The 55645-nt window shown below is 62.3% G+C and carries 54 protein-coding genes and 1 pseudogene; 35 read left to right on the forward strand and 20 right to left on the reverse strand.

The features are described from left to right. The 10 genes and pseudogenes from PMI34_RS28740 to PMI34_RS18245 form a co-directional block, all read left to right on the forward strand. Nucleotides 1-110 (forward strand): annotated as a pseudogene (locus tag PMI34_RS28740) (dolichol-phosphate mannosyltransferase); the annotation flags it as partial. After that, on the forward strand, nt 107-385 hold the full coding sequence (locus tag PMI34_RS18285; RefSeq protein ID WP_008048759.1) for a lipid-A-disaccharide synthase N-terminal domain-containing protein: 279 nt from the start codon (nt 107-109) through the stop codon (nt 383-385). The pseudogene PMI34_RS28740 and the gene PMI34_RS18285, both read left to right, overlap by 4 nt. Nucleotides 386-388: 3 nt before the next feature. After that, nucleotides 389-1798, forward strand: a complete 1410-nt coding sequence (locus PMI34_RS18280; protein ID WP_008048760.1) for an ArnT family glycosyltransferase — start codon at nt 389-391, stop codon at nt 1796-1798. 150 nt (nt 1799-1948) lie between these two features. Further along, nucleotides 1949-3121, forward strand: a complete 1173-nt coding sequence (locus PMI34_RS18275; RefSeq protein ID WP_008048762.1) for an acyl-CoA dehydrogenase family protein — start codon at nt 1949-1951, stop codon at nt 3119-3121. Next, the gene (locus PMI34_RS18270; RefSeq protein ID WP_008048764.1) at nt 3118-4311 is read left to right on the forward strand and encodes an acyl-CoA dehydrogenase family protein; all 1194 of its coding nucleotides are present in this window, start codon (nt 3118-3120) and stop codon (nt 4309-4311) included. Before PMI34_RS18275 ends, PMI34_RS18270 begins: the two co-directional genes overlap by 4 nt. 13 nt (nt 4312-4324) lie before the next feature. Then, on the forward strand, nt 4325-5107 hold the full coding sequence (locus PMI34_RS18265; protein ID WP_008048766.1) for an SDR family oxidoreductase: 783 nt from the start codon (nt 4325-4327) through the stop codon (nt 5105-5107). Nucleotides 5108-5109: 2 nt separating this feature from the next. Next, complete coding sequence (locus PMI34_RS18260) at nt 5110-5568, forward strand: MaoC family dehydratase (RefSeq protein WP_008048767.1); 459 nt, start codon at nt 5110-5112, stop codon at nt 5566-5568. A 29-nt stretch (nt 5569-5597) separates the two neighbouring features. Continuing rightward, nucleotides 5598-6800 (forward strand): acetyl-CoA C-acyltransferase, encoded by a 1203-nt coding sequence (locus PMI34_RS18255; protein ID WP_008048768.1) that lies wholly within the window; start codon nt 5598-5600, stop codon nt 6798-6800. Continuing rightward, nucleotides 6801-7190: a steroid Delta-isomerase gene (locus PMI34_RS18250; protein ID WP_008048769.1), complete on the forward strand. Its 390-nt coding sequence runs from the start codon at nt 6801-6803 to the stop codon at nt 7188-7190. Then, nucleotides 7187-7621: a nuclear transport factor 2 family protein gene (locus tag PMI34_RS18245; RefSeq protein ID WP_008048770.1), complete on the forward strand. Its 435-nt coding sequence runs from the start codon at nt 7187-7189 to the stop codon at nt 7619-7621. Before PMI34_RS18250 ends, PMI34_RS18245 begins: the two co-directional genes overlap by 4 nt. Before the next feature lie 180 nt (nt 7622-7801). Here PMI34_RS18245 and PMI34_RS18240 read toward each other — a convergent pair whose 3' ends face one another. Together PMI34_RS18240 and PMI34_RS18235 are read right to left on the reverse strand one after the other, a co-directional pair. After that, the gene (locus tag PMI34_RS18240) at nt 7802-8296 is read right to left on the reverse strand and encodes an SRPBCC family protein (RefSeq protein ID WP_008048772.1); all 495 of its coding nucleotides are present in this window, start codon (nt 8294-8296) and stop codon (nt 7802-7804) included. Nucleotides 8297-8309: 13 nt separating this feature from the next. Further along, complete coding sequence (locus tag PMI34_RS18235; protein WP_008048779.1) at nt 8310-9086, reverse strand: SDR family oxidoreductase; 777 nt, start codon at nt 9084-9086, stop codon at nt 8310-8312. A 158-nt stretch (nt 9087-9244) separates the two neighbouring features. Here PMI34_RS18235 and PMI34_RS18230 point away from each other — a divergent pair, with 158 nt between their 5' ends. Genes PMI34_RS18230 through dmpG form a run of 4 tightly spaced genes read left to right on the forward strand, consistent with a single transcriptional unit; the run spans nt 9245 to nt 12851 of the window. Continuing rightward, the gene (locus PMI34_RS18230) at nt 9245-10087 is read left to right on the forward strand and encodes an alpha/beta fold hydrolase (protein WP_008048780.1); all 843 of its coding nucleotides are present in this window, start codon (nt 9245-9247) and stop codon (nt 10085-10087) included. Beyond that, nucleotides 10084-10875: a fumarylacetoacetate hydrolase family protein gene (locus PMI34_RS18225; RefSeq protein WP_008048781.1), complete on the forward strand. Its 792-nt coding sequence runs from the start codon at nt 10084-10086 to the stop codon at nt 10873-10875. The genes PMI34_RS18230 and PMI34_RS18225 overlap by 4 nt, the downstream gene beginning before the upstream one ends. Nucleotides 10876-10894: 19 nt before the next feature. Beyond that, nucleotides 10895-11803: an acetaldehyde dehydrogenase (acetylating) gene (locus PMI34_RS18220; protein WP_008048782.1), complete on the forward strand. Its 909-nt coding sequence runs from the start codon at nt 10895-10897 to the stop codon at nt 11801-11803. Nucleotides 11804-11816: 13 nt separating this feature from the next. After that, entirely contained in the window at nt 11817-12851 is a 1035-nt protein-coding gene (gene dmpG, locus PMI34_RS18215) for a 4-hydroxy-2-oxovalerate aldolase (RefSeq protein ID WP_008048783.1), read from the forward strand. A gap of 65 nt (nt 12852-12916) precedes the next feature. On the opposite strand, the gene PMI34_RS28960 is transcribed toward dmpG, so the two are convergent. From PMI34_RS28960 to PMI34_RS18200, 4 genes are all read right to left on the reverse strand, one after another. Continuing rightward, the gene (locus PMI34_RS28960; RefSeq protein ID WP_008048784.1) at nt 12917-13084 is read right to left on the reverse strand and encodes a hypothetical protein; all 168 of its coding nucleotides are present in this window, start codon (nt 13082-13084) and stop codon (nt 12917-12919) included. A 385-nt stretch (nt 13085-13469) separates the two neighbouring features. After that, nucleotides 13470-14018 carry an ADP compounds hydrolase NudE gene (gene nudE / locus PMI34_RS18210; RefSeq protein ID WP_008048785.1) on the reverse strand — a complete coding sequence of 183 codons (549 nt, stop codon included), beginning with the start codon at nt 14016-14018 and terminating at the stop codon, nt 13470-13472. Nucleotides 14019-14105: 87 nt separating this feature from the next. After that, nucleotides 14106-15236: a helix-turn-helix transcriptional regulator gene (locus tag PMI34_RS18205; RefSeq protein ID WP_008048786.1), complete on the reverse strand. Its 1131-nt coding sequence runs from the start codon at nt 15234-15236 to the stop codon at nt 14106-14108. 135 nt (nt 15237-15371) lie between these two features. After that, nucleotides 15372-16415, reverse strand: a complete 1044-nt coding sequence (locus tag PMI34_RS18200) for a Rieske 2Fe-2S domain-containing protein (RefSeq protein WP_008048787.1) — start codon at nt 16413-16415, stop codon at nt 15372-15374. Between the two features lie 146 nt (nt 16416-16561). On the opposite strand from PMI34_RS18200, the gene PMI34_RS18195 reads away from it, so the two are divergent. From PMI34_RS18195 to PMI34_RS18185, 3 genes are read left to right on the forward strand one after another with little or no spacing between them, the layout of a single operon-like run. Further along, nucleotides 16562-17401 (forward strand): SDR family NAD(P)-dependent oxidoreductase, encoded by an 840-nt coding sequence (locus PMI34_RS18195; RefSeq protein WP_008048788.1) that lies wholly within the window; start codon nt 16562-16564, stop codon nt 17399-17401. Further along, nucleotides 17388-18314: an alpha/beta hydrolase gene (locus PMI34_RS18190; RefSeq protein ID WP_008048789.1), complete on the forward strand. Its 927-nt coding sequence runs from the start codon at nt 17388-17390 to the stop codon at nt 18312-18314. The genes PMI34_RS18195 and PMI34_RS18190 overlap by 14 nt, the downstream gene beginning before the upstream one ends. After that, the gene (locus PMI34_RS18185) at nt 18311-19426 is read left to right on the forward strand and encodes a 3,4-dihydroxy-2-butanone-4-phosphate synthase (protein WP_008048790.1); all 1116 of its coding nucleotides are present in this window, start codon (nt 18311-18313) and stop codon (nt 19424-19426) included. Before PMI34_RS18190 ends, PMI34_RS18185 begins: the two co-directional genes overlap by 4 nt. Before the next feature lie 132 nt (nt 19427-19558). Here PMI34_RS18185 and PMI34_RS18180 read toward each other — a convergent pair whose 3' ends face one another. From PMI34_RS18180 to PMI34_RS18165, 5 genes are all read right to left on the reverse strand, one after another. After that, a complete protein-coding gene (locus tag PMI34_RS18180; RefSeq protein ID WP_008048791.1) occupies nt 19559-20200 on the reverse strand; it encodes a DUF2931 family protein in 642 nt (213 codons plus the stop codon). A gap of 11 nt (nt 20201-20211) precedes the next feature. Further along, nucleotides 20212-22017, reverse strand: a complete 1806-nt coding sequence (locus PMI34_RS0127195) for a phospholipase effector Tle1 domain-containing protein (protein WP_008048792.1) — start codon at nt 22015-22017, stop codon at nt 20212-20214. Between the two features lie 205 nt (nt 22018-22222). Further along, nucleotides 22223-23200: a 5'/3'-nucleotidase SurE gene (gene surE / locus PMI34_RS18175; protein WP_008048793.1), complete on the reverse strand. Its 978-nt coding sequence runs from the start codon at nt 23198-23200 to the stop codon at nt 22223-22225. 79 nt (nt 23201-23279) lie between these two features. Then, nucleotides 23280-24659, reverse strand: coding sequence for a DUF1329 domain-containing protein (locus PMI34_RS18170; protein ID WP_008048795.1), 1380 nt, complete (start codon nt 24657-24659; stop codon nt 23280-23282). A gap of 23 nt (nt 24660-24682) precedes the next feature. Further along, nucleotides 24683-26260, reverse strand: a complete 1578-nt coding sequence (locus PMI34_RS18165; protein WP_008048796.1) for a DUF1302 domain-containing protein — start codon at nt 26258-26260, stop codon at nt 24683-24685. Between the two features lie 266 nt (nt 26261-26526). On the opposite strand from PMI34_RS18165, the gene PMI34_RS18160 reads away from it, so the two are divergent. Continuing rightward, nucleotides 26527-28269 carry an FAD-binding protein gene (locus PMI34_RS18160; RefSeq protein ID WP_008048798.1) on the forward strand — a complete coding sequence of 581 codons (1743 nt, stop codon included), beginning with the start codon at nt 26527-26529 and terminating at the stop codon, nt 28267-28269. Then, entirely contained in the window at nt 28266-29144 is an 879-nt protein-coding gene (locus tag PMI34_RS18155) for an SDR family NAD(P)-dependent oxidoreductase (protein ID WP_008048800.1), read from the forward strand. Before PMI34_RS18160 ends, PMI34_RS18155 begins: the two co-directional genes overlap by 4 nt. 172 nt (nt 29145-29316) lie before the next feature. On the opposite strand, the gene PMI34_RS18150 is transcribed toward PMI34_RS18155, so the two are convergent. From PMI34_RS18150 to PMI34_RS18125, 6 genes are all read right to left on the reverse strand, one after another. After that, nucleotides 29317-30897: a FadD3 family acyl-CoA ligase gene (locus tag PMI34_RS18150; protein ID WP_008048802.1), complete on the reverse strand. Its 1581-nt coding sequence runs from the start codon at nt 30895-30897 to the stop codon at nt 29317-29319. Nucleotides 30898-30969: 72 nt separating this feature from the next. Beyond that, complete coding sequence (locus PMI34_RS18145) at nt 30970-31716, reverse strand: SDR family NAD(P)-dependent oxidoreductase (protein WP_008048803.1); 747 nt, start codon at nt 31714-31716, stop codon at nt 30970-30972. A 243-nt stretch (nt 31717-31959) separates the two neighbouring features. After that, complete coding sequence (locus PMI34_RS18140) at nt 31960-33042, reverse strand: ferredoxin--NADP reductase (RefSeq protein ID WP_008048804.1); 1083 nt, start codon at nt 33040-33042, stop codon at nt 31960-31962. A gap of 13 nt (nt 33043-33055) precedes the next feature. Further along, nucleotides 33056-33811 (reverse strand): glucose 1-dehydrogenase, encoded by a 756-nt coding sequence (locus tag PMI34_RS18135; RefSeq protein WP_008048805.1) that lies wholly within the window; start codon nt 33809-33811, stop codon nt 33056-33058. Further along, a complete protein-coding gene (locus tag PMI34_RS18130; RefSeq protein WP_008048806.1) occupies nt 33799-35478 on the reverse strand; it encodes an FAD-binding protein in 1680 nt (559 codons plus the stop codon). The genes PMI34_RS18135 and PMI34_RS18130 overlap by 13 nt, the downstream gene beginning before the upstream one ends. Before the next feature lie 9 nt (nt 35479-35487). Beyond that, nucleotides 35488-36003: a flavin reductase family protein gene (locus tag PMI34_RS18125; protein ID WP_008048810.1), complete on the reverse strand. Its 516-nt coding sequence runs from the start codon at nt 36001-36003 to the stop codon at nt 35488-35490. 741 nt (nt 36004-36744) lie between these two features. Here PMI34_RS18125 and PMI34_RS18120 point away from each other — a divergent pair. From PMI34_RS18120 to PMI34_RS18060, 13 genes are all read left to right on the forward strand, one after another. After that, complete coding sequence (locus tag PMI34_RS18120) at nt 36745-37929, forward strand: acyl-CoA dehydrogenase (protein ID WP_008048811.1); 1185 nt, start codon at nt 36745-36747, stop codon at nt 37927-37929. A gap of 138 nt (nt 37930-38067) precedes the next feature. Beyond that, nucleotides 38068-39189, forward strand: coding sequence for an LLM class flavin-dependent oxidoreductase (locus PMI34_RS18115; protein ID WP_008048813.1), 1122 nt, complete (start codon nt 38068-38070; stop codon nt 39187-39189). Nucleotides 39190-39593: 404 nt separating this feature from the next. Continuing rightward, on the forward strand, nt 39594-40484 hold the full coding sequence (locus PMI34_RS18110) for a VOC family protein (RefSeq protein ID WP_008048814.1): 891 nt from the start codon (nt 39594-39596) through the stop codon (nt 40482-40484). 11 nt (nt 40485-40495) lie between these two features. Beyond that, complete coding sequence (locus PMI34_RS18105; protein WP_008048816.1) at nt 40496-41377, forward strand: CoA transferase subunit A; 882 nt, start codon at nt 40496-40498, stop codon at nt 41375-41377. An 11-nt stretch (nt 41378-41388) separates the two neighbouring features. Continuing rightward, entirely contained in the window at nt 41389-42177 is a 789-nt protein-coding gene (locus tag PMI34_RS18100) for an acyl CoA--acetate/3-ketoacid CoA transferase subunit beta (protein ID WP_008048817.1), read from the forward strand. 25 nt (nt 42178-42202) lie between these two features. Beyond that, nucleotides 42203-43075 carry an enoyl-CoA hydratase gene (locus tag PMI34_RS18095; RefSeq protein WP_008048818.1) on the forward strand — a complete coding sequence of 291 codons (873 nt, stop codon included), beginning with the start codon at nt 42203-42205 and terminating at the stop codon, nt 43073-43075. Between the two features lie 2 nt (nt 43076-43077). Then, nucleotides 43078-44145, forward strand: coding sequence for an NAD(P)H-dependent flavin oxidoreductase (locus PMI34_RS18090; RefSeq protein WP_008048819.1), 1068 nt, complete (start codon nt 43078-43080; stop codon nt 44143-44145). Between the two features lie 29 nt (nt 44146-44174). Then, nucleotides 44175-44930, forward strand: a complete 756-nt coding sequence (locus PMI34_RS18085) for an enoyl-CoA hydratase family protein (RefSeq protein ID WP_008048820.1) — start codon at nt 44175-44177, stop codon at nt 44928-44930. A gap of 10 nt (nt 44931-44940) precedes the next feature. Beyond that, the gene (locus tag PMI34_RS18080; protein ID WP_008048821.1) at nt 44941-46107 is read left to right on the forward strand and encodes an acyl-CoA dehydrogenase family protein; all 1167 of its coding nucleotides are present in this window, start codon (nt 44941-44943) and stop codon (nt 46105-46107) included. A 10-nt stretch (nt 46108-46117) separates the two neighbouring features. Further along, complete coding sequence (locus PMI34_RS18075) at nt 46118-47173, forward strand: acyl-CoA dehydrogenase family protein (protein ID WP_008048823.1); 1056 nt, start codon at nt 46118-46120, stop codon at nt 47171-47173. Nucleotides 47174-47446: 273 nt separating this feature from the next. Then, a complete protein-coding gene (locus PMI34_RS18070; protein WP_008048825.1) occupies nt 47447-48595 on the forward strand; it encodes an acetyl-CoA C-acetyltransferase in 1149 nt (382 codons plus the stop codon). Nucleotides 48596-48754: 159 nt separating this feature from the next. Beyond that, nucleotides 48755-49630 (forward strand): SDR family oxidoreductase, encoded by an 876-nt coding sequence (locus PMI34_RS18065; protein ID WP_008048826.1) that lies wholly within the window; start codon nt 48755-48757, stop codon nt 49628-49630. Nucleotides 49631-49827: 197 nt separating this feature from the next. After that, the gene (locus PMI34_RS18060) at nt 49828-50337 is read left to right on the forward strand and encodes a DUF1993 domain-containing protein (RefSeq protein ID WP_008048828.1); all 510 of its coding nucleotides are present in this window, start codon (nt 49828-49830) and stop codon (nt 50335-50337) included. A gap of 202 nt (nt 50338-50539) precedes the next feature. On the opposite strand, the gene sstT is transcribed toward PMI34_RS18060, so the two are convergent. Further along, nucleotides 50540-51772, reverse strand: a complete 1233-nt coding sequence (sstT, locus tag PMI34_RS18055; protein ID WP_008048829.1) for a serine/threonine transporter SstT — start codon at nt 51770-51772, stop codon at nt 50540-50542. Nucleotides 51773-52163: 391 nt separating this feature from the next. On the opposite strand from sstT, the gene PMI34_RS18050 reads away from it, so the two are divergent. Continuing rightward, a complete protein-coding gene (locus PMI34_RS18050; protein ID WP_008048831.1) occupies nt 52164-53324 on the forward strand; it encodes an MFS transporter in 1161 nt (386 codons plus the stop codon). Here the strand turns inward: PMI34_RS18050 and nhaR are convergent. Next, a complete protein-coding gene (nhaR, locus tag PMI34_RS18045) occupies nt 53311-54210 on the reverse strand; it encodes a transcriptional activator NhaR (protein WP_008048836.1) in 900 nt (299 codons plus the stop codon). The genes PMI34_RS18050 and nhaR overlap by 14 nt on opposite strands. Nucleotides 54211-54345: 135 nt before the next feature. Between nhaR and PMI34_RS18040 the strand changes: the two genes are divergently transcribed. Continuing rightward, nucleotides 54346-54588 carry a hypothetical protein gene (locus PMI34_RS18040; RefSeq protein WP_008048837.1) on the forward strand — a complete coding sequence of 81 codons (243 nt, stop codon included), beginning with the start codon at nt 54346-54348 and terminating at the stop codon, nt 54586-54588. Nucleotides 54589-54617: 29 nt separating this feature from the next. After that, on the forward strand, nt 54618-55367 hold the full coding sequence (locus tag PMI34_RS18035; RefSeq protein ID WP_008048838.1) for a TerC family protein: 750 nt from the start codon (nt 54618-54620) through the stop codon (nt 55365-55367). A gap of 78 nt (nt 55368-55445) precedes the next feature. Here the strand turns inward: PMI34_RS18035 and PMI34_RS28965 are convergent, their stop codons facing one another. After that, nucleotides 55446-55613: a hypothetical protein gene (locus PMI34_RS28965; RefSeq protein ID WP_008048839.1), complete on the reverse strand. Its 168-nt coding sequence runs from the start codon at nt 55611-55613 to the stop codon at nt 55446-55448. Nucleotides 55614-55645 lie beyond the last annotated feature (32 nt).

Here is a 55645-nt window from a genome sequence, read left to right on the forward strand (position 1 = left end):
AATACGGCAACCTCGACCGCGCGCTGGTCGGCATTTTCGATTTGTTCGGTGTCTGGTGGCTGATCAAGCGCACGCGCCTGAGCACCATCCCCCAGGAGATCAAAGGATGAATCTCTCCCGCGAAGCCCTTTGGCTGATCGTCGGTTTTGTTGGTCAGATCGCCTTTACCGGGCGGTTTGTCCTGCAGTGGTTGTACAGCGAGTACAAGAAACGCAGCGTGATCCCGGTGAGTTTCTGGTACCTGAGCATCGTCGGCAGCACCTTGTTGCTCGCCTATGCCATTTACCGTGAAGACCCGGTGTTTATTGCCGGGCAGGCCTTTGGCTCCCTCGTCTATTTTCGCAACCTGCAATTGATCTCAAAAAGCAAACACCTGAAGGAGTAGGGAATGCGCGGATCGTTATCGACCCGGAATATTACGTTGCTCGTGGCCGTCGCGTTGGCGTTGCTGTTTTTCTGGGGGCTGGGCAGCGTGCCGTTCCTCAGTGTCAACGAGGCCCGCCGTGCGGTAACCGTGCGCGAAATGCGTGAAGCGGGAAGTTGGCTGCTGCCTTATATGAACGGCGACTTGTACCTCTCCAAGCCGCCGTTTTTCTATTGGGCCGGTCTGGTTTCGACGGCGGTGCTGGGCAGTTTGTCCGAGTGGAGCGTGCGCCTGCCTTCGGCCCTGGCCGCCGCCTTGTGCTGTTTTGGCACCTATCTGTACGGCGTTCGGCAGGCGGGGCGGCAGGTTGGTCTGTTCGCCGTGGTGTTCCTGGCCGCGAACGGTGCCTTCAGCCTGTTCGCACGACGCTCGGAAATCGAGATGCTGCTGACCCTGCTGTGCTTCGGCGCACTGCTGGCGGCCTGGCAGTTCATCTTCCTGCAGGGGCGGGCCATGTGGAGTCGACTCAGCTACGTGCTGCTGGGTTGCGCACTGCTGACCAAGGGGCCGGTTTGCCTGTTGTGGGTGACGGCGCCGATCCTGGCCTATGCCTTGATCTACCGCGATGCCCGGGCCAAGGCTTATCTGTGCGACGGTTGGGGCTGGCTGATTGCCCTGGGGCTGGGCAGTTCCTGGTACGTGGCGGTGTCTGTGAGTCAGGGCTGGGGGATCTGGGCCTCGATCATCAGCGAAGACATCGTGAAGAAGATCGACGGGCAGGGCGCCGAGGCCTGGTATGCGTACCCGTTGTACCTGGCCGGTGATTTCTTCCCGTTCTGGCTGATCGCATTCGTGCAGCCGCGCAAGTTCTGGGCAATGATCCGCTCGCGCCGCGAGGCGGGCATGTTGCTGATTTGCAGCCTGTTGCCGCTGCTGGTGTTTTCCCTGTTCACCGAAAAGCATGGCAAGTACCTGTTGCCGGTCTATCCGTCCATGGCGTTGCTGCTGGCGATGCACTGGTCGGCACTGCTCGATGACCTGAAAGGTCGCTGGCGCACCGTCCTGGCCGTTGTGCCCTACGTGATGCTGACCGGGTTCGTGGTGTTCTACATGTTCGTCGAAGCGCGGGTGCTGTCGCACCGGGTCGGTGGCCTTGAGCAAGTTGCCACGCTGGCCAATGGGCAGCCGGGTCAGAAGGCCTACACCCTCGGCGAGCCGGATATCCGTCTGGTCTATTACATGGGCCGGCCGGTGGCGCCGCTGACAGTGGCGCAGTTGCAGTCCGAGTCGCGTCCGGCGGGGCTGTTGTTTGTGCAAGAGCCCCTTACACCGGAACTGCAGAACCTGGCGTCGTGCCAGGTCGGTGAAGTCAACCCGTACCTCAAACCGCACCGTGCGGCGCTGCTGGTACGCATGGGCGGAGATTGCCGCTGATCGGCTTCCCGGCCGAACGGTGACCACAGCACATCACCCGTTCGGACTAGGCAAGGCTAACGATTCTGCCGCGTCCGGGCGGCGCCAAACTTCATGCTCAAAGGGGTGTTGCGCCACGCGCGCCCCGCCAAACGAGCAGAAGGCGCCGCGATGGAGTTTGCATTCAGCGACGAACAGGAAATGATCCGCGCATCGGCCGAGGGTTTCCTCGCCGATGTCTCGGATTCTGCCGCCGTGCGCGCGGCAATGGTCAGCGAACGGGGTTTCGACGAAGTCCTCTGGCAGCGTCTGTGCCAGGAAATGTACTGGCCGGCGATTCACATCCCCGAAACCTATGGCGGCCTGGGCCTCGGCTTTGTCGAGCTGACGATCCTGCTGGAACAGATGGGCCGGCGCTTGCTGTGCTCGCCGTTTTTCGCCACCGCTTGCATGGCCACGCCTGCGCTGTTGCTGGCGGCCAATGATGAACAGAAGCAGCGTTGGTTGCCGTCGATTGCCGACGGCAGCATGACCGCGACCCTGGCGTTCAGTAGTGCCAACGGCTGGTCTGCCGATGATGTCCAGGCAACGGTGGTGGCCGAAGGTGACGGGTTTGTCCTCGACGGCACCCTCAAGCATGTACTCGACGGCCATGGCGCCGACCTGTTGATCACTGCCGCCCGTCAACCCGGAACCACCGGTGAAACGGGCATCAGCCTGTTTGCCGTGAGCGCCGTACGCGCAGGCATCGAACGACAGATGCTGCCGACCATGGACCAGACCCGGCGCCAGGCGCGGATCCAGCTCAAGGGCCTGTACCTTGAAGCCGACTGCCTGCTGGGTGAGTTCGGCAATGGCTGGTCGCACCTTGAGCGAGTCCTGCAACTGGCCTGCATCGGCCTGGCCGCCGAGCAGACCGGCGGCGCGCAGCAGGTGCTCGACCTCAGCGTGGCCTACATGCAGGAGCGCCAACAGTTCGGTCGCCCCATCGCCAGTTTCCAGGCCCTCAAACACCGCGCCGCCGACATGATGCTGCAAGTCGAATGCGCGCGTTCGGCCAGTTACTACGCCGCGTGCGTGGCCCAGGAAGTCCTTGACCCGCAGGGTGATTCGCAGGTCGCGGCCGAACTGCCGCTGGCGGCGGCGCTGGCCAAGGCGCAGTGCTCGGAAACCTACTTCCATTGCGCGTCCGAATCGATCCAGTTGCACGGTGGCGTCGGTTTCACCTGGGAATACGACCCGCACCTCTACTTCAAGCGCGCCCGTGCCAGCGAGAGTTTCCTCGGGTTACCGGCCTGGCATCGCGAGCGCATTGCTTCGGTGATTCTGGGAGAGCAGCCATGAAAATCAGTTTCAGCGAACAGGACGAACGCTTCCGTCGGGAAGTCGCCGACTGGATGAGCGCCAACCTCTGCGGTGAATTTGAAGTCCTGCGTTTTCGCGGCGGCCCGGGCGACGAGCACATGTTTCCCGAAGAGCGCAAAGCCTGGGAGCGCAAGCTTGCCGAGGGCGGCTGGACCTGCGTCGGCTGGGCGCCGGAGCATGGCGGGCGCGGCCTGTCGATCACCCGGCAAGTGATTTTCCACGAAGAATACGCCCGCGCCGGTGGCCCCGGCCGCATGGGGCATATTGGTGAAGGCCTGGCCGGGCCGACCATCGCCGCATTCGGCACTGTCGAACAGCAACAGCGGTTTTTGCCGGGGATTGTCAGCGGTACGTCGTTCTGGTGCCAGGGCTATTCAGAGCCGGGCGCAGGTTCCGACCTGGCCAACGTCAAGACCCGTGCAATGCTGGATGAAGCGACCGGCCAATGGCTGATCAACGGGCAAAAAGTCTGGACGTCCCTGGCCCATGAGTCGGACTGGTGTTTCGTGATTGCCCGCACCGAACCGGGCAGCGTCGGCCATCGCGGACTGTCGTTCCTGCTGGTGCCCATGGCCCAGGCAGAAATCACCGTACGGCCTATCGAGCAACTGACCGGCACCTCGGAATTCAACGAAGTGTTCTTCGACGATGCCCGCACCGACGCCACCAACATCATCGGTGAGCCGGGCGAAGGCTGGAAGATCGCCATGGCGCTGCTCGGCTTTGAGCGGGGTGTGTCGACCCTCGGCCAGCAAATGCAGTTCCAGAACGAACTCAACGAAATCATCGCCATCGCCAAGTCCAACGGTGCCGACCGCGACCCGATCCTGCGTCAGCGCCTGGCCGAGGCCTGGAGCGGGTTGCGGATCATGCGCTACAACTCGCTGCGCATGCTCTCGGGTAGCCAGGACGGTTCGCTGCGCAAAGAAGCGACCATCTACAAGCTGTTCTGGTCGACCTGGCACGCCAGCCTCGGCAAGTTGGCGATGGACGTTCTCGGCGCCGAGGCGGAATTGCTCGAAGCCGCACCCTACCAGTTGACCCGTTTGCAGTCGCTGTACCTGTTCAGCCGCGCCGACACCCTGTACGGCGGCAGCAACGAGATCCAGCGCAACATCATCGCCGAGCGTGCCTTGGGCATGCCCAAAGAGCCGCGTCCGCGCGCCTGAAAGGAGAGAGTTCATGTCTGTACCTCAATATGTTGAAGGTCGCGGCCTGCTGCGCGGCAAGTCGGTACTGATCACCGCCGCCGCCGGTGCCGGTATCGGTTTTTCCGCCGCCGTGCGCGCTGCCGAAGAAGGCTGTCGCGCGCTGATGATCAGCGATATCCATGAAGGCCGGTTGGCCGAAGCGGTGCTGAAGATTCGCGAAACCACCGGGCTGCAGCAGGTCTTCGGCCAGGTCTGCAACGTCGCCGACGAAGCCCAGGTGCAGCAGCTGATCGCCTGCGCCGAGCGTGACCTGCAGGGCGTCGATGTGCTGATCAACAACGCCGGGCTTGGCGGCTCGCGCTTGCTGGTGAACATGGCCGATGAAGAATGGAATCGGGTCATCGACGTGACGCTCACCGGCACCATGCGCATGACCCGCGCCATGCTGCCGAAAATGATGGAGCGACGTGCCGGGGTGATCGTCAACAACGCCTCGGTGCTGGGCTGGCGCGCGCAGAAAGAACAGGCGCACTACGCCGCCGCCAAGGCTGGCGTGATGGCGCTGACCCGCTGTGCAGCGGTCGAGGCCGCCGACTACGGCATCCGCATCAACGCGGTCAGCCCGAGCATTGCCCTGCACGATTTCCTGCGCAAATCCGCACCCCAGGCGGTGCTCGATCAACTGGCCGCCAACGAAGCCTTCGGCCGTGCCGCCGAAGTCTGGGAAGTGGCCAACGTGATGATGTTCCTGGCCAGCGACTACAGCTCCTACATGACCGGCGAAGTGTTGTCGGTGTCCAGCCAGAGGGCGTGACCATGCCACGTATTTTCGACACGCCGATGGCCTTGTTCGACGCCGTGGGCGAATCACTCGGCGCCAGCGACTGGCTATTGCTGGAACAGGGCCGCATCGACCGCTTCGCCGACGCCACCGGCGATCACCAGTGGATTCACGTCGATCCGCTCAAGGCCGCCAGCGGCCCGTTTGGTGCCTGCATTGCCCATGGCTACCTGAGCCTGTCGCTGGTCAACCTGTTCCTGCCGCAGATCGTCGAAGTCCGTGGCCTGGCCATGGGCGTCAACTACGGTTGCGAGCGGGTGCGCTTCCCCTCGGTGGTGCGTGTGGGTTCGCGGGTGCGCGGCAGTGCGCAATTGATCGCGGTCGAGGAAGTGAAGGGCGGCGTACAGGCGACCATCCGCGTCAGCGTCGACATCGACGGCGAGGAACGCCCCGGCTGCGTGGTCGACACCATCAGTCGCTACTACCCGGCCTGACCATCAACAGCATTTTCGAGGAATCCAGCATGAAAGAAGCCGTCATCGTTTCCACCGCCCGTACTCCGATCGGCAAAGCCTTTCGCGGTGCGTTCAATGACACCGAGGCGCCGCAACTGGGCGGCCACGTGGTGCGCGAAGCCGTGCGCCGGGCCGGCATCGAGCCGGGCGAAGTGGACGACGTGATCATCGGCGCCGCGGCGCAGCAGGGCACCCAGTCCTACAACCTGGGACGCCTGTGCGCGATTGCCGGCGGCTTGCCGGTATCAGTTGCCGGGATGGCCGTCGAGCGCCAGTGCTCGTCGGGCCTGATGAGTATCGCCATGGCCGCCAAAGGCATCATGTGCGACGAAATCGACATCGCCGTGGCCGGTGGCCTGGAGTCGATTTCCCTGGTGCAGAACAAGCACAAGAACCTGTATCGCAATCAGTCGGGTTCGGTGATTGAGCTGGACCCGCACGCCTATATCCCGATGATCGAAACCGCCGAGATCGTCTCCGCGCGCTACGGCATCTCCCGCGACGAGCAGGACGAATACAGCTACCAGAGCCAGCTGCGTACCGCACAGGCCCAGAGCGCCGGGCGATTCGACCGGGAACTGGCGCCGCTGACCAGCCGCAAGGCACTGTTCGACAAGGCCACCGGCGAAACCAGCTATGAAACCGTCACCTTGCTGCGTGACGAATGCAACCGCATCGACACCTCTCGCGAAAGCCTGAGCGCCCTGGAACCGGTATGGCCCGGCGGTCAGTGGAGCGACAAAGGTAGATTCATCACCGCCGGCAACGCCTCGCAGCTGTCCGACGGCGCATCGGCTTCGGTGCTGATGAGCGCAAAAATGGCCGAGAAACGTGGCCTGGAACCCCTGGGGATCTATCGCGGCATGGCGGTCGCCGGCTGCAATTCCGACGAGATGGGCATCGGCCCGGTGTACGCCATCCCCAAGCTGCTCAAACGCCACGGCCTGACCATGGACCACATCGGCCTCTGGGAGTTGAACGAAGCGTTTGCCTGCCAGGTCCTGTACTGCCGCGACACCCTGGGCATTGCGGCCGAGCGTCTGAACGTCAATGGTGGGGCGATCTCCATCGGCCATCCGTTCGGCATGTCCGGGGCGCGGATGGTCGGCCATGCGTTGATCGAAGGTCAGCGCCGCGGTTTGCGTTACGTGGTTGTGAGCATGTGCATCGGTGGCGGCATGGGCGCTGCAGCTCTGTTCGAGGTGGTCTGAATGATCAGCGCTCAACAGATTCAGGCGACCATGGCCCGCTACGTGGAACTGGTGGATGCCGGCGACATCGACGGCATTCTTGCGCTCTACGCCAATAACGCCACCGTTGAAGACCCGGTCGGCCACGCGCCGTTGCAGGGCATCGACGCCATCTCGCGCTTTTACCGTGAGGGATTGGGAGCGATGAAGGTCTGCGCAACCCGGACCGGCCCGGTGCGCGCGACGCTCAACGGTTGCGGCGCGATGCCGTTCCGGGTCGACATGGAGTGGGGCGGGCAACCGTGCTCGCTGCATGTGATCGACGTGATGGAGTTCGACGCCGACGGCAAGATCCGTTCGATGAAAGCCTTCTGGAGTGAGGTCAACGTGACAGCGCGAGGTGCAGCATGAATCTGGAGCAGCGGATCGCCCGCCTGGAGGCGCTGGAGGACATCCGCCAGCTCAAGCATCGCTACCTCAACGCCTGCGATCTCAAGCAGGTGGAGGTGATTGCCGATTGCTTCGCCGAAGGTGAAGTGCTGATTGATTACGGTCCGTTGGGGATCTTTCGCGAGCGTGACACTTTTGTCGCGCTGTACCGCGAACTGGCCTGCCATGAGCGGGTGATCGACCTGCATCACGGCGCCAACCCGGAAATCGAGGTGCTGAATGAGGATCAGGCCCAGGGCCGTTGGGCCCTGTGGTACTTCAACCTGGATGGCGAGAGCGGGGCGACGCGGCAGTTGGGTGGGTTCTATCAGGACCGTTACCAGCGTATCGCCGGGCAATGGAAGATTGTCGCCACCCGTTTTACCGCTCACTCGGAAGTGGTGCGCCCTTGAACACTGGCGACAATTGTGGCGAGGGCGCTTGCTCCCGCTGGCGGTGTGTCAGGCAATACTGATGTTGGATGTTCCGGCCCCTTCGCGGGCAAGCCCGCTCCCACAGGTTTTAGGGTGGCCCCGGCATTTGCAAACACCTCATTTCCCTGTGGGAGCGGGCTTGCCCGCGAAGGCGGCGTGTCAGGCAACATCAATGTTGGATGTGCTGACAGCCATTTCTGGATTCTGAGTCCGGCCGGTTTCGTAGTACGCCTTGAGGTTTTCGGCAATCTGCTGCACGACCTTGTTGAAGGCCTTGGCCAGCAACCACTCTGCCAACCTGCCACCGCGCAGGCTGTAACGCATTTGCAGGGTGATGCGGGTCACATCCCCCTCCGCTTGCAAGGCATAACTGAAACTCGCCTGGCGAAACGGAAAGGGCGAGTCATTGCCGCCCTTGTGCAGCCGCAGCACGAACCCCGTGCCTTCCTGCCACTGCGCCACGGTTTCATCCAGATATTGACCGCCCTTGCGCAACACCCGGCGACTGGCACCCAAGCCTTCGATTGCGCCAGGATGAAACTGGCTGCCAGTGAGGCCCGGCACATAGTGCGGGGCCAGGCTCAGGTCGCGCAGTTTGGCCCAGGCGGCTTGTGGCGTGAGGTTCAGCACAACGCTGTGGCTGGCTACGGGCATGTCGAAAGTCCTCTTATGAACGGGATTGGGCCGCGTCGAGAAACGCCGGGCGTTCGCCCGCGCCATGCACCGCGATGTCCGCGCCGCTGACGTAACGGGCCAGCTTCGAGGCCAGGTAAAGGCAGGTGTCGCCAATGTCCTCCGGGGTCGCCAGACGTTGTAGCGGAATGGTCGCCGCCACCCGGGCAATGCCCGCGTCGTCACCATAATGCATGGCCGCCTGTTCGGTGAGAATCAGCCCGGCGGTGACGGCGTTGACCCGCACCTTCGGCGCCCATTCCACCGCCAGCGAAGTAGTCAGGTTCAGCAGACCGGCCTTTGCCGCGCCATAAGCGGCGGTGCCGGGGGAAGGGCGGGTGGCGCTGACGCTGCAGATGTTGATGATCGTGCCGCCGTCGGCCTGGGCCTGCATCACCTGGTTGGCCTGCTGGCACAGGTTCAGTGGTGCGATCAGGTTCAAACGAATGATTGCCTCGCTGAAACGCGGCGAGGCGGTGGCTGCGTCGGCATTCGGTGAGCCACCGGCGTTGTTGACCAGCACATCGAGGCGGCCGAAGCGCTCGACGATTTGCGCGATCAAGTGCCCGGATTGCTCGACATCCCGCAGGTCGCAGGGCATGAACAGCGCCTTGCGCCCGGCGCTGGCGGGCACGGATTGCGGGGCTTCGCGACCGCAAATCACCACCTCGGCGCCGCAGTCGAGAAAGCGCTGGCTGATGCCGCGCCCCACACCTTTGCCACCGCCGGTGACCAGTACCACTTTGCCGCGAAAGTCCATCGGATCAAGCATGGGAATTCTCTTTTGGTCGCTCGGGAATGCTGTCGATGCTAGGTCCGCAGCCTTGCGCAGGCCAACGTCCAAAGGGACTAGGTAGTCTTGTCGGACGATGTTGCGCACCCGGCCCCTCGGAATAATCCGACTACAACAACAGGCCGGGAGGACACCTTATGGGCGCTTCAGCGCAAGGGCACTTCGTTACGCTGCCGGATGGTTTGCAGCTGCGCTATGTGGATATAAGCGGGAAGGATGGCGGCAGCGGCGAGCCGGTGATTTTCATTCATGGCAGCGGGCCGGGTGCCAGCGGTCACAGCAATTTCAAGCAGAACTACCCGGTGTTCGCCGAGGCCGGTTACCGGGTGATTGTCCCGGATTTGCCGGGCTACGGCGCTTCGGACAAACCCGACACCCTCTACACCCTGGACTTCTTTGTCGCAGCGCTAAGCAGTTTGCTCAATGCCCTCGACATCCAGCGCTGCGTGCTGGTCGGTAACTCCCTGGGCGGCGCGATCGCGATCAAACTGGCCCTCGACCAACCGCAGCGTGTCAGCCGTCTGGTGCTGATGGCCCCCGGTGGCCTGATGGAAAAGGAACAGTATTACCTGCAAATGGAAGGCATCCAGAAAATGGGTGCGGCCTTCGCCAAGGGTGAGCTGAACGATGCGGCGGGCATGCGTCGCCTGCTGGCCCTGCAACTGTTCGACGAAAGCCTGATCAGCGACGAAACGGTCAACGAGCGCGTGGCCGTGGTGCAACAGCAACCGGTGTGTGTGCTGTCGACCATGCAGGTGCCGAACATGACGTCGCGCCTGGGCGAGTTGCAGTGCCCGATCCTCGGTTTCTGGGGCATGAACGACAAGTTCTGCCCGTTCTCCGGTGCCCAGACCATGCTTGAAAACTGCACCGGCATCCGTTTCGTGATGCTCAGCGAGTGCGGGCATTGGGTCCAGGTCGAGCACCGTGACTTTTTCAACCGCCAGTGCCTGGCGTTTCTTCAGGAGGCCCGCGGATGAGCGTGCAATTGCGCCGTGAGTTCGGCGAAGAGCTTTATCAGGCGCTACTCAGCGGCTCCACCCTGGCGCCGCTGACCGAGCGTTGGCCGTCGATCAGCATCGAAGACGCCTATCACATTTCCCTGTACGCCATTGAGCGTCGGGTGGCGGCCGGTGACCAGATCGTCGGCAAGAAAATCGGCGTGACCTCGGCGGCGGTGCAGCAGATGCTCAACGTGCATCAGCCGGATTTCGGCTTCATCACGCGGCAGATGTCGTTCGATGACGATGCCCGGATTTCCCTTTCCACCAACAAACTGATCCAGCCCCGTGCCGAGGGCGAGATCGCCTTCAAGCTCAAGCATGATCTGGTCGGCCCCGGCATCACCGAAGCCGACGTGCTGGCCGCCACCGACTACGTGATGCCGTGCTTCGAGATCGTCGACTCGCGGATTCACGACTGGCGCATTCGCATCCAGGACACCGTCGCAGACAACGCCTCTTGCGGCGTGTTCGTGCTGGGCGACAGCAAGGTCGACCCCCGTGAGCTGGACTTGCCGAACTTGCGCATGCGTGTGTTCAAGAATGGTTTACCCCTGAGTGAAGGGCTGGGCTCGGCGGTGCAGGGCAATCCGCTGACCGCCGTGGCCTGGCTGGCCAACACCCTGGGCGCCTTCGGCATTCCGTTCAAGGCCGGGGAAATCATCCTGTCCGGCTCCCTGGTACCGCTGGAACCGGCCCGTGCCGGCGACCGATTTGAATTGACCATTGATGGCCTGGGCAGTGCCCGGGTGTCTTTCTGCGCCTGACTTTTGGAGTTTTAAACCAATGAGCAAAAAACTCAGAGCGGCCATTATCGGCCCGGGCAACATCGGCACCGATCTGCTGATGAAAATGTGCCGATCGCAATGGATCGAACCGGTGTGGATGGTCGGCGTCGATCCTGAATCCGAAGGCCTGAAGCGTGCCCGGGAAATGGGCATCAAAACCACCGCCGGCGGCGTCGACGGTTTGCTGCCCCACGTGCTCGACGATGACATTCGTATTGCCTTCGATGCCACCTCGGCCTACGTGCATGCGCAAAACAGCCGCAAGCTCAACGAGCTGGGGGTGATCATGATCGACCTCACACCAGCGGCTATCGGCCCGTTCTGCGTGCCACCGGTCAACCTCAAGGAGCACGCGTCGAGCCTGGCGATGAACGTCAACATGGTCACCTGCGGTGGCCAGGCGACCATCCCGATGGTGGCGGCGGTGTCGCGGGTGCAGCCGGTGAGCTACGGCGAAATCGTCGCGACGGTCTCTTCCGGTTCGGTTGGCCCGGGCACCCGGCAGAACATCGATGAATTCACTCGCACCACGGCCGGTGCGGTGGAGAAGATCGGCGGTGCCCGACGCGGCAAGGCGATCATCGTGATCAACCCGGCCGAGCCGCCGTTGATGATGCGCGACACCATCCACTGCCTGACCGATGACGAGCCGAACCAGGATGCGATCCGTACCTCGGTGCTGGAGATGGTCCGCGAGGTGCAGCGCTATGTGCCCGGCTACAAGCTGATCAACGGGCCGGTGTTCGATGGGCGCAAAGTGTCGATTTTCATCGAGGTCGAAGGCCTCGGCGATTTCCTGCCAAAGTCCGCCGGCAACCTCGACATCATGACCGCCGCAGGTTTGCGTACCGCCGAGATGTTCGCCGAAGAAGCCCACAAGGGCACCCTGCATTTGCCTGCCCGTTGAGTGGAGAATCACTATGAATTTGCAAGGTAAGAGCGTCCGTCTGCATGACATGAGCCTGCGCGACGGCATGCACGCCAAACAGCACCAGATCAGTATCGAACAAATGGTTTCGGTGGCCACCGGCCTCGATGCGGCCGGTGTGCCGCTGATCGAAATCACCCACGGCGATGGCCTGGGCGGTGCGTCGCTGAACTACGGCTTCCCCGCCCACAGTGACGAGCAATACTTCGCAGCCGTGATCCCGAAGATGAAGCAGGCCAGGGTTTCGGCCCTGTTGTTGCCGGGGATCGGCACCCTCGACCACCTGAAGATGGCCCATGAACACGGCGTGTCGACCATTCGTGTGGCGACCCACTGCACCGAGGCAGACGTGTCCGGCCAGCACATCGGCATGTCGGCGAAGATGGGCCTGGACACCGTCGGCTTCCTGATGATGGCGCACATGGTCAGCCCGGAGAAACTGCTGGAGCAGGCGCGCCTGATGGAAAGCTACGGCGCCAATTGCATCTACTGCACCGACTCGGCCGGCTACATGCTGCCCGATGAAGTGACGCAAAAAATCGGTGCCCTGCGCGCCGGGCTGAACGCCGGGACCGAAGTCGGTTTTCACGGCCACCACAACATGGGCATGGCTATCGCCAACTCCCTGGCCGCCATCGAGGCCGGTGCTGCACGGATCGATGGCTCCGTTGCGGGCCTTGGTGCGGGTGCGGGCAACACGCCGCTGGAAGTGTTCGTCGCGGTGCTGGAACGGATGGGCGTCAACAGTGGCGTCGACCTGTACAAGATCATGGATGTCGCCGAGGACCTGGTGGTGCCGATGATGGACCAGCCGATCCGCCTCGACCGTGATGCGTTGACGCTGGGTTATGCCGGGGTCTACAGCTCGTTCCTGTTGTTCGCCAAGCGTGCCGAGCAGAAGTACGGTATTGCTGCCCGTGAGCTGCTGGTGGAACTGGGCCGACGCGGAACCGTGGGTGGCCAGGAAGACATGATCGAAGACCTGGCGCTGACCCTGTCGCGGGCCAGGGGGGTACTGCCGACCTGATTATTGCGGCCATAAAAAAACCACCGATGATCCGGTGGTTTTTTTATGGCCGGAGGAAACCGTGCTCAAGGCAGCAGGTTGCGCACCAGGGGCGGATAGCAATTGATCGCCGCGCTCGAACAGCTGAAGTAGGCCGTGGACGGTCGGTAGGCTTCGTTCTTGAACAGCTGGCACAGACTGGTGGAAGTACCCGCACAGAGGATGATGAACAGAGCACAAGTCGTTTTGCGCATGATGAGTCTCGACACGGTTTTATTGTTGTAGAGACAGGGTATGGCGACGGTTCGCCAGTGGCTTCGTCCGAATGGACTAGATGATTGATTTGAAGCTGTCCCTTCACTTGTGGGTGCTCCCGGGATCTGCAGCCTGGCTGCAATCCCCTGTGGGAGCGGGCTTGCTCGCGAAGGCGGCGGGTCAGGAGACATGGATGCTGGATTTACCGGCCCCTTCGCGAGCAAGCCCGCTCCCACAGGTTCAGTGGCTGTACGCAAAATCTGCGAACTACTCAAATCACTGTGGGAGCGGGCTTGCTCGCGAAAGCGGAGTGTCAGGCGAAGTGGATGCTGGATGTGCCGGCCTCATCGCGAGCAAGCTCGCTCCCACAGGTACTGATGGGTGTCAGGTTCGTTGGGCGAGGGCGCCTATTGCCATGAACAGCGCCGCAATCGCCCGGGCTTCATGCAATTCACCACGGGCCACCAGTTCGGGGATCTGCGCCAGGGGTACTCGAAGGCATTCAAGTGGCTCGGGTTCGTCGCCTTCAAGTTGGCAGGGGCTCAGTTGTTCGGCCAGTACCACCCGGTAGCGATGGCACAAATGCCCTGGTGCCAGCGTCAGTTCGCCCAGCTCGGTGAGGCGGGCGGCGCGCATGCCGACTTCTTCGCTCAGCTCGCGCTGCGCCGCCTGCAAATAGTCTTCATCGGGCTCGGCACCGCCCTTGGGCAGGCCGAGAATGGTTTTTTCCACACCGACCGCGTATTCGCGCACCAGCAGAACGTGCGCAGGATCAGGCATCGCCACCAGCATCACCGAGCGATAACCGGTGCCGCGCAGGCGTTCGTAGACCCGTTGCTGGCCGTTGCTGAATTGCAGGTGCAGGGCTTCGATCTGAAAGTGGCCGCTTTGCGCCAGCAGTTCAGTCTTGAGGATGGTTGGGCAGTTGCGCATGGGACAGTCCCCTGTTTGGGATAAAGACACTGTGCGCTGTACAACGGGAGCCGCCATCGTCCGAGCGGACGAGGGCGGCAATGAGGGTTAGCCGAGGGTCGCCACGCTGCGCAGGATCAGGCGCACCAGCATGGTCTGGCGGGTCACGCCGGTCTTGGAGAAGGTCGAGCGCAGGTGTGCCCGCGAGGTATTGCGGCTGATGCCCAGCTCTTCCGACGCTTCGTCGAGGGTCAAGCCGTTGGCCAGCAGCATCGCCAGCTGGGTTTCCGCCGGGGTGAAATCGAACAGTGCGCGAACGATTTCCTGCGGTGCGGTGGATTGCTGCTCAGGGTCGCTGATGAAAATCACCACGGTCGGGCACTGCTTGCCTTCGCTCCAGTCGGTCAATGGCACCGAGCGCACGATGATCCCCAGATCCGCTTTTCCGGACGGCCTCTGCACGCGCAGGGCTTCGACCACCGACGGGTTGCTGCTCTTTTGCGACAGCAGCGACTGCTTGACCAGTCGGCGGAACTCCTGGGTGTCCCGGGCCGTTCCCACCTGCAGGCCATCGTTGACCAGTTTGATGCCGTCCTTTTCCTGGATCAGCCGGTCGGCGACCTGGTTGGTCTGCAGCACCTTGCCTGACTCGTCGAGGATGATGGTGCCGACCGCCATCTGGTTCACCGCGCCGGCGTACAGATTGCGTTCGGCTTCGATGCGGTTGAGCTGCATGTGGATCTTGATCGAACGTTCCAGGTGCGCAATGAAATGCGTGAGCATGGCCTTTTCTTCGTTGCCGAAAGGCTTGTCGTCACGTCCACGGCTGATGCGAATGCGGCACTGGGCACCGTCGACGGTGTTGATGTCGGCACCGAGGATGTGGAACACGTCCACCGGTTCAAGGAAGTTCTTGTAGAACTCGGAGTTCTGCCAGTCGTCGTTGGAGACGAACTCGGCGAGGGTCACGACCTGGCGGTTGGGCAGGTCGACGAACGGGTCGAGGCTGAAAAAGTGTTTGTTGTACGACGCGGTCGCCTCCGTCGAGGTGCCGGTGGTGTTGACCATCAGGCCGTCCACGTGGGCGCTTGGCGGACGCAGGATGAAGGTCACGTACTTGCTGTTCAGATGCACATTGAGCTGATTGAGAAAAGTCGCCCAGGGAATGGTTTCCAGCGGACCCTGATAGAGGTTGCCGATCAAATCACTGAACGTATCGAGGCTGAGGCTCTGCTGCATAGGGAAAACCGTTTTTATTATTAGCGTTGGCGGTGGCCGAGAATAAGCGCCGGTATCGACTCCTTGCAACGCTCGGGCTCGGGGCCTGACAGGCGGCTGCCGGTCAGGCCCGGGGCGGGCGAAAAGCCGCTGGCGTCAGACCCGTTCGCTGGCCCGCACGACAAACTTCTTGTGTTCGGCAACGTCCGCCGACAGCGCCTGGACATCGGTGTAGAACTGCTCGTACCAACGGCGCAACTGATAGACCGGGCCGTCGCCATCACACAGCAGCGGGTTGTCGACGCGGGTCTTGCTGTGCCAGATGGCCACGTCTTCGTAGAAGGCTGCCTGCGCCTGCGCTACGTAGGCCTTGGCCATCGCCTGGTTCTGCTCTTCGCTGAGCCCCGGGATCTTCTTCACCAGCACGCCATAGCGCAGGGTGAAACTGTCCAGGTCGATCGGTACGTGACAGTTGAGCAGGATCGAGTGGATCGGCTGGCCGTTCATGGCGCCGTTCATTTCGGTGATCTGATAGGCCGGGCCGAAGTAGGTGGCTTCGGTGGTCAGCACGCTGTCGCCGGACAGGCGCTCACTGCGGGCGCGCATGATCTGGGTGGCCAGGTGGCCTTCGAAAATGTTGATGAACTCGTCGACCGGCGCACCGTGCACGGTGCCGAAGTGTGCCATGTCGGCGATATTGTCGATCAGTTCACGGCAGTTGGTGCCAATCTGTAGCTCGGCGACTTCCCACGCCGCCCATTCGTCGTTGTAGCAGGCGTCGATGCGCGGAATGCGTTGTTCCGGCAGCGGCGGGTTGCCCTCGGGGTCGTTCCAGACGAACAGCAGCTGATTTTCTTCCATGATCGGCCAGCTTTTGATTTTGGCCCGTGGCGGGATGCGCTTGGCATAAGGGATGTCATCGCAAACACCGTCAGCGCCCCAGCGCCAGGCGTGGAACGGGCAGCGGATCGAATTGCCTTCGACGCAACCGGTGCTCAGGTCTGCGCCCATGTGCGGGCAGTAGCCATCCAGAATATGCAGTTCGCCGTCTTCACCCTGGAACGCCACCAGGCGGGTGCCGAACACCTCCAGGCGGTGGGCCTTGCCGTCGCGGTATTGCGCGGCCAGGCCCAGGCAATGCCAGCCACGGGCGTAGCGGTCTTCCAGCAGTTTGGCTTCGATGCGGTGCAGGGTACTCATCTTATTATTCTCCCAAGGGATCACGGGTTTGGCGCATGTAACGGATTCTGCCGCCCCTGTAAAAGCGGGCATCGTCTGAATGGACGATGGCTGCTTTAAGCAGGCCCGCTCTACTGGCGCCATTGGACCCATGGCAGGAGTTGGCGATGAGTAATGAACAAGGGCCGGTAGCGGTGATTACCGGGGCCGCCAGTGGTATTGGCCGTGGCCTGGCCGAACACGCGGCGACGCTGGGCATGCGCCTGGTGCTGGCGGATCGGGATGCAGCGGGCCTGCAAGCCCTGTGCAACGAATTGAAGGCGCGCGGTGTGCAAGCGATTGACTGCGTCACCGATGTCGGTGATATGAAGCAGGTCGAGCGCTTGCGTGACCGGGCTGTCGAGCACTTTGGCGGGGTCGACCTGCTGTTCAACAATGCCGGCGTGATGCAAACCGGCTTCAGCTGGGAAATCACCGAGGCGCAGTGGCAGCGCATGCTGGACGTCAACCTCAACGGCGTGATCAACGGCATTCGCAGCTTTGTGCCGCTGCTGCTTCGTCAGGGCCGGGCCGCCAATGTGATCAACACGGCATCCCTTGCCGGACTGGTCAGCAGCCCGCTGATGGCGCCGTACAACGTGACCAAGCAGGCGGTGGTCGCGCTCTCGGAAACCCTGCATTACGAACTCGCCATGCTCGGTGCGCCGGTGTCGGTTTCGGTGCTGTGCCCGGGGCCGGTGGCCAGTGAAATCATGGCGTCGAACCAGGTGGTGGACACCGCCGGATCCGACTTCAGCCAACTGCTCGACAGCACCATTCGCCAAGGCATGACCCCGGCGGAACTGGCCGCGCAAGTGTTCGCCGCCGTCGCGCAAAAACGCTTCTGGATCCTGCCTCACAAGGGGTTCAAACCGGCTCTTGAACGCCGGGTACAAAGCATCCTGGGCGAGACCAATCCGCAGTTTCAAATGGCCGACGTAGAGGACGATGCCCATGCCGCTCGATAAGCAGATCGCCGGGGTTCTCCAGCAGTTTCGCGACATCCCGGAGCCCGATTTCAGCCAGGTCGATGCCGCTCAGTACCGGCAGTTCTCCGACAACCTGCTGCCGGCCATCCCCGGCGATCCGATGAGCGAGGTGCGCGACCTGCGGGTGGCCGGCGCGGACGGTGATCTGGACGCACGGCTGTACCGGCCGTCGGAAGCACCCGACTTGCCATTGCTGGTGTTTTTCCATGGCGGCGGATTCGTCATGGGCAATCTCGATACCCACGATAATCTCTGCCGCTCGCTGGCGCGCCAGACCGAGGCGGTGGTGGTGTCCGTGGCTTATCGATTGGCCCCGGAACACCCGTTCCCGGCGGCGCCCCTCGATTGCTATGCGGCCACCTGCTGGCTGGTTGAGCACGCGGCTGAACTGCGCGTCGATGGCAGCCGACTGGCCGTGGCCGGGGACAGTGCGGGTGGCAATCTGGCACTGGCGGTCAGCCAATTGGCGGCGCAACGCAAGGGACCGAAGATCAGCTATCAATGCCTGTTCTACCCGGTCACCGATGCCGGTTGTGACAGTCAGTCCTTCGAGGAATTCGCCGAAAGTTACCTGCTTTGCGCCAAGGCTATGCGCTGGTTCTGGCAGCAATACCTGCAAGAGGATGGACAGGCGGATGATCCGTTGGCCTCGCCATTGCGAGCCGAAAGCCTGGCAGGCTTGCCGCCGACCACATTGTTCACCGCCGGGTTCGATCCGCTGCGGGACGAGGGCGAGGCATTGGCCGAGTGCCTGCGCGAAGCCGGTGTGCCGGTGCGCGCGCAACGTTACGAAGGCATGATTCACGGCTTTATCAGCATGACACCTTTTGTTGAAGCCGCAGCCCAAGCGTTGTCAGACGCTTGCGCTGATCTGCGTGGAGCACTCCAATGAGCAGCCTGGCTTTCAACACGGTGCCGCAACTGATCGAGGCCATTGGCGCCGGTCACATGGTGGTGATCACCGATGACGAACACAACGGCGAAGGCTCGTTGCTGATGGCCGCCGAACAGGCCGGGGCCGAGGCTGTCACCTTCATGGCGGTGCAGGCGCGCGGGCTGATTTGCCTGGCCCTGACCGAGCAGCGCTGCCGCGCGCTGGGCCTGGACCTGATGGTGCCCAACTCCCGGGCGCAACATGGCGTGGGTTTTACCCGCTCGATCGAAGCCGCCACCGGGGTGTCCACGGGTATCTCGGCGGCGGACCGGGCGCGATCGATCCAGGTGGCGGTCGACCCGGCCAGCGTTCCGACGGACCTGGTGCAACCGGGGCATATCTTCCCGGTGCAAGCCTTGCCCGGTGGTGTAATGCAGCGGGCCGGACATGTCGAGGCCGCTTGCGACCTGACGCGACTGGCGGGGCTGCAACCGGCGGCAACCCTGGTGGGCATTCTCAACGAAGACGGCGAATTGGCCCGTGGCGCCGAGTTGCATGAATTCGCCCAGCGCCATGGCTTGCGGATCGGCACCATTGCCGACCTGATTCACTACCGCATCCTGCATGAAGGCACGATCGAACGCGGCGGCGAATATCCGTTGCAAACCCGCCACGGCGAGTTCCAGGTGACCACCTATCAGGATACCTACCAGGGTTCGCTGCACCTGGCGCTGGTCAAGGGCCGGATCGACAGCACGCAACCGGTGCTGGTACGGGTGCAAAGCATCGAGACGTTGCGCGACGTTCTGGGCTGTGAAAGCGAAGGCGGGTCGCAGCAGTGGACCCTCGAACGCTCGCTGGCGAGCATCGCCGCCGCCGGTAACGGCGTACTGGTGTTGCTGGCTCAAAAGGAAACCGCCGACGGCGTGCTCGAGCAGTTGTGCCAGCGTAGCGGCGGCAAGCCGCGCACACCGCAGTTTCCGCAACGGACCCTGGGCATCGGTGCCCAGATCCTGCGCGATCAGAACGTGCGCAAAATGCGCCTGATGAGCTCGCCGGTGCCCTACAAGGCCGTGTCCGGGTTTGATCTGGAGGTGATCGAGTTTGTGCCGTTTCAACCGGCAGGCTAGAGCAAACCCATGACCCAGTGGGAGAGGGCATGCTCCGGGCGGTGCTCCGATGAAGACGGAGTGACATTCGACAGGCGTCGTCTGTCAGGCCGTTCTTTTCATCATCCTTGACCTCGGAGTGGCAGTGGGGGGTTACCAACTGCCGTAGGGGATGCCGTGGCGTTCGATGTAGCGCCGAACTTTCTCGTCGAGTGTGTAGGCGTAGCGACCATCATTCTTGCCTTGGCTCGGCCCCAGGGGTTCGACCTCGGCTTGAGCCCGGGCGACCTTGATTGCGTCATGACAGCTATCGCGCACCCATACCTGCACCACGCCGCCAGGGGCCAGGCCCAGAATCAATGAGGCTCCGTAGCGATATCGAAGGGTGTCCGGACAGCGTTGACTGGTCGAGATTCGCATGACTTCACGGGCTTGCTCAGGGATGTCGACCCAGCCCTTGTAGGTTTGGGCTTCGACAACCGATTGCCAGCGGACGAAGATGCGCTTGGGCAGTGCAGCGCCGGTCACGGGCATGATTGCCCCGCCGATATGGGGGGGCCAGCCGCGAGCGGATTCAACACCACTTTCCGGGGTGTCAGTCCCGATAGGCCCGCCGCTATGGATGTTGAACAGCCGCTTATCCACATCTTCTACGACGGTGTGTTCGACCAAACCGACCATGAATGATGGTCCCTGAAAGTCGATGCTCCACCAAAGCGGTTGTGGGTTCTCGCCTTCCACCAACTGACAGCTACTGATCAACAAGAGGCTCATCAAGGCCAGCAATAATTTCATTATCCTTGGCCTCAGCGGGGTACGTGGGGATGTAATACCCGCACGGCATCGGCCGTGGGGGCGTTGATATAGAGAAGCCTGGCTTCACGTTGCCCGGTTTTATCCAGTGGATGATTCCAGTTTGCCGATGTGTGGATGTAACGCTGCTTGAGCAGCGTTTCTTCGGCAGCCGTGAGACGGTAGTCTCCGGCAACAAACCGGTCGCAAAGCGTTTGAAGTTCCGACGGTATGTGATAGTCCGGTGTATCGGGAAAGTCCTTGAAACGCACCCCCGAATTTTTGGCTAACGCATGCATCAATCGTAAATACACCTGAGACAATTCACCCCGGACCAAGCGCTTGAGTTGCAAGCCAGCGTAAACCCGTTGCTCCCGCCCGCTTGCCCGGTCCTGCAGGTCGGGGGACAGCAGCCTTGGCTCGGGGGTGACAATCTCCAGCATGTCGGCCGGCCAACCCTGGGCAATCATGTTGGCCCTGTGCTGCCGCGCAGCACGGTAGATCGACGTGCTCCTTACATCCGTGCCCCGGGCCACGGTCAAGCCCAGCATCGGGCCAACGAGTACGCGTTCCGCGCCGCCACCAATGTCCGAGTGCACCCCGGGCAAGGCAATTTCTGGATGGTCGGGTGCGACCCGGCTCAAGGGGAAATTGGCGCGATGTTCATCGCGAGCCACCAAATGCACCACGTTGGAAAACAGCGAACGAGGCAGGTGCAGGCGCAACCCCGGAGCGACTGAACTCTGGACGTTGCCGAGGTTGCTGATACCGGCAATGGAGGCGACGGTGTCGAACAGGCCGATAAAGCCCATATGGATGTCGCGGTGATACTGCCCCAGGAACTGGCGGCTGAAGCCCTGTGCGTTGTTGATCAGCACCCTTTGAAGCAGTCCCTGGCTGCCCAGCGCCACCTCATTGGCGAAGTGACGGGCGGCGGCCGCGCCACGACTGAAGCCAAAAGTGTCGAAGGTCAGAGAGGTGATTTCGCCGTCCGGGTTTTCCCTGAGAACTTCATCGATAAAGTTACTCATAAAGCTAAACACTTGTTGAGTTCGGCCAATTACGCCAGTGTCGCCTCGCCCGGTTCCGGAACCCAACAAACTGTCTTTTTCACCGGACTGGGTACCGATGCCCTCAACATAGAGCTTGCGTTGTGACAACTTGCTCCGTCCGTGGACTTCCAAATCGTCTGACTGAAGATAGTGCCGGAAGAGTTTTGCCACATTCGTCACATCATTCCCATAACTACTCCCCGGATCACTCATATACGGCTTGCAACTGGCCTCCAGATCTTCAGGCTCGATGGCATGGTGGGCCCCGCAGGCCAGACCGAGTGCGGTGTTGTCGGCATTGTTTCCAGTCCCGTCGAAAAACACGCCAATGCGCAGCGCAATGCCGATTTTGTTGGGAGGCGGCTGTTTCTCCACCCATCCCGATGGCGGTGGTGGGGAGGCTGGTGCCCGTGCGGTCTTTGAAAAATGGGCAGGAGGGTAAGTTGGCGGTTGAGCGACAGCTCTGCAAGTCAGTGCCTCAGCGTCATCGCTGGACTCGTAAGTGGTGTCGAGTATCGATGGGATCAGTCTGGCGCTGCAGGGGCAACTGCTGAAGCTGTCCAGGGTGCCGGCCACCAGCCTTCCGTCGCTTTCAATGCTCGAGACACCGCCGAGGATCACGTAAATTTTGTTGTCCGCGCCACAGGAAACCGGATCGCCCTCGCAAGCAAGGGCCATGTCGAACATCGCGACGTCTGCATTGGCGTCCAGCACCTTGCCACCGCAGGTGGTCCAGTCGCCCAGACAAATAAAATATCCCTCAGCCATGAATTGAACTCCGTGTCCTTGGCGCCCCCGGTGAGGGAGGCGCTGCTACTCGATGGATTGCACCGACTCGGGTGTGAGCCGGGCTAGCGCAACGTAACGGGACAGCGACGGAATTCAAGGTGTCCGGGAGCGAACAGGAAATGTCCTACGAGTCATTCAGAAAAAAGAGGCGTCGAGGAAACGTTTCTGGTCGTTCCGCGCTGGCTTAAGGCTTGATCCCACGCAAGATCTCCTTCGCCTGATCCTGCACCGCCTGCGGTGCGGTCATGTTGCCGTCGATCACGGTGATCACCGCATGGCCTTGCCACAGTTGATAGGCATCGGCCTTTTGCTGGGATTCGGTCGGTGTCGACGGCGGGGCCAGGTTGACGTGGACCACGCCATCGGCGCCGCGCTGTGAGGTGAAGTTCACGCGGTCCCAGTTGCCGATCGGCGCAAAGCTCACGCCTTTGACTTCAGCGGGTTTCAGGGGTGGGTAGTTGATGTTCAGACCGCTGACACCTGGTAGGCCGAGCACGTTCAAATCACAATGCTGTTTGTTTTTTGCGCAAACCTGTTTGGCTTCTGTGCCGACCAGGCTCGCCTGCTCGATGACCTTCACGGCAAAGCGCGCCGTGTCGTCCATGGCGCCGAGGGTCTTGCGATAGCCCGCCTGCTGGTCGCGGATGATCAGGTCCATGTCGATTCCCGTGGACACCGCCACCGCCGGCACCCCTTTGTACATCGCGCGCACAGCCGCGTTGAGGGTGCCGGACATCTGCGTCAGCGGGCCGACGTTTTCGCCAAAGTTGCTGCCGGACACCACCAGGTCTGGCGGCGAATCCTTGAGGATCACGTCGAGGCCGACATTCACAGCATCCACTGGTGTGCCGATGGCAGAGGTCTTGCCGGCCGGCGGGGTGTAGCCCTCTGGCGGTCCGACGCAAAATTTGCCCGGCGCCAGTTCGGTCACCGCCAGGGCCTGCCCGGGTACGACCACGCTGGCGGCGCTGATGCCGCTGCTGTCGTTCAACGGGCCGACCAGGGTGACCTTGTGCCCAGCAGCAGTCAGGGCGCGGTACATCGCGTCGATGCCGGGCGCGCGGCAGCCATCGTCGTTGGTCAGCAGGATGTTCAGGGCGTTGGCTTGCATCGACAGGCCAACGCTGGCCACGGCGATGATGACGGCGAGGAGTTTGTTCATGGAGGAGTCTTCCGTGGAAGGAGCGGGTTTTACAAAGCACAACGCCCCGACCGAATGAATCGGTCGGGGCGCAGAGGTTTTAGCGAGTGCCGAGTTTGCGCAGGTTGCCAGGGGTGAATTCGTCTTCGGTGAAGGCGGTGGCGTTGAGCTTGGCCGGTTTCTGATCGATCAGCATCCGGTCAACCAGATACGAGCCGGCGATCAGGTCGTGATAGATCCCGAGGCGAGCGTGGTAGCGCTGCATCTCGTAGGCGTAGATCGAAGTCTGCATGTTGGTGCGCCAGAGTTGACCGCGACTGTCGTAGTTGTCGGCCAGGGTCGCGGCCCAGGTGTCCTCGTCCAGGTACATCACACGCTTGGCGTACACGTGGCGGGCACCTTCTTTGAGGGTGGCTTGCAGCACCCAGACGCGGTGTTTTTCATAGCGCATGTACTGCGGATCGATATGGCCGGTGGTGGCCAGAATCTGATCGGTACTCACGCTCGGATCATCGATCTTGTAGTTGTGATAAGGAATGTAGATTTCCTTTTTGCCCACGATGGTCCAGTTGTAGCGATCCGGTGCACCGTTGAACAAACGGTCTTCGTCGTACACGCGAAAACCTCCCGCGCCGGTCGGCGAGTCGTAGCCCACGGTCGGCGCGCGACGTACCCGGCGTTGACCGGGGCTGTACTGCCAGGCCTGGCGCGGGGAGGCGGTCGGGTTGATGAACTCGTGGCCGACAACGATTTCGCCTTTCTTGCGCACCGGTTCCAGCGTGGTGATCAGGAAGTTGGTGAGGATGCCGTTGGATGTCTCCAGGGTTCTGTCCGGGTTGGACCAGATCGAGAAGATCTTGTAGTTGACCTCTTCGAGTACTCGCTCCTTGTTGGAGTACACCACGGCCTGCCGGTAGTTGGCCTCTTCGGCAGCGGCACGGCCGGCGAGGGTATGGTTGAACATCAACTCGCTGCCGTTCTTTGGAATCGGGAACGGCGAACCGGCCCAGGCGTTCTTCGTGTCGTTGTTGTCGTTGGCCAGCTCGGCGTTGACTGCGTTGTGCTTGACCGCCTCGACCAGTTTCGGGTCAACGCGGAAGTCGCGGTGGCTCGGGTACACCGGGATCTTGAAGGTGTCAGGGTAGCGTTTGAGCAGCGCCTTCTGACCATCGGTGAGGTTGGCGGCGTACTTGTCCATGTTCTTCGAGTCGATCACGAACAACGGTTTTTCCGCTGCATAGGGGTCCGGGTATGGCGTGCCGGGGCCGTCAAACTTGAGGCCTGGCGGCAGGCCGAGCCATTTGCCGGACCAGGCCGGGATGCTGCCGTCGGCGTTGCCGGCTTTTTCGGCGCCCATCGGGGTCAGGTCCTGGCCCAGGCGTGCGGCTTCTTCGGGGCTGACCTTGGCGTAGGCCAGGCCGCTGCCGAGCAGGCCGACGGTCAGCGCGGTGCTCAATAATGTTTGGGTGAATCTGGACATGCTGTGCTCCTCCGATCGGGGAATCAGAACCGGTACTTGAAGTTGAGCGCGACGTTGTCGCGATCGGCCAACGGGCTGTTGTTGGCACTGCCGAGGTAGGCGTTGTAGCGGGCCTCGACGGTGAAGTTGCCCAGGTAGCGCCACGAACTGCCGATGCTGGCGCGGTTGTCGTTCTGGCCGGCGTTGATCGAGCCGACCATCGAGCTGTCGCCGTGGGCGGCGGCGCTGAAAGTGACAGGCACCGACATGTCCCATCCGCTGAACACGTTGTTGTAGTCAAAGTTCGCCTGCACCGTGTAGCCCCAGGCATCGCGGTCATAGACCAGGCTGTCGGTTCCCGGCAGCGCGAAGCCCGGCGCCAGGGTCACCGGTTGCGACTTGTCGTTGCTGACCACGGTGTTGTAGACCACCTCGCCGGTCAGGGTGGTGTTGTCGGCGAAGGCGGTCGGGCCGAGCACGTAGATCATCGACGTTTGCGCTTGCACGGTCTTGCCACGCACGGGGCTGGAGAAACCGTTGTCGACCATCACCGGCGTGCCGTCGCGGTAGCTGACTTCACCGGCCCAACTGACGTCGCCCAGCACGGTGGCGAAGCTCGCGCCGAACAGGTCGATGTTGTCGAAGTAGCGCACCTGGTAGCGGCCCAGGGTCGTCGCGAAGTCCAGCGACGGCGTCTTGTCGTGATAGCGCGAGTAGAAGAGGCCGAACTCGGTGTTGTTCAACGACTCGGCGGCGTAGGTGAAGGCCACACCGTACTGGCCGCTGTCGCTCGGCTTGTCGTCCTTCAGACGGGTGACGAAACCGGAGGCGTCGTTGAAGCCGCCCTCGTCGATGAAGTCGGTGGTGGAGAAGTAGCTACCCACGCCGAACAGCTCGGTCTTTTCCCATTTGTACTGGTAGTAGGCCTGGATGCCCAGGCTTTCGGTCAGGGCGAACTGGGTGAACAGCTGGCCGACCGGCAGCAGGATTTCCTTGACCTCGACACCCGGGGTGGTCGCCTTGGTTGCGTCCACCGGGCTCTGGGCTGCGGAAATACCCGGATAGAACAGGCTTTCACCCCAGCTCACCACCTGGTTACCCAGGCGCGCGTTGAGGGCATGGCCGCTCAGGTCCCAGGTGCCATAGGCGTAGTAATCGAGCATGCGCAGTTCATTGCGGTGTTGGTCGATGGTGTCCTGGGAGAAACGGTCAGGCTTGCTGCAATGGCCGCCGGCGAAGCAGTTGGACGTGCCGGTGGTGTTGTCGTTGTCCTGATCGTAGACGTTGTCGTAGAAGCCCGTCGCCCGGACGAACACGCCGTAGTCGTCTTGCCACTTGATGTTGGCTTCGGTGAGAAAGCCGCTGCGGTTGTTGATCAGGCTGCCTTTGTCGAAGGCGTTGTCGCCGTCGTTGCCGTTGGTATTGGCGGTCAGTTTGTGATCGCGAGACTCGGTCCGCCAGGCGAGGCTGTACGTCAGCGTGGTGTCCCAGTCGATGCTCAAGTCTTCGCTTGGCTGAAAGCTCATGGCGTTAACGTGAGCGCTAAGTCCGCCAGCCAGCATCAATAGAACAAGCTGTGTGCGAGGGTGCTGTGTTGGTGGGGCGATTATTGTTTTTATCATGTCGTCCTCATGGCCCAGGTCAGACCTGCCCGACCTGCATTTCAGGGGGGTGATTGGTGTTGTGGGCGACTATGGAGTCACGACTTGCGCGCAACATCGTCCAAGCGGACTAAGCGATTTGTACGGGGCGGCAGCAGGCCTGGCATTAGTCTTATCGGACGATGAACACCCGGCGCGCGCGGCGAACAATCCCGAGACCGACTGCACCGGGCGAAGATCCGGCGGTGGCGGTTTCTGCCTGATGGGCGCTGAACAAGGGTGATCGCATGAACGCTGCCGGGATCAAATGGGACGAGTGCTGTGATGTGTTGGTGATTGGCTCTGGCGCCGGGGGCATGACCGCTGCGCTGCGCGCCCACGACCTGGGCCTCAATGCGCTGTTGATCGAAAAGAGCGGCGAGTACGGCGGCACCTCGGCGGTGTCCGGCGGCGGTATCTGGATCCCCAACAACCACCGGATCGCTGCCATCGGCGGCAGTGATTCGGCGGCCGAAGCGATTGCCTACATCCGCGCCGTGACCCATGGCGAGATCGACGACGGGCGCATCGAAGCCTATGTCGAGCACGGCCGGGAGATGGTCGAGTACCTGGAACGACACACCCGCGTGCGCTTCGAGGCGCAACCGCGCTACGCCGATTACTACCCGGAAGTCGAGGGCGGCAAACCGGGCTATCGCTCGATGGATCCGCAACCGTTCGATGCCGCCGAACTCGGTGAAGAATTCTTGCGCATGCGCGCACCGTCCCCCGGTACCCTGATGATGGGGCGCATGGCGATGACCATGAAAGAGGCGCAGGTGCTGCTGTGCCGCGGCCCCGGCTGGTTGCGCCTGACCTTGCGGGTGATGTGGCGCTACTGGCGTGATCGCGAGGGGCGGCGTTTGTCCCGCCGCGACCGTTTCCTGACCCTGGGCAATGCCTTGATCGGTGCCTTGCGCTGTTCGTTGCAGGATCGCGGCAAGTCGCTGTGGCTCAATTGTGCGCTGGAAGAATTAATGCTGGTCGGCGACCGGGTCGGCGGGGCGCGGGTCAATCGCAACGGCCAGCTGCTCAACGTCAAGGCGCGCTACGGGGTGATCATCGCCGCCGGTGGTTTCGAGCGTAACCAGGCGATGCGCGAGCAGTACCTGCCGCAGCCGTCCCAGGCTAATTGGAGTGCCACGCCACCGAACAATACCGGCGACGGCATCCGCGCCGGCCAGGCCCTTGGCGCACGCACCGCGTTGATGGAACACAGCTGGTGGGCGCCGACCACTTACGTCAAGGGCGAAGAAAAACAGCGTGCGCTGTTCGTTGAACGCACCTTGCCGGGGTGCGTGATGGTCAACGCGGCGGGGAAGCGTTTCGTCAACGAGGCCGCGCCCTATACCGATATCGTTTATGCGATGTACGCCAACAACCGTGAAGGCGCCGCGAGCGTGCCGTGCTGGATGGTGTTCGACGCTGAGTTCCGCCGTAAATACCCGTGCGGCGCCTTGCTGCCGGGCTATGCCCAGCGCGATTGGCAATTGCCCGAGCATTTGCGTGATTACTTCCAGAAGGCGTCGAGCCTGGAAGAACTGGCGACGAAAATCGGCGTCGACGCCGACGGGCTGGTGCGCACCGTGCAGCGCTTCAACGGCATGGCCGTGCAGGGCGTCGACTTGGATTTCCACAAGGGCGAGTCGCTGTTCGACCGCTACTACGGCGACCCGAACGTGCAACCCAATCCGTGCCTGGCGCCGTTGCTCAAAGGGCCGTTCTACGCCGTGCGCATCGACGCCGGCGACATCGGCACCAAGGGCGGCCTGCTGACCGACGTGCACGCCCGCGTGTTGCACGAAGACGGCGAACCGATCAACGGCCTGTACGCCATCGGCAACAGCGCCGCCTCGATGATGGGCCGCACCTATCCGGGTGCCGGTTCGACCATCGGCCCGGCCATGACCTTCGGTTATCTGGCCGCCAATCACATCAAGCGCCAGAGCGAAACCGCTTCGGCGAAAACCTTGTTCGGGAGTGTCGAATGAACAGTCAGCATCCACAGATCGCTGTAGTAACCGGTGCCAGTCGCGGAGTGGGGCAGGGCATTGCCCTGGCCCTGGGGGCGGCGGGCATGACGGTGTATGTCACCGGTCGCGCGCCGACGCAGGGTGGGTCGAATTTGTACGGGCACGCCTTGAGCGGGTCGCTGGAGGACAGCGCCGCCGCGATCACCGCCGCCGGTGGGCGCGGTATCGCGGTGGTCTGTGACCACGCCGATGACGCGCAGGCTCAGGCGCTGTTTGCCCGTGTGGAAGATGAGTGCGGGCATCTGGATCTGCTGGTGAACAACGCTGCGTTCATCCATGACCGGTTGATCGAGCCGGGGTCGTTCTGGGCCAAGCCGCTGGATCTGGTGCGCATTCTCGACGTCGGACTGCGCTCGGCCTACATCGCCAGCTTCTACGCCGCGCCGCTGTTGCTGAAGAGTGCCCAAGGGCTGATTTGTTTTACCTCGTCGTTCGGCGCCGGCTGCTACATGCATGGCCCGGCGTATGGCGCGCAAAAGGCCGGCGTCGACAAGCTGGCGGCGGACATGGCGATCGATTTCGAAGGGCAGGGCGTGGCGGCGTTGTCGCTGTGGCTCGGTCCGCAACTGACCGAACGCACCAGGATTGCCGGCGAGCAGCATGGCGAGCAGTACCAGGCGTTCCTGGCCCACGCCGAAACCCCGCAATTCAACGGTCGGGTGATTCATGCCTTGCTCAATGATCCGCAGTTGATGGCGCTGTCCGGGCAGACCCTGATCACCGCCGAAATAGCCCTTGGCTACGGCATCAGCGAAGCCGAAGGCCGCCAGCCACCGTCCCATCGCGCCATGCTCGGCGACCCGCGCCAACAGCACCCGGCGCGGGTGGTCTGATCCACGATGATCGTTCCCTGTAGCAGCTGGCGAAGCCTGCGTTCGGCTGCGCAGCAGTCGTGAAATCAGGCACTGCGGTGTATCAGTTAAACCGCGTGCACTGTATTCGCGACTGCTGCGCAGCCGAACGCAGGCTTCGCCAGCTGCTACAGGGAAATTGTGCGTTTCGGACTTAATTCACGGGCTGAAGCGCCCACTCGCGCAACACATTCTTGGTCACTTTGCCCGCCGCATTGATCGGCATCTTCTGCAGCACCTGCACCCGGCGCGGCACCTTGTAGTTGGCCATTTGCTCGCGGCACCAGGCGAGGAATCGGGCCTGCTCGATCTCGATGCCCGGCGCGGGCAACAGGAATGCCATCGCCACTTCACCCATACGCTCATCGGGAATACCGATCACCGCTGCCTGGGCCACGCCCGGATAGGTCAGCAAACACTGTTCGATCTCCGCCGGGTACACATTGAAGCCGCCGGTGATGAACATGTCCTTGAGGCGGTCGGTGATGCGCAGGTAACCCCGTTCGTCGAGCATGCCGATGTCGCCGGTGTGCAGCCAGCCGTCGGCGTCGAGAATCTCCTGGCTGGCGTCGGGGTTGTTGAGGTAACCCTGCATCAGGTTGTAGCCGCGAATCTGCACCTCACCGGGAATGTTCGCCGGTTGGCTGCGACCGTTGTTGCCGACACACCGTACTTCCACCCCCGGCATCGCCCGGCCACTGGTGTTGGCGACCAGTTCCGCGGAGTCGCCGGCGCGGCAGATCGTGGCGAAACCGCAGACTTCCGTCAGGCCATAGGCGGTGACGATGGTGGCGAAGCCGAGTTCGTCGCGCATGCGGTGGATCATCTCCACCGGGATCGCCGCCGCCCCGGTCACCGCCACGCGCAAGGAGCTCAGGTCGAATTCACTGCGTTGTGGATGGGCCAGCAGCGATTGATACAGCGTCGGTGGCCCGGGCAATACGGTGATGTGTTCCCGTTGCACGCATTCGAGCACGGCCTGCACGTCGAACACTTGCTGCGGCAGGAGGGTGCAGCCTCGCATCAAGGCGGCCAGCCAACCGGCCTTGTAGCCGAAGGAGTGGAAGAACGGATTGACGATCAGGTAGCGATCGCTCTCACGCAAACCGACGATATCGCTCCAGTCCCGCACGATGCGCAGGTTCTGGCCGTGGCTGGTCATTACGCCCTTGGGTTTTCCGGTGGTGCCCGAGGTGAACAGCACGTCGGACAAGGCGTGTGGGCCAACGCTCTGTTCGCGGGTGCGCAAGGCCAGGTGCGGTACGTCGGCCCCCAGGTCCATAAACCGTTCCCAGGCCAGTGTTCCCGAGTTGGCGCCGCGCAGGCTGACGATGTGACGCAGCTCAGGCAGGTCTTCCGACGCCAGCATGCCGGGGTAGTCCGCGCTCAGGAATTCGCCGATGGCAAACAGCACACAGGTGCCGCTTTCGCGCAGGATGTAGCCGGCCTCGCTGCCCTTCATCCGGGTATTGAGCGGCACCAGGGCGGCGCCGACACTTTGCAGGGCACCGGCGGCGACAATCCACTCCCACAGGTTGGGCGCCCAGATCCCCACGCGGTCCCCGATCTGTACGTCGAGGGCCAGCAGGGCGCGGGCAGCCTGGCGGCGCAGTTGGTCCAGTTGTCGGTAGCTGATGACGTGGCCCGCGTCCTCGATGGCCGGGCGGTCGCCGTAGGCCTGGGCAGCGTTGGCGAACAGTTGAGCGATGGTCAGTGCGGTGGCGACAGGCGGCATGGGGCCTCCCCGGTTAGAAGACAAATACGAAAAAGGGAGTAGGCCGGGCAGGGCGCCCGGCCGGATAACGAATTACTGGGCGGGCGGGGCGAAACGGCGACCGGCGGAGAAACCACCGTCCACGGCGATCATCTGGCCGCTGACAAAGGACGCTTCGTCCGAGGCCAGGAACAGTGCGACGTTGGCCACTTCTTCCGGTTGCCCGGAACGGCTGAGCATGTGCTGCGAGGCGAAGAAGGCGTGGAACGCGTCATTGTCACGAACCATGCTGGTCATCGGTGTTTCGATCAGGCCTGGGCACAGACCGTTGACGCGAACGTTGGCGTAGCCGTAGTCGATGGCCATCGAGCGGGTCAGCTGGTTGATGCCGCCCTTGGACACGTTATAAGCCACGTTGCCGTCGCAGCCCTGCAGGCCGAAGATCGAACCGACATTGATGATCGAGCCATTGCGTTGTTCAACCATCGACGCCAGCGCGTATTTGCTGGTGAGCATGCTGCCGGTCAGGTTGATGTCCATCACCCGTTGCCAGTTGGCGGTGGTGGTCTGGGTCACGCTGCCCTGGTCGGCAACGCCGGCGGCGTTGACCAGTACATCGATGCGCCCGAAGCGGCTGATGACTTCTTGCATGACCTGCTGCACCTGCGCTTCGTCGCGCACGTCCAGGGTCATGAACAGGCTGGGAAAGTCTGCCGGTGCGCTGCCGATGTCCAGCCCGACCACTTGCGCGCCTTCGGCAGCGAAACGGCGCACGCAGGCCAGACCGATACCCGAAGCGCCGCCGGTGACCACCGCGACCTTATTCTGCAAACGAGCCATAACTGCACCTCTTTTATTGTTGTGGGCTAATGCTGGGGCCGAGTCTAACTGCAGACCGGGCCTGAGTGATCGTCCGTTGAGACTAAGGCGAAATGTTGGTCGGTCAGAAACAACCTGTGGCGAGGGAGCTTGCTCCCGCTGGGCTGCGAAGCGGCCCCAAAAATCTGAAAACGACGACTGCTTCGCAGCCGAGCGGGAGCAAGCTCCCTCGCCACAGGTACGATGTTTGTTCTTGAGTGCGCATCAATCCGGGAATTTCAGGCGTACCCGGGCACCCGTTGGTCGGCTCTGGCAGGCCAGTGTCCAGCCGTCGGCGAGTTCCTTGGGGGTCAGCACATCGTTGCGCGCCAACTGGACCTCACCTTCCTTGACCACGCACATGCAGGCCCCGCAAAAACCCTCTTCACAGGACGACGGCACGTCGAGGCCAGCCGCTTTGCAACTTTGCAGCAAGGTTTCGCCGGGGCGGCAGGTAATTTCGTGTTGCTGGCCGTCGAGCTCGACAATCAGCGCCTCGCACTGCGACCCCATCGTTGCCTCGCGGGCGAGGGCCTCTTCGGCCAACAGTTCATCGGGGTCTGGTGGCGAGACGAAACGCTCGACATGGATCCGCTCGGCCGCTTCGCCCAGTGCCAGCAGCGTGCGCTCCACGGTGTCCATGAAGGGGCCCGGCCCGCAGATGAAGTAGTCGCCACCGGCCGATCCGCGCAGCAGATGACGGACCTGATGGTCCGTCAGGAAACCCTGCACCGAGTCGAGGACGTGCACCACGTGCAGTTGATCAGGATGCGCCTTGATCAACCGGCACAGCTCGTCCTTGAAAATCACCGACGCCTCATCGCGGTTGGCGTAGATCAATTTGATCGGCCGCCGACTGCTATGGAGCACTGATTTGAGAATGGAAAACACCGGGGTGATACCCGAACCGCCCCCGAACAAGACCAGGGGCTTTTCGGTGTCCGCCTGCGGGCTCAGGCAGAAATGCCCGGCTGGTGGCAACACTTCCAGCCAGTCGCCGACCTGGACTTCGTTCATCCAGTTCGATACCCGGCCACCATCGACCCGTTTCACCGTAACCTTGGGCAGCGCGTCCGCAAGCGGCGAACTGGCCATGGAATAGCAGCGGGTCAACAGTTTGCCGGCGAAGGGCACGCGAAAACTCAGGAACTGGCCCGGTTTGTAGCGAAAGCGCTCACGCAGGTTTGGCGGTACGTCCAGCACCAGCGAGCGCGCGTCAGCGGTCTCGTCGATCACCGCGCACACTTGCAATGAGACGCTTGCCGTCGTGTGTTCGGCCGGGGTCAGGTTCTGTTGTTGCGTGCCCATGTTCACCTCGACCTCAGAGCCCGCTGATCAGCTGGGCGTTGTCGACGCGGATCTCGGCACCGTTGACGAACCGCGACTCGTCGGCGGCGAGGAACAGCACCACGTTGGCGATATCCCGTGGCGCGGCCATGCGGTTCATCGGGTCCTGGTCCAGCGCTTCCTGCGGGATCGGCTGACCACCGGCCAGGGCCTGGGTCATTGGCGTGTTCACGCCATCCGGGTGCACGCTGTTGCAACGGATGCGGTAGCCCTGCTGCTTGCAGTGCAGGGCAATGGAACGGGTCATCGCCGCCACCGCGCCTTTGGACGCCGAGTAAGCGCAGAACATCGGCATCGCACCCAACGCGGCCACCGACGACATGTTGATGATCGAGCCGCCACCGGTTTCCTTCATCGCCTGGATCGCGTACTTGCAGCCGAGGAAGTAGCCTTCGCCGTTGATCTTCTGCACTTTCTGCCACAGTTCCAGCGTGGTGTCTTCGATGCTGCCCAAGGCCAGGATCGCGGCGTTGTTGACCAGTACATCGAGACGGCCGAAGTGTTCGACGGTGGTCTTGACCACGTGTTGCCAATCGCTTTCGCTGGCGATGTCGTGGCGGATGAACAGCGCGTTGGCGCCGATTTGCGCAGCCACCTGGCGACCGGCCTCTTCATTGAGGTCGGTCAGTACCACTTTGGCGCCTTCGCGAGCCAGCAGCAGAGCGTCTTCGCGACCGATGCCGCTGGCGGCGCCGGTGATGATGCAGACTTTGCCTTCTACACGTTGCATTGTTGTTCTCCTGATCGTGCGGTTTGAAGTGCGAATTGGTCGGCCACGTGGGCGGCAGCCCGGCGACCGGAATAAATGCAGTCGGCCAGGGACAGGCCGGAGACATACAGGTTGGAAGCGACCCCGACCGCATTGCGCCCGGCGCTGTACAGGCCGTTTATTGGCTGGCCGGCGTGGTCCAGCACCCGACCGCTGTCTTCGCAGACCTTCAGCCCGCCCAGGGTGATGACCGGGCAGGGGAAGAGATTGCTGTCGAAAGACAGGTCGAGGGCGTACCACGGGCCCTGTTCGAGGTTGGCGAGCATCGCGGCGGACTTGCCGAACTCGTCGGCGACCTCACCCCGTGCCGCGCGGCAATAGCGTTCGACACTCTGGCGCAGCAGTTCCGGCGGCAGATTGCAGCGTTTGGCCAGGCCGGCCAGGCTGTTGCTGCGCCTGGCATTGAACAGCAGGTTGAGCAACACCGGCAGGCGCTGGAAATTCCAGACTTTGCCGGGGCCAACCTGACTGAGTGCTTCTCGAACCAGCGCCCGATTGAGAATCAGAATGGCGCGGCCGTCCTGCTCTTCGACCATGGCGTGACCGAGGGTCGCGCCGTAGATTTCTTCGTTGGCGTAACGCTGTCCGCGAGCATTGACGATCAGCCCGCGAGCCCAGGCCAGTGGCGGATTGATGAAACGCCAGGCACTGACCTTGTCCATGCGCGCCACGCTGCCACCGGCGCTCTGGCCCAGGGCGATGCCGCTGCCATTGCACCCGGTGGCGCCCAGCGGCAGACCGGCCAGGTACTGCGGTGCGTGTTGGCGCACCAGATCACGATTGAAGATAAAGCCGCCGCTGCTCAGCAACACCGCCTGTTCGGCGCGAATCAATTGGCGAATGGCGTTGGTCTGTTCGATGCGGTGCTGACGGGCGCGCAAGCGGTCGGCCAACGCCGGAGCGTACATATGAATGGCGGTGGCCCAGCGCGACAGGCGCGCATGTTGTTTGGCGGCGCGACTGCCCGACGGCAACTGCCAGGCTTCGACGCCGATGACCTTGTCGTCGAGATCGAGTACCAGTCGCCGCACTTCGCACTGGCTGCGCAGGCGCGCGCCATTACGCAAGGCGCTGGCCTTGAGCGGGGCGAACAGGCTGGCGCCGGACATGCCCCGGCCTTTGGTGCGGTGGCCACGGGGCGCCGGCTTGGCGCTGGCGGCATAGGCCGGCACGGCTTCGTTGCCGGAGTAATAGAGGTAGTACTGGTCACTCGGGTACGAGGTTTTATGCGGTGGCACGCTGGCCTCGAACGCCGCGCCCTGTTGCTCCAGCCAAGCCAGTTGCCCGCGGCTGGCGTCGCAGAAATTGCGCAACGTCTCTTGGCTGACCGCTTCGCCGACTTCCTGACGCAGGTAATTGAACATGGCTTCGCTGGTGTCTTCATAGCCAGCCTGACGCTGATGCGGCGTACCGCCGCCGGCATAGACCACGCCACCGCTGAGTGCCGTGGCGCCGCCGCCCTCGAAGCGATCCAGTGCGAGCACCGACAGGCCGCGAGTGCTGGCTTCGATGGCGGCACAGGCGCCGGCACCGCCAAACCCGACGATCAGCAAGTCGCAGCGGTCATCCCATGGCAACTGGTCGGCGCTGTTCACTCGCAACGCCGTCAACCCGTTCAGGCTGTTCATGTTCGGGCCTCAGCCAGCAGCAGCGAGAGAAGGTGCGGGTTTCGCGGTGGTGGTGTAGCTGCCGTCGAGGTAGACCAGCGGGGTGATTTCGGTGGTGGTGTGGATCTGCAGGATGCGTCCGATGAATACGGTGTGGGTGCCGTAGCTGAAGTGACCGTCCTGGCGGCAGAGGATCGCCGACTGCGCATCACCCAGGTATGGAATGCCACCGGGGCTGGTCAGCCAGTTGCCCCGGTCGAAGCGTGCTTCGCCCTTGATCGCACCGCTGCACAGGTTGGCCAGGTCTTGTTGTTCGACGCCGAGGATGTTCACGCAGAAGTCCGCGCCGGTTGCCAGTGCGGCGTGGGGGGAGGCGGTCTTGTTGACGCAGATCAGCAGCGATGGCGGTTCGGTGCTCAGGGAGTCGACCGCGGTGGCGGCCATGGCGAAGCGTTCGGTGCCGTTGCTGGTGCTGATAATGGTGACTGACTTGGCCAGGCGGCGCATGGCCTGGAGCATGTCGGCTTTGAGATTGACGTCGTTCATCGCACTGGGCCTTTTTGTTGGTTGGGGAGTGCGATGGATTCTTGCTCTGGTGTACAGACTCAACATCGTCCGAGGGGACTAGTTGTTCGAACTGTTCCTGGTCGAGTACATATCCATTGCTGCGGTAATGGCCGCTTATGATTTCGCCCTTACGGCGACTAACTTTTTTACAAGCGCCTAAAAAAGTAAGCAAAAAACGCTCGCCCCGAACGTACGGCCCCTCGCTAAGGCTCGGGGTTCCTTCGCTCCGGCATTCATCCGGGGGCATCGCCTCCGGTCGGCCTGATGAGTGGTGTGAAGCATGGGTGTACGCCGATCTGTCTTTGCTCTTCTGTGGGAGCGAGCTTGCTCGCGATGGCGGCCTGACCGCCGACCTGGTATTTGCAGACTTCCGCAATCCCTGTGGGAGCTGGCTTGCCTGCGATGGCGGTCTGTCAGCCAGCATCAATGTCAGATGTGCCGGCCTCTTCGCGGGCAAGCCCGCTCCCACAGGTTTGGTGTCGTTCGAATAATTGGTGTTCGCCGTAAATACTGTGGGAGCGGGCTTGCCCGCGAAGACGACCTGTTAGCCAACACCCCCTTTCAGATACACCTCCAAAAGACTGTTTCCCAACCCCACATGGTCCGTTTGAGGGATGTCCCCTGCGTTGCGCATTGCTTGAATGCCAGTGTAGGGGCGCTACACCCGCCCCGTTGCACGCGCGCCCCGGCGGATGGGGTGAACAAAGGAGAACAATAAAAATGCTCAACCAAGACCTGATTCGCCAGCGTCTGAGCCAACGTGCCCGCGAGTTGGTGCCGATCCTGCGTGAGCGCGCCCTGAATGCCGCGCAAGCAGGCCAGTTGCCTGAAGAAACCCTGAAGGATTTCCACGACGCCGGGTTCTTTCGCATCCTGCAACCGTCCCGTTGGGAAGGCTATGAACTGGAGCCCAAGGATTTCTTCGACGTGCAGATGACCCTGGCCGAGGGTTGCATGTCCTCGGCCTGGGTGCTGGGTGTGGTAGCGATCCACAACTGGCAACTGGCGCTGTTCGACGACCGCGCGGCCCAGGATGTCTGGGGTAGTGACTCCAGCGTGCTGATCTCCTCTTCCTATATGCCGGTGGGCAAGGTCGAGCGGGTCGAGGGTGGTTTCAAGTTGAGCGGGCGCTGGGGTTTTTCCTCCGGCAGCAAGCATTGCGAGTGGGCGTTCCTCGGCGCGCTGGTGCCGTCGGAAGAAGCGGGCGGGGCGCCGGATTATCGGACCTTCCTGGTGCCGCGCAGCGACTACCAGATTCTCGACAACTGGAATGTCATGGGCCTGGAAGCCACCGGCTCCCACGACATTCTGGTCGAAAACGCCTTCGTTCCCGAGTACCGCACCCATCGCGCGTTCGACGGTTTCATGCAGAACAGTCCGGGCAATGAGGTGAACACTGCGCCCTTGTTCCGTCTGCCATTCGGGCAGATTTTCGTGCGTGCGGTTTCGTCCTCGGCCATCGGTGCCCTGCAAGGCGCGGTGGATCAGTTTGTCGAGCACAACCGCGCCCGGATCGGGGTCAATGACGGTCGCAAAATGGTCCAGGACCCGGCTGCGCAATCGTCGCTGGCCAATGCCATGGTCTGCGTCGACGAGTGCAAGACCGTGCTGCATCGCAACTTCGCCCTGATGCTGGAGCGTGCGCAGAAGGGTGAGCCGTTGAGCATGCCGGAGCGGGTGAAGATGCGTTACGACTCGGCGCTGGTGGCCGACAAGTGCGCCAAGGCCGTTGGCGACCTGATGTTCAACAGCGGTGCTTCAACGATCTTCCGCAGCCATCCGATCAACCGTGCATTCCGCGACATCCACACCGGTCGTGCCCACGTCGCCAACAGCCCGGCCAAGTACGCCTGGAACCTTGGCGGGGTCAGCATGGGTCAGGACAGCAACGACTTTTTCCTCTGACTTTTTTACCTGCTCTTTTTCTATGAGGCGGGCTAGTCCGTTTGCGTGATTCGAGCGCCCCGTCGATGCACGAGCATTGACGGTAAGGCGAAGGTCTACGGCGCCGACTGCGCATCCAAATAAGCACAAGGATCAACCATGAAATTTTCCCTGATTTACGAAGCCCAGACGGTGGACTCCAGCCGCGAAGGCGACCGCAAGATTTTCGAAGACACCGTCGAGCAGGCCGTGCTCGCCGACAAGCTCGGCTTCGACACCTTCTGGTGCGTGGAACACACCGCGCTGAGCAACTACTCGCACATGTCCGCGCCGGAAACCATGCTGGCGTTCGTGGCCGGTAAAACCGAGCGCATCGGCATCGGCCACGGTGTGGTCTGCCTGCCGCCAGCGATGAACCATCCGGTGAAAGTCGCCGAGCGCATCGCCACCCTCGATCTGCTATCCAAGGGCCGTGTGCACTTCGGTGTGGGTAAGGGCGGCACCCAGCAGGAAGCCGGCACTTTCGGCTACGACCTGGCGACCTTGCAGCCGCAGATTGACGAGATGATGTACCTGATCCCGAAAATGTTCGTGCAGGACGAAATCGAGCACAACGGCGACTTCGTGCAGATCCCCAAGCGCCCGATCCATCCAAAGCCTTACCAGGATCCGCACCCGCCGATGTACCTGGCGTGCACCAACACCGAGTCGCTGAAAAATGCCGGCGGTCGCGGCATGGGCGCGCTGGTGCTGGGCTTCGGTGGCCCGGAAGAAATCGCCAAGAAGGTCGAGGTGTATCACGCGGCCTATGACAACCGGGATGAGAAGAAGCAGGTCGGTTTCCGTCCTAACCGTCACATCGCCGCACTGTGCCCGGCCATCGTGCTGGACGACAACGCAGAAGCGCGCCGCATTGGTATCCGTGGCCAGCGTTACTTCATGGAATCCCTCGGTTACTGGTACGGCGGCGGCGAGCGTCCGGACCCGCAGAAGTGGAAAGACGACACCTTCGTTGATGGCAACGGCCAGAGCGTGATCAAGTCGCGCTTCGCCTCCGAAGAAGTCAGCGTCGACTTCTCCGACCCGACCATGGCGATGATGAACCCGAACCACGCCTACGGCACCGTCGAGGATTGCATAGGCTATGTGCAGCGCTTGATCGATGCCGGCGCCGACGAAATCCTGTTCATCTGCCAGATGGGCACCGTGCCGCAGTGGGCGCAGCTGGAGACCTTGAAGAACATTGGCGAGAAGGTGATCCCGCATTTTCGCAAGGGCTGATTTGAGATAACGCAAAACTGTAGCAGCTGCCGAAGGCTGCGTCCGAGTGCGCAGCACTCGCAAAAGGGCAATAGGCGGTGTTTCTGGACGGACTCGGTTTGCCAGGTTGCGAGCGCTGCGCACTCGGACGCAGCCTTCGGCAGCTGCTACAGGTTTTTCAGGCCTGGCACGGACGCCAGGCCAACTTTCCAACGGGTCCCCAAGGCCCGTTTTTTTATGCCTGCACCAATCCCCTGTGGGAGCGGGCTTGCTCCCACGGTTTTGATGCGTGAACCCCATCAAATCCGCTAGTCCCATTGGACGATGTTGCCCCTCCCCGAACCCGTTTGAATAGGCCCTACATAAAGTCTCCCCCGGCAGTCGCCGAAGGGCGGCACCGCCTGAGAAAAACGAGGAGTGCATCCATGGATATCCGTGGTCTGGGTTACGTCACCCTGTTGTCCAGCGACCTGGCGCAATGGCGCCACTACGCAAGCCAGGTGCTGGGCATGATGGTCAGTGGCGACGATGAGCTTCTGTACCTGAAAATGGACGAACGTCATTACCGCATCCTCGTGCAGAAGAATGCCGAGAACAGCTTCGGTGCCTGCGGCTGGGAAGTGGCCGGCAAGGCGGCGCTGGAACAGGCGGTCAGCGAGCTGCAACAGGCCGACGTGCAAGTGACCCGTGGCACCGCCGCCGAAGCGGAGCTGCGCAAGGTCCAGGAACTGGTGCACTTCAGCGATCCGGATGGCAACCGCCACGAAATTTTCTGGGGCCCGTTGCAGGACTTCGCTCGCTTCGTTTCTCCGGTGGGCGTCAAAGGTTTTGTCACCAACGACCTTGGCATGGGCCACGTCGTACTGCCGGCACCAGCCTTCGAACGCTGCCGCGACTTCTACGAACAAGTGATGGGTTTCGGCCTGTCGGACCTGATGAAAGTCCGTTTCACCCCGGACCCGGCCGAGCCGCAAAAGCGCATTCACTTCCTGCACTGCAACAACGGCCGCCATCACTCGCTGGCGATTTTCGAGTGCCCGATACCCCACGGTTGCGTGCACATGATGGTCGAGGTCAACGCGCTGGACGAAGTCGGCCGTGCCCTGGACCGCGTCCACGCCAACGGCGTGAAGCTGTCGGCCACCCTCGGCCAGCACACCAACGACCAGATGATTTCTTTCTATATCAAGACCCCGTCCGGGTTTGACCTGGAATACGGCTGCGATGGCCTGGTGGTCGACTGGGACCGCCACACGCCGTTCGAAAGCACCGTGGTCAGCCACTGGGGCCACGACTTCAGTGTCGGTCGCCAATGAGGAACAAGACGATGGACAAGCAAATGAGTACTGCCGAGATCGTCGGCCAACTGCGTGACGGCATGACCATCGGTATCGGTGGCTGGGGCCCGCGCCGCAAGCCGATGGCGCTGGTGCGCGAGATTCTGCGCTCGGACCTCAAGGAGCTAACTGTTGTTGCATACGGTGGTGCGGACGTCGGCATGCTCTGCGCCGCCGGCAAGATCAGGAAACTGGTGTTCGCCTTCGTGTCTCTGGATTTCATTCCGCTGGAGCCGTACTTCCGCAAGGCGCGCCAGGAAGCGGCGCTGGAAGTGATGGAGATCGATGAAGGCATGCTGCTGCTCGGCTTGCGGGCGGCGGCGATGAATGTGCCGTTCATTCCGACCGCCGTGGGCCTGGGCACTGATGTGCTGCGCCACAACCGCCAGATCAAGTTGATCGCCTCGCCCTATGCCGATGGCAAGGATTGGGTGGCCATGCCGGCGCTCAAGCTCGACGCGGCGCTGGTGCATGTCGACCGCGCCGACAAACGCGGCGTGTGCCAGATCAGCGGTCCGGATCACTACATGGACGACCTGTTCGTGCGCGCCGCGACCCACAGCTACGTGACCTGCGATGAGCTGGTGGACAGCGAGTATTTCCATCAGCACAGCGCCCACGCCCATCAAGTGTTCTGGGAACGCAACCTGACCACCGCCGTGGCCCACGTGCCGGGTGGGGCGCATCCGTCGTCCTGCGCGCCGCTGTACGGTTTCGATGTCGCGCACTTCAAGGCCTACAACGCCACGGTCCAGGTGGCCGACGGCTGGCAGGGCTACGTGCGCGACTACGTCGACTGCACCCACGAACAGTATCTGGAAAAGGTCGGCGGCCTGGCTGCGATCCGTGAACTGCCGTTGCCGATTTTCTAAGGAGCCTTTCGATGAGCACTACTGATTACAGCCTCGCTGAGTTGATGATCTGCGCGGCCTCCGAAGCCTGGCGCGAAGACGGCGAAGTATTGGCCTCCGGCATCGGCGTGATCCCGCGCCTGGCGGCGTCGCTGGCCATGCTGACCAGCAATCCGCAACTGCTGATGACCGACTCCGAAGCCTACATGGTCGCCGAACCGGTGCCTTTGGGCGCACGCAAGGGCTATGAACCCAAGCGCGACAGCTGGATGGGCTTCTCGCGGATTTTCGACAACGTCTGGGGCGGCAAGCGTCATGCCCTGGTCGGCCCGACCCAGATCGACCGTTACGGTCAAGCCAACATTTCCTGCATCGGCGACTACGCCAAACCCAAGGCGCAGATGCTCGGTGTGCGCGGTTTTCCCGGCAATTCGATCAGCCACGCCAACTCGTTTTGCGTGCCGAGCCACAACCGTCGGGTGTTCGTCGAAGGCGAGGTCGATATGGTCGCCTCAGTCGGCTACAACCCGTCTCGTCTGGCGCGGGGTTGGTCGCTGGACGACATCGATATCCGTCTGATCATCACCGATCTGGGCGTGCTGGATTTCCAGGGCCCGCAACGACAGATGCGTATCCGTTCGCTGCACCCCGGCGTGACGGCGGCGCAGGTCCAGGACAACACCGGGTTCGAGTTGCACGTGCCGGACGACTGCCCGACCACCGCAGCCCCGACCGTCGAGCAATTGCAACTGATCCAGCGCCTGGACCCGCACAACCTGCGCGCCCTGCAACTCAAAGACAACCCGCCAGGCCAGCGCTGAGCGCCCGCGTTTTCGGAGACAAGTGATGGCTGAACATAACGACAAGAACGAGGCCGAAGTGGTCCTGTACGAAGTGCGCGACGCGGTGGCAATCGTCACCATGAGCCGCCCCGAGTACCACAACGCGCAGAACTCGCAGATGACTTATGCGCTGGACGCGGCGTTTCGCCGGGCCTGCGATGACGATGAAGTGAAGGTCATCGTGTTGCGCGGCGCCGGCAAGCATTTCTCCGCCGGGCATGACATCGGCACCCCGGGCCGCGACGTCGACAAGACCTTCGACCGCGCCAGCCTGTGGTACGACCATGTGAACAAACCGGGCGGCGAGTTTCTCTATGCCCGCGAGCAAGAAGTCTATCTGGGCATGTGCCGCCGCTGGCGCGAAATGCCCAAGCCGACCATCGCCATGGTCCAGGGCGCGTGCATTGCCGGTGGGCTGATGCTGGCCTGGGTCTGCGACCTGATCGTCGCCAGCGAGGATGCGTATTTCGCCGATCCGGTGGTGCGCATGGGCATTCCCGGTGTGGAGTATTTCGCCCACGTGCATGAATTGAACCCGCGCATCGCCAAGGAATTCCTGTTCCTCGGCGAGCGTATGCCGGCACCCCGTGCCTATCAGATGGGCATGCTCAATCGGGTCGTGCCTCGCGACGAGTTGGAGCAACAGACCCTCGACATCGCCGGGCGCATCGCGCAGATGCCGCGCCTGGGCCTGCAACTGAGCAAGCAAGCGGTGAACAACGCCGAAGACCTGATGGGCAAGCGCGCGACCATGGACATGGTGTTCGGCCTGCATCACTTCGCCCACGCCCACAATGAACTGGTGTCCGGCGACCGCCTCGGCGGCTACGACGCCAAAGCCATGGCCAGTTCCCAGCGCAAAACGGGCGAGGCGTGAGCATGGCGATCTCGTTGAATACTCGTTTGACTGAACTGCTCGGTTGCCGCTACCCGATCATCCAGACCGCCATGGGCTGGGTCGCCGACCCGAAACTGGTGGCGGCCACGGGCAATGCCGGTGGTTTCGGTTTTCTTGCCGGTGCGACCATCGAACCGCAGCAGATGGAAGCGGCGATTATCGAAACCCGGCGCCTGACCGATCAGCCGTTCGGGGTGAATTTCCATATGTACCAGGCCAATGCCGGCGAGATCGTCGAGCTGGTGTTGCGCCACAAAGTCCGGGCGGTCAGCTACAGCCGTTCGCCGGGCAAGCAGATGATCAGCCGCCTTAAAGATGCCGGCGTGGTGTGCATTCCCACCGTCGGTGCGCTCAAGCATGCGCAGAAAGCCGTGGAAATGGGCGCCGATGCGGTGACCGTACAGGGCGGCGAGGGCGGCGGGCATACCGGTTCCGTGCCGACCTTGATGCTGCTTGATCAAGTGGTCAACGCAGTGTCAGTGCCGGTGGTGGCGGCGGGCGGTTTCAAGGACGGCAAGGGCTTGGTCTCGGCCCTGGCCTACGGTGCCGAAGGCATCGCCATGGGCACGCGGTTTTTGATGTGCGCCGACAGCCCGGTGCCGCAGGAAACACTGGCCCGTTACCTGGCGGTCAAGGACCCGGCGGCGATCATCATCAGCCGCGCCATCGACGGCATGCCGCAACGGATGATCCGCAACGAATTGCTCAACCAGCTGGAAAACAGCGGCGGCCTCAAGCGCCTGTTGCTGGCCTTGCAGAGTGGCCTGGCATACCGCCGCCACACCGGCATGAGCTTGACCCAGTTGCTCAGCAGCGCCTTGAAGATGCGCGGTGCCGGAGAGTTGACCGCCGCGCAAAGCATCATGGCCGCCAACGCGCCGATGGTGATCCAGAAAGCGATGGTCGACGGGCAACCGGCTGTCGGCGTGTTGCCCGCAGGGCAGATCGCCGCATCCATCGACAGCTTGCCCAGCTGCGCCCAATTGATTGAACAGATCGTCCGCGACGCCGAAGCGCGCCTGGGCGAGCTGTGCCGCCGTGTGTCGTAAGGGGCCATGCATTGTGAAGGAAGGAAACCATGAAACCATTTAGCGTCAGCATCGAACACGGAATTGCCGAACTGGTGTTCAACCGGCCACCGGTCAACGCCTTCAATTGCCAGGGCTGGGCCGATATCGCCGGCGAGATCGAGGGCCTGGGCCGTAACAGCGACGTACGGGTGATCGTGATCCGTGCCGAAGGCCGCGGCTTCTGCGCAGGCGTCGACATCAAGGAACTGGCCGCCGACGGCAACCTGATCGTCGCGGTGAACAAGGGCAACTACGACAGCTTCAAGGCCATCCACTGCAACCCGAAACCGGTGATCGTCGCCGTGCACGGCTTCGTGCTGGGCGGCGGCATTGGTATCTGCGGCGCTGCCGACATCATCGTCGCTGCCGAGTGCGCCACCTTCGGCGTGCCGGAAGTGGATCGCGGGGCCATGGGCGGCGGCGCGCATTTGCAGCGCCTGTTCCCGGTGCAGAAGGTCCGCCACATGTACTTCACCGGCGAGGCCATCGACGCCGCCGAGGCTTACCGCCTGGGCGCCGTGGAGCGGGTGGTCAAGCGCGAAGACTTGCGCGAAGCCGCTCTGCAGATCGCCCGCACCATCGCCACCAAGAGCCCCGGCATGATCAGCCTGGCCAAGGAGGCGCTGACCGGTATCGAAGACGGCAATCTGGAAGACAAATACCGCTGGGAGCAGGGCTTCACCCTCGAAGCCTACCGCTCACTGGACTCTCAGGAAGCACGCGACTCGTTCGTCGAGAAACGCGATGCCCGATTCAACGGCTGAAGGCATATCCATGGACCTGACCTATACCCCGGCCCAGCAGGCCTTTCGCGTCGAGGCGCGAACCTGGCTGGCGGCCAATGTACCGAGTGAACCGCTGCAATCGTTCGACACCGAACAGGGCTTTGCCGAGCACCGCGCCTGGGAAGCCAAACTCAACGAAGGCCGTTGGGGCATGGTCACCTGGCCGACCGAGCTCGGCGGGCGCGGCTGCGACCTGATCGAGTGGCTGATTTTCGAAGAGGAATACTACCGTTCCGGGGCGCCGGCACGGGTTAACCAGAACGGTATCTTCTTGCTCGGCCCGACCCTGATGGAGTATGGCAGCGCTGAACAAAAGGCACGGTTTCTGCCGCGCATGGCCACCGGCGAAGACATCTGGGCCCAGGCCTGGTCCGAGCCGGGTGCCGGTTCCGATATGGCGGCGATCCGTTCCAAGGCTGAACGGGTGGGCGACCACTACGTGATCAACGGCCAGAAGACCTGGTCGACCCGCGCGGTGTGGGCCGATTGGGCGTTCGGCATTTTCCGTACCGACTCGCAGTCCCAGCGTCATCACGGCCTGACCTTCATCCTGTTGCCGCTGGACACGCCGGGCATCACCGTACGGCCGATCCCGCAGCTCAACGGTTTGCCGGGTTTTGCCGAGATCTTCTTCGACGATGTAAAAGTCCCGGTGGAAAACGCCCTCGGTGGCGAGGGCATGGGCTGGCACGTGGCGATGTCCACCGCCGGTTTCGAGCGCGGTTTGTTGCTGCGCTCGCCGGCGCGTTTCCAGGAAACCGCCAAGCGTCTGGTGCAGCTGTACCTGGCCAACCGTGAGCAGGCCGACCGCGACCCGACCATCGGTGAGGCAGTGATGCGCGCCTGGCTCGATGCCGAGGCCTACACCTTGAGCACCTACATGACCGCCTCGCAACTGGTGCAGGGCGGCAAGATCGGGCCGGAGTCGTCGACCAACAAAATCTTCTGGTCGGAGCTCGACCAGCGCATGCACGACACCGCCATGAGCATTCTCGGCCTGCGTGGCGAACTGCTGCCGCAAGCCCCGGCCGCCGGTGACGTCGGCCATTGGCTGGAAGGTTTCCTGTTTGCCCAGGCCGGGCCGATCTACGCCGGCACCAACGAGATCCAGCGCAACATCATTGCCGAACGCATGCTCGGCATGCCGCGTGCCTGAGGAATAGACCATGGACTTTAGTTTCAGCCGCGACCAACTGCTGTTTCAGGACAACGTCCGCAGCTTCCTGATCAACGAAGTCACCCCGGAACGCATTCGCGACCTGTGGCAGAGCGACAGCGGGCGCAGTGAGCAACTCTGGGCGCAACTGGTGGAACTGGGCCTGACCGCCCTGACCGTGCCCGAGGCACAGGACGGCATGGGCATGAATGAGCTGGACTTTGTGCTGATCGCCCAGGAATGCGGTTACGCCGGGCTGCCCGAACCGCTGGTGGACACCATGCTGGTCGGCGTGCCGTTGCTCGCCGCCCTGGATGAGCAACACGCACCACTCAAGCAGAAATGGCTGTCGCGAGTGGCCGAGGGCCGTGCACGTCTCGCGGTTTCCGAGCCAGGCAATCCGCTGGTCAGCGATGCCCATGTCGCCGATCTGCTGTTGCTGGCCAATGGCGACGAAGTGCACGTACTGGAGCGTGATGCCGTACGCCTGACCCGCAACGAGTCGGTCGATCCGAGTCGCCAGTTGTTCCAGGTCGAGTGGACGCCAACACCTGCCACGTGTGTGGCCAGCGGCGAACAGGGCCGGCGTTTGTGGGCAGCCGCCTTCAACCGTGGCGCCCTCGCCAGTGCCGCGCAACTGCTGGGGTTGGCCAAGCGCATGGTCGACCTCGCGGTGGACTACACCTTCGAGCGCAAGCAGTTCGGCAAACCGGTGGGTTCGTTCCAGGCGGTCAAGCACTTGATGGCCAACGTTGCGGTGCAGATCGAGTTCGCCAAAGGCCCGCTGTATCGCGCCGCGTATGCCGTCGCCGAACAACAACCGGGGCAGGACGTGTTTGTGTCCCACGCCAAATTGGCGACCGCAGAAGCGGCCATGCTCGCGGCGAAAAACACCATCCAGGCCCACGGCGCCATGGGGTACACCTGGGAAGTCGACTTGCACCTGTTCATGAAACGCGCCTGGGCCCTGGACAAGGTCTGGGGCGATCGCGGCCGTCACAAAGGGCGGATTCGCGCGGCGCTGTTCGACGGCAACCCTGCGCTGGGTGCGGGCAGTACCTTTTGATCGAGATCCTGTAGGAGCACGGCTTGCCGTAATACCGATCCGTAGCAGCTGGCGAAGCCTGCGTTCGGCTGCGAAGCAGTCGTGAAACCTGAGTTCGCGATTTTCCTTGAGTACCGCGTCGACTGATTTCACGACTGCTACGCAGCCGAACGCAGGCTTCGCCAGCTGCTACGTAGAGCAGGTTTGCTGGAGTTTCTCAGATGACTGGCATTACGGCTTTTCGGTCGGCATAGACGACTGTGCCTGACTTCAATTTTTTCACCGAGGTAGACCATGCCTGAAGCTTATATCGTCGATGCCCTGCGTACGCCCACCGGGCGGCGCAAGGGTGGTCTGAGCCAGATCCACGCCGCCGACCTGGGCGCCCATGTGTTGCGCGCGCTGGTCGAGCGCAACGCCATTCCCGACGAGGATTACGACGACGTGATCTTCGGCTGTGTCGACACCATCGGCCCGCTGGCCGGGGATATCGCCCGCACCAGTTGGCTGGCGGCTGGCCTGTCGCAATCGGTACCGGGCACCACCATCGATCGCCAGTGCGGTTCGTCTCAGCAAGCGGTGCACTTCGCCGCCCAGGCGGTGATGAGCGGTACCCAGGATGTGGTCATCGCCGGTGGCGTGCAGACCATGACCCAGATCCCGATTTCCTCGGCGATGATTGCTGCCGAGCCCCTGGGCTTCACCGATCCGTTCAGCGGTTCCGAAGGCTGGGTGCGGCGCTATGGCGCGCAACCACCGACGCAGTTCCGTTCGGCGCAAATGATCGCCGAAAAGTGGGACCTGTCCCGGGCGCAGCTTGAAGCCTATTCGCTTGAGTCCCATCGACGGGCCTTGCAGGCCATCGAGCAGGGGCGTTTCAACCGCGAGATCGTGCCATTGGCCGGCGTACTGCATGACGAAACGCCGCGCCAGACCAGCCTGGAAAAAATGGCCGAGCTGGAATTCCTGTTCGGCTGCGACCGGGTGACCGCCGCGGTGTCGAGCCAGACCTGCGACGCGGCCAGCGCGATGCTGATTGTCTCGGAAGCGGCGCTCAGGCGTTACGGCCTGACGCCACGGGCACGCATCCATCATCTGAGCGTGCGCGCCGAAGACCCGATCTGGATGCTCACCGCGCCGATCCCGGCCACGGCCTATGCGCTCAAACGTGCGGGGATGAAACTGGAAGACATTGACCGGGTGGAGATCAACGAAGCCTTCGCGTCGGTGGCCATGGCCTGGTTGAAAGAGACGGGCTATCCGCACGAACAGACCAACGTCAACGGCGGCGCGATTGCCCTCGGCCATCCGCTCGGCGCCACCGGCACCCGCTTGATGTGCACCTTGCTGCATGAACTGGAACGCAGCGGCGGACGCTTCGGTATGCAGACCATGTGCGAAGGCGGTGGCCAGGCCAACGTGACGATCATCGAACGCTTGTAAGTTGACCTGATTCCAGGAAACACATCGATCCTGTGGGAGCTGGCTTGCCAGCGATGCAGGCGCCGCGGTGTATCAGGCGCACCGCAGTGATCCTATCGCTGGCAAGCCAGCTCCCACAGGTGACGTGTGTATTTGAGTTGAATTTGAAGGAATACCCGCATGAAAATCTGTGAAAACCGCGTCGTGATCATCACCGGCGCCGGCGGTGGTCTGGGCCGGGCCTACGCGATGGCTTTCGCCGCCGAAGGCGCGAAAGTGGTGGTCAACGACATCAACCGTGAAGCGTCACTCGCTGTGGTCGGCGAAATCCTGGGGCAGGGCGGCAGCGCCGTGGCCAACAGCGACGACATCACCCGTTATGACTCGGCGGGGCTGATCGTGCGCCAGGCCATTGAAACCTTCGGCGACCTGAACGTGGTGGTCAACAACGCCGGAATCTGCCGCGACCGCATGTTCGCCAGCCTCAGCGAGGCCGACTGGGACGCCGTGGTGGCCGTGCACCTCAAGGGCCACTTCTGTATTTCCAGCCACGCCGTGAAGTACTGGCGCGAGCAGGCCAAGGGTGGCGCCAAGGTCGATGCACGGATCATCAACACCAGTTCCGGTGCCGGTTTGCAGGGTTCCATCGGTCAGTCCAACTACGCGGCGGCCAAGGGCGGTATTGCTTCGCTGACGCTGGTGCAGGCGGCTGAACTTCGCCGTTACGGGATCACCGCCAATGCCTTGGCGCCAGCCGCGCGCACCGGGATGACCGAGCAAGTGTTCGCCGACACCATGAAAAAACCTGAAGAAGGCTTTGATTACTTCGCCCCGGAAAACGTCGCGCCGCTGGTGGTGTGGCTGGGCTCCGAGGCGTCCGCCGAGGTGACCGGGCAGATGTTCGAAGTCGAGGGCGGCAAGTTGTCGATCGCCGACGGCTGGCGCCGTGGTCCGCAACTGGATCGCCAAGGCCGCTGGGCGGTTGGCGAGATGGGCGATGCAGTCGCACAGCTCGTGGCTCAGGCCGTTCCGGCAGCCAAAGTGTACGGCAGCTGAAAAAGACCGGTCTCGGATGGGCGGCGCGCGGCTATAATCGGCCCCTGATGCCGATCACCTGTAGGCGCGAGCCTGCTCGCGATGGACTTCGGCGCAACGCGTTCATCCAGACAGGGCGCGTTTTCGTTAACGTCCATCGCGAGCAGGCTCGCTCCTACAGATGCACATGAACCACGTTCCTCTACACGAGACCTGCCATGACCATTTCCCTGTACGACGCTTCCGTGCCTGTTTTCCAGCAAATGCTCAACGCCCTGAGCGATGTACTGAAAAAGGCCGAGGCTCACGCCACCGAAAAAAACATTGATCCTAACGCCTTCCTGCAAGCGCGCCTGTTCCCGGACATGTTCCCGCTGGTGCGCCAGGTGCAGATCGCCGTTGATTTCGCCAAAGGCATTTCTTCGCGTCTGGCCGAAGTCGAACTGCCGAAGTACGACGACACTGAAACCACCTTCGCCGAGCTGCAGGCACTGATCGCCAAGGTTCTGGCCTACATCGGCGAGTTCACGCCGGAGCAGATCAACGGCAAGGAAGGCATCGAGATCGTCACCCGTCCGGGCACGCCTAAAGAGAAGCGCTTCAGCGGCCAGTCCTACCTGCTGACCTACGGCCTGCCGCAGTTCTTCTTCCACGTCACCACCACTTACGCACTGCTGCGCCACAACGGCGTGGAAGTGGGCAAGCGCGATTACATGGGCGCGTTCTAAACCGTCCAGGTACAAAAAAGCCCGCTAAGGTTTGCGCCTTGGCGGGCTTTTTCGTTGGTGAGCATTTTTCATCTACACCGCTGGACCTGTGGGAGCGGCGGTGCGACGACTCGACTTGCCCGCGATGGCGGTATAACCTTCAACATTGATGTTGACTGACCAACCGCTATCGCGAGCAAGCTCGCTCCCACAGGGATTTTTGTCAGGCCAATCGCTCGGCTTTCTGCTCTTCACCCAGGCAAGCCGCCGCGGTGAACAGCACATCGGTGGAGGAGTTCAGCGCGGTTTCCGCCGAGTCCTGCAACACGCCGATGATGAAACCGACTGCCACCACCTGCATGGCGATTTCGCTCGGGATGCCGAACAGGCTGCACGCCAGTGGAATCAGCAACAGCGAACCACCGGCCACACCCGAAGCGCCGCAGGCGCAGATGGCTGCGACGACGCTCAGCAGGATCGCCGTGGGAATGTCCACGGCGATGCCGAGGGTATGTACGGCCGCCAGGGTCAGCACGGTGATGGTGATTGCCGCGCCGGCCATGTTGATGGTCGCGCCCAGCGGGATCGATACCGAGTAGGTGTCTTCGTGCAGGCCCAGGCGCTTGCTCAGTTCCAGGTTGACCGGAATGTTCGCCGCCGAACTACGGGTGAAGAATGCCGTGATGCCGCTTTCGCGAAGGCAGGTCAGAACCAGCGGGTACGGGTTGCGACGCAGTTTCCAGAACACGATGAGCGGGTTCATCACCAGCGCCACGAACAACATGCAGCCCAGCAGTACGGCCAGCAGGTGCGCGTAGCCGATCAAGGCGCCGAAACCGGAAGTAGCGAGCGTCGAGGCCACCAGGCCGAAGATGCCCAGCGGGGCGAAGCTGATCACCAGACGTACGATCACCGTCACGCCGTTGGACAGGTCGCCCAGCACTTCACGGGTAGTGTTGCCGGCGTGGCGGATGGCAACGCCCATGCCGATGGCCCACGCCAGAATGCCGATGAAGTTGGCATTCATCAGGGCACTGACCGGGTTGTCGACCACGCTCAGCAACAGGCTTTGCAACACTTCGCCAATCCCGCCTGGCGCTGTGACCGCGACGTCCTGGGTCGACAGCACCAGGCTCGACGGGAACGTCATGCTGGCAACCACCGCGACCACGGCCGCGGCGAAAGTGCCCAGCAGATACAGGAACAGAATCGGGCGGATGTGGGTTTCCTGACCGTGCTTGTGGTTGGCAATCGATGCCATGACCAGCACGAAAACCAGAATCGGCGCGACGGCTTTGAGCGCCGAGACAAACACTTTGCCGATGAACGCCGTGGACTTCGCCATGTCGGGGGCAATCAGCGCCAGGGCAATACCGGCGATCAGGCCGATCACGATCTGTGTGACCAGGCTCAGGCGTTTAAGGCGTTGCAATAGAGAAGGGGATGAAGCAGTCATAAAACGGCATCTCTGAATTTTTATAAGTGCGTGGTTTCGCAGGTTTGCGGCAACAAACAGGGCAGGCCGCAGGCAGGAAACCGAGAAGGAAACACGGGGCTAATGCCAGCGCTGATTCCTGTGGCGAGGGAGCAAGCTCCCTCGCCACGGGTGTCTCGGCTAACCGATCGGCATTAACCACAGGGTGTACTTTTTTCAGGGCGCGGACTTTATCACAGCGCAGGAACGATCTTTCAGACCTGTGACGAACTGACGCCCTGGTCTTCAACGCGAATTGCAGGTTCGTGCAACCGCATCCGAAAACACTCTGTTAAGATTCGCCATCCTCATTTTCATGTCTGCCAGTGGGCCTTCGGGCTATCGCTGGTGTTTTCGTTTTCTGGAGTTTTGCATGCTGTTGCCCATTCTTCTGTTGTCCGCCGCCGGCTTTACGGTGCTGACCACGGAATTCATCATCGTCGGCCTGTTGCCGGCCATCGCCCGGGACCTGGAGGTCAGCATCCCGCAGGCCGGTTTGCTGGTGACCCTGTTCGCCTTCACCGTGGCCGCGTTCGGGCCGTTCCTGACGGCGTATTTCGCCCGTTTCGAGCGCCGCAAGCTGTTCATCTCGGTGCTGATCATGTTTGGCCTGGCCAACACGCTCGCGGCGCTGGCGCCGAATATCTGGGTGATGGCGTTTGCCCGCTTGATCCCGGCGCTGGGGCTGCCGGTGTTCTGGGCCTTGGCCAGCGAAACGGCGGTGGACATCGTCGGGCCGGATTACGCCGGTCGCGCCATCGCCAAGATCGGCTTCGGCATCGTCTGTGCCACGGTGTTCGGTATTCCCGTGGGTACGCTGATTTCCGATGCGTTCGGCTGGCGCAGTGCCTTCGCGATTCTGGCGGTCATCGCCTTTGCCAAGGCGCTGCTGCTGTTTATCTATCTGCCCAGGACCAACCTGCACCAGCATCAGGTGAGCTTTCGTTCGCAGTTCAAGATCCTGCGCAGCCCGCTGATGCTCGGTCACGTGCTGCTGTCAGTGATTGTATTCAGCGGCATGTTTACCGCGTACACCTATCTGGCGGACATCCTTGAGCGCTTGGCCGGTTTCAACGGCACCGTGGTCGGCTGGTGTTTGATGGGCTTTGGCGCGGTCGGGCTGATCGGCAACTCCCTCGGCGGCCGGGCGGTGGATCGTCACCCGCTGATGGCGTCGATGATGTTCTGCGCATTCATGATCGCCGGTCTGGTGGCACTGGTGCCGAACATCCATTCGCCCCTCGGTCTGGCGGCGGCGATGGGCATCTGGGGCGTGACCCAGGCGGCGTTGTTCCTGGTCAGCCATGTGCGCCTGATGAAAGCTGCGCCCGAAGCGCCGGCCTTCGCCGCGTCGCTGAACATCGCCGGGGCCAACCTCGGTATCGGTCTGGGCGCGATGATCGGTGGTCGGGTGATCGACAGCGTCGGCCTGCAAGGCCTTGGTTTTGCCGCCGCCGCGTTCATTCTGGCGTCGATCCTGCTGGCCATCGCCCTGATGACCTTCAAGCCGCGTGAAGAGGTTACAGCGCTGTAAACAGCTCGCGTCGGGCACCTTCGGTAATGGCGACAATGCCGGGGTGCTTGACCTTGCGTTCCACCGAGATGGCATAGAACGACTCGCTCACCGCGTCGGTCTGACCAATCACCTCCACGCCATATTGGCGTTGCACCTCATCGGCAATCACGCTCGGGCCGATGAATATCCCGCTGCCGGATTGGCCGAAGGCCTGCATCAGGGCGCTGTCGTCGAACTCACCGACAATTTGCGGCTGGACCTGCTGCTCGGCAAACCAGCGCTGCAAGCGGCTGCGCACCACGGTTTCCGGCCCGGGAATCAGTAGCGGCGCACCGTGCAGATTGCGCGGAAAGTCCCGTCCGTAACGGGCCGCCAGCTCAGGGGTGGCGAAGAAGCTGATCCCGCACTCACCGAGTTTCTGGCTGTAACCCTTGATGTCCAGGTGCGACGGCATCGGGCTGTCGGAGATCACCAGGTCCAGGCGCTGGATCGCCAGGTCGGCCAACAAACGTTCAAGCTTGTCTTCGCGACACGTGATACGCAGCGGTTCGCTCAGCTCCATGGTCGGTGCAATCAGGCGATAGACGATGGACTTGGGCACCACGTCGGCCACACCGACGCGAAACAGGATCTGCTGTTCATTGGGCTGTGCCCGCAGCATCAGTTCCAGTTCGCCACCGAGCTGGAACATTTGTTCGGCGTAGGGCAGGGCCTGGCGGCCGGCTTCGGTCAGTTCGAGTTGCCGTCCGACGCGCCGGAACAACTCGATGCCAAAGGTCTGTTCCAGTAATGAGATCTGCCCGCTGATGGTTTGTGGCGTGAGATTGAGCTGCTCGCAGGCGCGCACGATGCTGCCGGTCTTGGCTACCACCCAGAAGTAATGCAATTGCCGATAGTTGAGCATGGTGATCTATAGTTCGTAAAAATCGAAGTATAACCGCTGAAAATACGAATTTTCCTGAAGTGTTTGCTTCCCTAGAATGCATCGCTATCAACGGGCCATCGTTTAGGTCCCGTTCGTTCTATCGAGGAAAGCATCATGAAGCTTAAAGCCACGGCACTGCTGATTACGTCTTTACTGGTACTGGCCGGTTGCGACCAGGCCGAGAAAAGCGCGCAACAATTGATGGGCAAGGCTGCCGAAAGCGCCAAACAGGCGATTGACGATACCCACAAGGCCGCCGAGCAAGCACTCAGTGACGCCACCAGCGGGTTGATCAGCAAAAAAGAATCATCGGAAAAAGAATCGGAAAAAACCGAATCTTCCTCCCAGGAAATCTAAACCGTATTACAACGAGTCAGGACTGACCCATGGACTACCTTTTACAACTTGCCGCCAGCCCCACCGCCTGGGTCGCCCTTGCCACCCTGATCGTGATGGAGATCGTGCTCGGCATCGACAACCTGATCTTCATTTCGATCCTGACCAACAAGCTGCCCTTGCACAATCGACAGCGGGCACGGCGCATTGGTATCGGCATGGCGTTGATCCTGCGCCTGGGCTTGCTGAGTACCATCGCGTTCATCGTGCAGTTGACTGCGCCGGTGATCGAGATTCTCGGCCACGCGTTTTCCTGGAAAGACATGATCCTGATTGCCGGTGGCCTGTTCCTGTTGTGGAAGGCGACCACCGAGATCCATCACAGCATGGACCCTGCCCCGGAAGATCCGAAATCGGCGACCTCGACCGTGACCCTGGGCTTCGCTGCCGCGATCGGTCAGATCCTGATGCTGGACATGGTGTTCTCCATCGACAGCATCATTACCGCTGTCGGCATGACCGAGCATTTGCCGATCATGGTCATCGCGGTGGTGGTGTCGGTGCTGGTGATGTTGCTGGCGGCTGATCCGCTGGCCAAGTTCATCAACGACAACCCGACGGTGGTGATGCTGGCCCTGGGCTTCCTGATCATGATCGGCATGACGCTGATTGCCGAAGGCTTCGGTGCCCACGTACCGAAAGGCTACGTCTATGCGGCCATGGCATTCTCGGCTTCGATCGAGGTGTTGAACATGATGTCCCGCCGGTCCAGGCAGAAGCGGGTAGCCACCGAGGTTTGACCTGCGCTGAAGGAAACGGCCGCCTGAACTCCAAGGAGTGCAGGCGGCCGTTTTTGTTGGTCTCGGATAAAGGTGTGGTCAGTGAGCGTTGGCGTGTTGGCTCGGTGTCTTGTCTGCTTCTGGCGCAGGGGCCGGCTGGACAGGGTGATGGTGGCGGCGAGTAATGCGAAGCACGCCCCACAGCATCGCGGCGGCGACCGTCAGCCAACTGCAAATCAACAATACAATGATCATGGTCAGGCTCATCTGTGCCTCCTCTTTGCCCTTCTTTGGGCACT

This window comes from Pseudomonas sp. GM74 (genome assembly GCF_000282455.1).
Taxonomy (GTDB): domain Bacteria; phylum Pseudomonadota; class Gammaproteobacteria; order Pseudomonadales; family Pseudomonadaceae; genus Aquipseudomonas.

Coding starts and splice junctions, on each gene's coding strand:
- PMI34_RS18185 (WP_008048790.1), top strand. CDS start 18,311: ATGAGCAGCCTGGCTTTCAACACGGTGCCGCAACTGATCGAGGCCATT.
- PMI34_RS18180 (WP_008048791.1), bottom strand. CDS start 20,200: ATGAAATTATTGCTGGCCTTGATGAGCCTCTTGTTGATCAGTAGCTGT.
- PMI34_RS18165 (WP_008048796.1), bottom strand. CDS start 26,260: ATGATAAAAACAATAATCGCCCCACCAACACAGCACCCTCGCACACAG.
- PMI34_RS18240 (WP_008048772.1), bottom strand. CDS start 8,296: ATGCCCGTAGCCAGCCACAGCGTTGTGCTGAACCTCACGCCACAAGCC.
- PMI34_RS18080 (WP_008048821.1), top strand. CDS start 44,941: ATGGACCTGACCTATACCCCGGCCCAGCAGGCCTTTCGCGTCGAGGCG.
- PMI34_RS18275 (WP_008048762.1), top strand. CDS start 1,949: ATGGAGTTTGCATTCAGCGACGAACAGGAAATGATCCGCGCATCGGCC.
- PMI34_RS18280 (WP_008048760.1), top strand. CDS start 389: ATGCGCGGATCGTTATCGACCCGGAATATTACGTTGCTCGTGGCCGTC.
- PMI34_RS18230 (WP_008048780.1), top strand. CDS start 9,245: ATGGGCGCTTCAGCGCAAGGGCACTTCGTTACGCTGCCGGATGGTTTG.
- PMI34_RS18150 (WP_008048802.1), bottom strand. CDS start 30,897: ATGCCGCCTGTCGCCACCGCACTGACCATCGCTCAACTGTTCGCCAAC.
- PMI34_RS18035 (WP_008048838.1), top strand. CDS start 54,618: ATGGACTACCTTTTACAACTTGCCGCCAGCCCCACCGCCTGGGTCGCC.
- nhaR (WP_008048836.1), bottom strand. CDS start 54,210: ATGCTCAACTATCGGCAATTGCATTACTTCTGGGTGGTAGCCAAGACC.
- PMI34_RS18170 (WP_008048795.1), bottom strand. CDS start 24,659: ATGTCCAGATTCACCCAAACATTATTGAGCACCGCGCTGACCGTCGGC.
- dmpG (WP_008048783.1), top strand. CDS start 11,817: ATGAATTTGCAAGGTAAGAGCGTCCGTCTGCATGACATGAGCCTGCGC.
- PMI34_RS18220 (WP_008048782.1), top strand. CDS start 10,895: ATGAGCAAAAAACTCAGAGCGGCCATTATCGGCCCGGGCAACATCGGC.
- PMI34_RS18225 (WP_008048781.1), top strand. CDS start 10,084: ATGAGCGTGCAATTGCGCCGTGAGTTCGGCGAAGAGCTTTATCAGGCG.
- PMI34_RS18260 (WP_008048767.1), top strand. CDS start 5,110: ATGCCACGTATTTTCGACACGCCGATGGCCTTGTTCGACGCCGTGGGC.
- PMI34_RS28965 (WP_008048839.1), bottom strand. CDS start 55,613: ATGAGCCTGACCATGATCATTGTATTGTTGATTTGCAGTTGGCTGACG.
- PMI34_RS18205 (WP_008048786.1), bottom strand. CDS start 15,236: ATGCAGCAGAGCCTCAGCCTCGATACGTTCAGTGATTTGATCGGCAAC.
- PMI34_RS18065 (WP_008048826.1), top strand. CDS start 48,755: ATGAAAATCTGTGAAAACCGCGTCGTGATCATCACCGGCGCCGGCGGT.
- PMI34_RS18095 (WP_008048818.1), top strand. CDS start 42,203: ATGGCTGAACATAACGACAAGAACGAGGCCGAAGTGGTCCTGTACGAA.
- PMI34_RS18265 (WP_008048766.1), top strand. CDS start 4,325: ATGTCTGTACCTCAATATGTTGAAGGTCGCGGCCTGCTGCGCGGCAAG.
- PMI34_RS18145 (WP_008048803.1), bottom strand. CDS start 31,716: ATGGCTCGTTTGCAGAATAAGGTCGCGGTGGTCACCGGCGGCGCTTCG.
- PMI34_RS18050 (WP_008048831.1), top strand. CDS start 52,164: ATGCTGTTGCCCATTCTTCTGTTGTCCGCCGCCGGCTTTACGGTGCTG.
- PMI34_RS18160 (WP_008048798.1), top strand. CDS start 26,527: ATGAACGCTGCCGGGATCAAATGGGACGAGTGCTGTGATGTGTTGGTG.
- PMI34_RS18060 (WP_008048828.1), top strand. CDS start 49,828: ATGACCATTTCCCTGTACGACGCTTCCGTGCCTGTTTTCCAGCAAATG.
- PMI34_RS18270 (WP_008048764.1), top strand. CDS start 3,118: ATGAAAATCAGTTTCAGCGAACAGGACGAACGCTTCCGTCGGGAAGTC.
- PMI34_RS18235 (WP_008048779.1), bottom strand. CDS start 9,086: ATGCTTGATCCGATGGACTTTCGCGGCAAAGTGGTACTGGTCACCGGC.
- PMI34_RS18125 (WP_008048810.1), bottom strand. CDS start 36,003: ATGAACGACGTCAATCTCAAAGCCGACATGCTCCAGGCCATGCGCCGC.
- PMI34_RS18130 (WP_008048806.1), bottom strand. CDS start 35,478: ATGAACAGCCTGAACGGGTTGACGGCGTTGCGAGTGAACAGCGCCGAC.
- PMI34_RS18190 (WP_008048789.1), top strand. CDS start 17,388: ATGCCGCTCGATAAGCAGATCGCCGGGGTTCTCCAGCAGTTTCGCGAC.
- sstT (WP_008048829.1), bottom strand. CDS start 51,772: ATGACTGCTTCATCCCCTTCTCTATTGCAACGCCTTAAACGCCTGAGC.
- PMI34_RS18250 (WP_008048769.1), top strand. CDS start 6,801: ATGATCAGCGCTCAACAGATTCAGGCGACCATGGCCCGCTACGTGGAA.
- PMI34_RS18110 (WP_008048814.1), top strand. CDS start 39,594: ATGGATATCCGTGGTCTGGGTTACGTCACCCTGTTGTCCAGCGACCTG.
- PMI34_RS18075 (WP_008048823.1), top strand. CDS start 46,118: ATGGACTTTAGTTTCAGCCGCGACCAACTGCTGTTTCAGGACAACGTC.
- PMI34_RS18245 (WP_008048770.1), top strand. CDS start 7,187: ATGAATCTGGAGCAGCGGATCGCCCGCCTGGAGGCGCTGGAGGACATC.
- PMI34_RS18120 (WP_008048811.1), top strand. CDS start 36,745: ATGCTCAACCAAGACCTGATTCGCCAGCGTCTGAGCCAACGTGCCCGC.
- PMI34_RS18115 (WP_008048813.1), top strand. CDS start 38,068: ATGAAATTTTCCCTGATTTACGAAGCCCAGACGGTGGACTCCAGCCGC.
- PMI34_RS18100 (WP_008048817.1), top strand. CDS start 41,389: ATGAGCACTACTGATTACAGCCTCGCTGAGTTGATGATCTGCGCGGCC.
- PMI34_RS18135 (WP_008048805.1), bottom strand. CDS start 33,811: ATGCAACGTGTAGAAGGCAAAGTCTGCATCATCACCGGCGCCGCCAGC.
- PMI34_RS18155 (WP_008048800.1), top strand. CDS start 28,266: ATGAACAGTCAGCATCCACAGATCGCTGTAGTAACCGGTGCCAGTCGC.
- PMI34_RS18090 (WP_008048819.1), top strand. CDS start 43,078: ATGGCGATCTCGTTGAATACTCGTTTGACTGAACTGCTCGGTTGCCGC.
- PMI34_RS18140 (WP_008048804.1), bottom strand. CDS start 33,042: ATGGGCACGCAACAACAGAACCTGACCCCGGCCGAACACACGACGGCA.
- PMI34_RS28960 (WP_008048784.1), bottom strand. CDS start 13,084: ATGCGCAAAACGACTTGTGCTCTGTTCATCATCCTCTGTGCGGGTACT.
- PMI34_RS18195 (WP_008048788.1), top strand. CDS start 16,562: ATGAGTAATGAACAAGGGCCGGTAGCGGTGATTACCGGGGCCGCCAGT.
- PMI34_RS18105 (WP_008048816.1), top strand. CDS start 40,496: ATGGACAAGCAAATGAGTACTGCCGAGATCGTCGGCCAACTGCGTGAC.
- surE (WP_008048793.1), bottom strand. CDS start 23,200: ATGAACAAACTCCTCGCCGTCATCATCGCCGTGGCCAGCGTTGGCCTG.
- nudE (WP_008048785.1), bottom strand. CDS start 14,018: ATGCGCAACTGCCCAACCATCCTCAAGACTGAACTGCTGGCGCAAAGC.
- PMI34_RS18085 (WP_008048820.1), top strand. CDS start 44,175: ATGAAACCATTTAGCGTCAGCATCGAACACGGAATTGCCGAACTGGTG.
- PMI34_RS18070 (WP_008048825.1), top strand. CDS start 47,447: ATGCCTGAAGCTTATATCGTCGATGCCCTGCGTACGCCCACCGGGCGG.
- PMI34_RS18285 (WP_008048759.1), top strand. CDS start 107: ATGAATCTCTCCCGCGAAGCCCTTTGGCTGATCGTCGGTTTTGTTGGT.
- PMI34_RS18040 (WP_008048837.1), top strand. CDS start 54,346: ATGAAGCTTAAAGCCACGGCACTGCTGATTACGTCTTTACTGGTACTG.
- PMI34_RS0127195 (WP_008048792.1), bottom strand. CDS start 22,017: ATGGCTGAGGGATATTTTATTTGTCTGGGCGACTGGACCACCTGCGGT.
- PMI34_RS18255 (WP_008048768.1), top strand. CDS start 5,598: ATGAAAGAAGCCGTCATCGTTTCCACCGCCCGTACTCCGATCGGCAAA.
- PMI34_RS18200 (WP_008048787.1), bottom strand. CDS start 16,415: ATGAGTACCCTGCACCGCATCGAAGCCAAACTGCTGGAAGACCGCTAC.